At 44.0% G+C, this 57671-nt stretch carries 44 protein-coding genes and 1 riboswitch (1 of these 45 running past the window's edge); of the genes, 4 read left to right on the top strand and 40 right to left on the bottom strand.

Going from position 1 to position 57671, the window contains the following annotated elements:
* The 8 genes from essC to GJU40_RS11170 form a co-directional block, all read right to left on the bottom strand.
* A protein-coding gene (essC, locus tag GJU40_RS11205) for a type VII secretion protein EssC (RefSeq protein ID WP_154307847.1) crosses the window boundary here: on the bottom strand, positions 1-3860 show its 5' portion. The gene continues 595 nt to the left of window position 1, outside the view; 3860 of the gene's 4455 nt are visible here — the first part of the coding sequence; it begins with the start codon at positions 3858-3860; its stop codon lies beyond the left edge, outside the window.
* Positions 3861-3900: 40 nt separating this feature from the next.
* Positions 3901-5229, bottom strand: coding sequence for a type VII secretion protein EssB (gene essB, locus GJU40_RS11200; protein WP_154307846.1), 1329 nt, complete (start codon positions 5227-5229; stop codon positions 3901-3903).
* A gap of 44 nt (positions 5230-5273) precedes the next feature.
* Positions 5274-5525 (bottom strand): EsaB/YukD family protein, encoded by a 252-nt coding sequence (locus GJU40_RS11195; protein WP_154307845.1) that lies wholly within the window; start codon positions 5523-5525, stop codon positions 5274-5276.
* Between the two features lie 11 nt (positions 5526-5536).
* A complete protein-coding gene (gene essA / locus GJU40_RS11190) occupies positions 5537-6025 on the bottom strand; it encodes a type VII secretion protein EssA (protein WP_154307844.1) in 489 nt (162 codons plus the stop codon).
* A complete protein-coding gene (esaA, locus tag GJU40_RS11185; protein WP_154307843.1) occupies positions 5994-9395 on the bottom strand; it encodes a type VII secretion protein EsaA in 3402 nt (1133 codons plus the stop codon). The genes essA and esaA overlap by 32 nt, the downstream gene beginning before the upstream one ends.
* A 211-nt stretch (positions 9396-9606) precedes the next feature.
* Entirely contained in the window at positions 9607-9903 is a 297-nt protein-coding gene (locus GJU40_RS11180) for a WXG100 family type VII secretion target (RefSeq protein WP_154307842.1), read from the bottom strand.
* Between the two features lie 650 nt (positions 9904-10553).
* A complete protein-coding gene (locus GJU40_RS11175) occupies positions 10554-11438 on the bottom strand; it encodes an oxidoreductase (RefSeq protein WP_154307841.1) in 885 nt (294 codons plus the stop codon).
* Between the two features lie 69 nt (positions 11439-11507).
* The gene (locus tag GJU40_RS11170) at positions 11508-12128 is read right to left on the bottom strand and encodes an NUDIX hydrolase (RefSeq protein WP_154307840.1); all 621 of its coding nucleotides are present in this window, start codon (positions 12126-12128) and stop codon (positions 11508-11510) included.
* A 631-nt stretch (positions 12129-12759) separates the two neighbouring features.
* Here GJU40_RS11170 and GJU40_RS11165 point away from each other — a divergent pair.
* Positions 12760-13233 carry a hypothetical protein gene (locus GJU40_RS11165; RefSeq protein WP_170289384.1) on the top strand — a complete coding sequence of 158 codons (474 nt, stop codon included), beginning with the start codon at positions 12760-12762 and terminating at the stop codon, positions 13231-13233.
* A gap of 132 nt (positions 13234-13365) precedes the next feature.
* On the opposite strand, the gene rlmD is transcribed toward GJU40_RS11165, so the two are convergent.
* The 7 genes from rlmD to GJU40_RS11130 all read right to left on the bottom strand — a co-directional run bounded on the left by rlmD (position 13366) and on the right by GJU40_RS11130 (position 24444).
* Positions 13366-14745 (bottom strand): 23S rRNA (uracil(1939)-C(5))-methyltransferase RlmD, encoded by a 1380-nt coding sequence (gene rlmD, locus GJU40_RS11160; protein ID WP_154307838.1) that lies wholly within the window; start codon positions 14743-14745, stop codon positions 13366-13368.
* Positions 14746-14864: 119 nt separating this feature from the next.
* The gene (locus GJU40_RS11155; RefSeq protein WP_154307837.1) at positions 14865-15776 is read right to left on the bottom strand and encodes a diacylglycerol kinase; all 912 of its coding nucleotides are present in this window, start codon (positions 15774-15776) and stop codon (positions 14865-14867) included.
* A 189-nt stretch (positions 15777-15965) separates the two neighbouring features.
* The gene (gene gatB / locus GJU40_RS11150; RefSeq protein WP_154307836.1) at positions 15966-17396 is read right to left on the bottom strand and encodes an Asp-tRNA(Asn)/Glu-tRNA(Gln) amidotransferase subunit GatB; all 1431 of its coding nucleotides are present in this window, start codon (positions 17394-17396) and stop codon (positions 15966-15968) included.
* Between the two features lie 14 nt (positions 17397-17410).
* Positions 17411-18868, bottom strand: a complete 1458-nt coding sequence (gatA, locus tag GJU40_RS11145) for an Asp-tRNA(Asn)/Glu-tRNA(Gln) amidotransferase subunit GatA (protein ID WP_154307835.1) — start codon at positions 18866-18868, stop codon at positions 17411-17413.
* A gap of 14 nt (positions 18869-18882) precedes the next feature.
* Positions 18883-19173, bottom strand: a complete 291-nt coding sequence (gatC, locus tag GJU40_RS11140; RefSeq protein WP_154307834.1) for an Asp-tRNA(Asn)/Glu-tRNA(Gln) amidotransferase subunit GatC — start codon at positions 19171-19173, stop codon at positions 18883-18885.
* 233 nt (positions 19174-19406) lie between these two features.
* Positions 19407-23897, bottom strand: a complete 4491-nt coding sequence (locus GJU40_RS11135; RefSeq protein ID WP_154307833.1) for a phosphodiester glycosidase family protein — start codon at positions 23895-23897, stop codon at positions 19407-19409.
* Positions 23898-24069: 172 nt separating this feature from the next.
* Entirely contained in the window at positions 24070-24444 is a 375-nt protein-coding gene (locus GJU40_RS11130) for an Hsp20/alpha crystallin family protein (protein ID WP_154307832.1), read from the bottom strand.
* Positions 24445-24760: 316 nt separating this feature from the next.
* On the opposite strand from GJU40_RS11130, the gene putP (GJU40_RS11125) reads away from it, so the two are divergent.
* Entirely contained in the window at positions 24761-26242 is a 1482-nt protein-coding gene (gene putP, locus GJU40_RS11125; protein WP_343031525.1) for a sodium/proline symporter PutP, read from the top strand.
* An 87-nt stretch (positions 26243-26329) separates the two neighbouring features.
* Here putP (GJU40_RS11125) and putP (GJU40_RS11120) read toward each other — a convergent pair whose 3' ends face one another.
* From putP (GJU40_RS11120) to GJU40_RS11065, 11 genes are all read right to left on the bottom strand, one after another.
* Entirely contained in the window at positions 26330-27814 is a 1485-nt protein-coding gene (gene putP, locus GJU40_RS11120) for a sodium/proline symporter PutP (RefSeq protein WP_154307830.1), read from the bottom strand.
* A gap of 530 nt (positions 27815-28344) precedes the next feature.
* Positions 28345-28503, bottom strand: coding sequence for a hypothetical protein (locus GJU40_RS11115; RefSeq protein ID WP_154307829.1), 159 nt, complete (start codon positions 28501-28503; stop codon positions 28345-28347).
* Positions 28504-28716: 213 nt separating this feature from the next.
* Positions 28717-29772, bottom strand: a complete 1056-nt coding sequence (rsgA, locus tag GJU40_RS11110) for a ribosome small subunit-dependent GTPase A (RefSeq protein ID WP_425481218.1) — start codon at positions 29770-29772, stop codon at positions 28717-28719.
* A 214-nt stretch (positions 29773-29986) separates the two neighbouring features.
* On the bottom strand, positions 29987-31534 hold the full coding sequence (pruA, locus tag GJU40_RS11105) for an L-glutamate gamma-semialdehyde dehydrogenase (RefSeq protein ID WP_343031524.1): 1548 nt from the start codon (positions 31532-31534) through the stop codon (positions 29987-29989).
* 1366 nt (positions 31535-32900) lie between these two features.
* Entirely contained in the window at positions 32901-34091 is a 1191-nt protein-coding gene (locus GJU40_RS11095) for a CamS family sex pheromone protein (RefSeq protein WP_343031523.1), read from the bottom strand.
* Between the two features lie 18 nt (positions 34092-34109).
* Positions 34110-36122, bottom strand: coding sequence for an NAD-dependent DNA ligase LigA (gene ligA, locus GJU40_RS11090; protein ID WP_154307827.1), 2013 nt, complete (start codon positions 36120-36122; stop codon positions 34110-34112).
* Between the two features lie 24 nt (positions 36123-36146).
* On the bottom strand, positions 36147-38369 hold the full coding sequence (gene pcrA, locus GJU40_RS11085) for a DNA helicase PcrA (RefSeq protein WP_154307826.1): 2223 nt from the start codon (positions 38367-38369) through the stop codon (positions 36147-36149).
* A 65-nt stretch (positions 38370-38434) separates the two neighbouring features.
* Positions 38435-39121 carry a heptaprenylglyceryl phosphate synthase gene (gene pcrB / locus GJU40_RS11080; protein WP_154307825.1) on the bottom strand — a complete coding sequence of 229 codons (687 nt, stop codon included), beginning with the start codon at positions 39119-39121 and terminating at the stop codon, positions 38435-38437.
* Between the two features lie 181 nt (positions 39122-39302).
* A complete protein-coding gene (locus tag GJU40_RS11075; RefSeq protein ID WP_154307824.1) occupies positions 39303-39611 on the bottom strand; it encodes a YerC/YecD family TrpR-related protein in 309 nt (102 codons plus the stop codon).
* A 22-nt stretch (positions 39612-39633) separates the two neighbouring features.
* Positions 39634-40650: a DUF3048 domain-containing protein gene (locus tag GJU40_RS11070; RefSeq protein ID WP_154307823.1), complete on the bottom strand. Its 1017-nt coding sequence runs from the start codon at positions 40648-40650 to the stop codon at positions 39634-39636.
* A gap of 40 nt (positions 40651-40690) precedes the next feature.
* On the bottom strand, positions 40691-42433 hold the full coding sequence (locus tag GJU40_RS11065) for an adenine deaminase C-terminal domain-containing protein (protein ID WP_154307855.1): 1743 nt from the start codon (positions 42431-42433) through the stop codon (positions 40691-40693).
* Positions 42434-42551: 118 nt separating this feature from the next.
* Between GJU40_RS11065 and GJU40_RS11060 the strand changes: the two genes are divergently transcribed.
* Both GJU40_RS11060 and GJU40_RS21360 read left to right on the top strand, forming a co-directional pair.
* Entirely contained in the window at positions 42552-42794 is a 243-nt protein-coding gene (locus GJU40_RS11060) for a YgaP family membrane protein (protein WP_154307822.1), read from the top strand.
* Between the two features lie 583 nt (positions 42795-43377).
* On the top strand, positions 43378-43455 hold the full coding sequence (locus GJU40_RS21360; protein ID WP_343031527.1) for an EYxxD motif small membrane protein: 78 nt from the start codon (positions 43378-43380) through the stop codon (positions 43453-43455).
* On the opposite strand, the gene purD is transcribed toward GJU40_RS21360, so the two are convergent.
* The 14 genes from purD to GJU40_RS10990 all read right to left on the bottom strand — a co-directional run bounded on the left by purD (position 43436) and on the right by GJU40_RS10990 (position 57138).
* On the bottom strand, positions 43436-44692 hold the full coding sequence (gene purD / locus GJU40_RS11055; RefSeq protein ID WP_154307821.1) for a phosphoribosylamine--glycine ligase: 1257 nt from the start codon (positions 44690-44692) through the stop codon (positions 43436-43438). The genes GJU40_RS21360 and purD overlap by 20 nt on opposite strands.
* Positions 44693-44709: 17 nt before the next feature.
* Complete coding sequence (gene purH, locus GJU40_RS11050) at positions 44710-46248, bottom strand: bifunctional phosphoribosylaminoimidazolecarboxamide formyltransferase/IMP cyclohydrolase (RefSeq protein ID WP_154307820.1); 1539 nt, start codon at positions 46246-46248, stop codon at positions 44710-44712.
* Positions 46211-46831 (bottom strand): phosphoribosylglycinamide formyltransferase, encoded by a 621-nt coding sequence (gene purN, locus GJU40_RS11045; protein WP_154307819.1) that lies wholly within the window; start codon positions 46829-46831, stop codon positions 46211-46213. The genes purH and purN overlap by 38 nt, the downstream gene beginning before the upstream one ends.
* Entirely contained in the window at positions 46828-47868 is a 1041-nt protein-coding gene (gene purM, locus GJU40_RS11040) for a phosphoribosylformylglycinamidine cyclo-ligase (RefSeq protein ID WP_154307818.1), read from the bottom strand. Before purM ends, purN begins: the two co-directional genes overlap by 4 nt.
* Before the next feature lie 18 nt (positions 47869-47886).
* Positions 47887-49299, bottom strand: coding sequence for an amidophosphoribosyltransferase (purF, locus tag GJU40_RS11035; protein WP_343031522.1), 1413 nt, complete (start codon positions 49297-49299; stop codon positions 47887-47889).
* A complete protein-coding gene (gene purL / locus GJU40_RS11030) occupies positions 49275-51506 on the bottom strand; it encodes a phosphoribosylformylglycinamidine synthase subunit PurL (RefSeq protein WP_154307816.1) in 2232 nt (743 codons plus the stop codon). The genes purF and purL overlap by 25 nt, the downstream gene beginning before the upstream one ends.
* The gene (purQ, locus tag GJU40_RS11025) at positions 51490-52173 is read right to left on the bottom strand and encodes a phosphoribosylformylglycinamidine synthase subunit PurQ (protein WP_343031521.1); all 684 of its coding nucleotides are present in this window, start codon (positions 52171-52173) and stop codon (positions 51490-51492) included. The genes purL and purQ overlap by 17 nt, the downstream gene beginning before the upstream one ends.
* Positions 52170-52424 carry a phosphoribosylformylglycinamidine synthase subunit PurS gene (gene purS, locus GJU40_RS11020; protein WP_154307815.1) on the bottom strand — a complete coding sequence of 85 codons (255 nt, stop codon included), beginning with the start codon at positions 52422-52424 and terminating at the stop codon, positions 52170-52172. Before purS ends, purQ begins: the two co-directional genes overlap by 4 nt.
* Positions 52412-53140 carry a phosphoribosylaminoimidazolesuccinocarboxamide synthase gene (gene purC, locus GJU40_RS11015; RefSeq protein WP_246188344.1) on the bottom strand — a complete coding sequence of 243 codons (729 nt, stop codon included), beginning with the start codon at positions 53138-53140 and terminating at the stop codon, positions 52412-52414. Before purC ends, purS begins: the two co-directional genes overlap by 13 nt.
* A gap of 66 nt (positions 53141-53206) precedes the next feature.
* The gene (purB, locus tag GJU40_RS11010; protein WP_154307814.1) at positions 53207-54502 is read right to left on the bottom strand and encodes an adenylosuccinate lyase; all 1296 of its coding nucleotides are present in this window, start codon (positions 54500-54502) and stop codon (positions 53207-53209) included.
* 21 nt (positions 54503-54523) lie between these two features.
* On the bottom strand, positions 54524-55645 hold the full coding sequence (gene purK, locus GJU40_RS11005; protein WP_154307813.1) for a 5-(carboxyamino)imidazole ribonucleotide synthase: 1122 nt from the start codon (positions 55643-55645) through the stop codon (positions 54524-54526).
* Positions 55629-56120, bottom strand: coding sequence for a 5-(carboxyamino)imidazole ribonucleotide mutase (gene purE, locus GJU40_RS11000; RefSeq protein ID WP_154307812.1), 492 nt, complete (start codon positions 56118-56120; stop codon positions 55629-55631). The genes purK and purE overlap by 17 nt, the downstream gene beginning before the upstream one ends.
* A gap of 119 nt (positions 56121-56239) precedes the next feature.
* Positions 56240-56341: riboswitch (purine riboswitch) on the bottom strand.
* Positions 56342-56407: 66 nt separating this feature from the next.
* Complete coding sequence (locus GJU40_RS10995; RefSeq protein WP_343031519.1) at positions 56408-56620, bottom strand: NETI motif-containing protein; 213 nt, start codon at positions 56618-56620, stop codon at positions 56408-56410.
* Positions 56617-57138 (bottom strand): DUF2179 domain-containing protein, encoded by a 522-nt coding sequence (locus GJU40_RS10990; RefSeq protein ID WP_154307853.1) that lies wholly within the window; start codon positions 57136-57138, stop codon positions 56617-56619. The genes GJU40_RS10995 and GJU40_RS10990 overlap by 4 nt, the downstream gene beginning before the upstream one ends.
* Positions 57139-57671 lie beyond the last annotated feature (533 nt).

Raw genomic sequence — 57671 nt, 5'->3', positions numbered from 1 at the left:
GGCGCCACTTCTTCAAAATCCAATCCCAGCGGCAAATGATTTTGTTCAACCAGCTTTTTCGTTTTTCTTTTCCTCTTAAACTCTTCGAAATCTATGACACCCTCCGGCATCATTGGAATGTCGTCAGGGCGTTCACCTTTCCAGAAGTTGTCCATAATGCGGGCGGTACTCTGAATGGACCCGATGATTTCCAATGCCTCTGAACCTTCCGCAGGTAACATCGTTTGAAATAGTGCCGGCTCATCCAGCTTCACCAGGCCTCGGCCCGGGATTGCCTCAATCTCCAGGTCTGTCCGGCCGATAATGGAACGTGCCTCTGTTTGTTCAATTAAATAAAGAGGAATTTGTGTCTTAATATTGGACAGCAATGGCATGCGCAGAGCTCCCTGTCTTCCCGCACTAATCGCTAAATGAATTCCGACACTCGCTCCTTCACGGGCAATTTGCGTGATGATTTTCTCGAACTCTTCTGAGAAATCTGTATCCCTCACTGTGTCGAAGTTATCTATAACAATTAATAAGTTTGGCTCAATCTGTCCACTCGATCTCTCGTACATTGACACGTTCGCTACGCCATATTGACTGAGGAGCTGTTTTCTCTTCTTCATCAGCATCGTTAGTAATCGGATCAGCTTATGAACTTTCTCTATTTCATCAACAAGAATGACGTCTGCTGTATGCGGCAGACCTTTTAACGGCAGTAATCCATTGGTGCCAAAATCGAGCAAATACACATGTAAATGCTCAGGACTATGTTGTTTTGATAAATTCATGACAACGCTTTGCAGGAAAGTGGATTTCCCATAACCAGGACTGGCAAATACAGCGATATGGCCATCCTTCGTTAAATCCAAAGTGAACGGTGTTTGAGATTGAAGCTCTGGCTGATCCAGCAACCCAATTGTTACTGAAAGTGGTTTTTTCTCTTCTGTCCAAGCTTCTTCAAACTTTACTGAGTGCAGCTCTTCTGACATGATGATCTCAGGCAGCGGAGGCAGCCACGGCTTTGGCAAAGGGGCAATTTCCCGTTTCTGAGCAAAATCATGCAGATGATCAATCACTGCATCAAGCTCCGTTGGTATTTTTTCCACTTGGTTTTTATGACTCAATCCACTTAAATCTTCCGTTAAAATGTCATACTGCCCCAGATCATTGATTGCATAAATTGTCGTATCGATCAGATCGTAATTATCCTGGTCGGGAATATAATCAGCTCCGCTCCACGCACTTTGGAACAGTTCATAAATTTCATTATTGCCGACTTGCAGATATGCACGGCCCGGCAGTGTAATTTCTGCAGCATCCGGCGTTTTTAAAATTTCGTTGGAATCACTTGCATTCTGAACTTTTAAGGCAAGCTTGAATTTTGAGTTTGACCAAATTTGATCATCTACTACCCCGCTTGGCTTTTGCGTCGCCAAGATTAAATGAATCCCAAGAGACCGGCCGATCCGTGCTGTTGAAACCAGCTCTTTCATAAAATCAGGCTGCTCCGATTTTAATTCAGCAAATTCATCTGAGATTAAAAACAGATGCGGCATAGGTTCTTGTACTTTTCCTTGCTTATAGAGCTTGTGATATTGATTAATATGATTCACATTATTTTCTCCAAAAAGACGCTGTCTCTTCTGAAGTTCTGCCTTAATAGAAGCTAGTGCCCGCATTGATTGGCTACGATCCAAGTTTGTAATCGTCCCCACTAAATGCGGGAGCTTCTTAAATAAATTCGCCATTCCCCCACCTTTGTAATCTATTAGTAAGAAGGCGACTTCATATGGGTGAAAATTAATACTGAGAGACAAGATATACGATTGGATAATCTCTGATTTACCTGAACCCGTCGTTCCGGCGATCAGTCCATGTGGTCCGTGTGCCTTTTCATGAAGGTTAAGCTGCACAACATCTTCTTTTCCACGCAATCCAAGCGGAACAGCTAAGCTTTTATACGTTTCATTTGCTTGCCATCTTGCAGAAACACCCAGCTCTTCCACTTTTTCCACTCCATACATTTGGAGGAAGGTCACACTTTCAGGTATCGAGTTTTTCAAGCTTTGCAAATGGTGAATGGGAGCAAGAGCCCGCGATACTTCTTCCTTATTGAATATCCGCGGAAAGTGATCTGGTGCAAAAGCACGGTTGACCAGCTCCCCATCTTCCAGCACAATATTACCTGTTTTTGAATCCCTTATATCAATAACCGTTTTTACATGCTCAGGTAAAGATTGCATAACGTCCTGTACAAAAACAAGCGAGACGCCAAGATCACTCAAATCCTCATTAAAGAATTCCATGATCGTATGATCAAGAATTAATTTTTCATCTGTAATCAGAACAACAAAGTGCGGAAAGAAGTACGTTTTTTCACTTGTATTTCCCTTCGCATCTATCACCTGTTTTCGTTCCTTTAATATTTGATACAAGGAATACAGCACCTGATCCCGTGATCGCTCATGATAGACAAACCCTCTGACATTTACATCACGCAGACTTGCATGAGGCAGCCACCTCATCCAGTTCCACTCTTCTTTTTCCTCTTCAGGAAATACCGTGATCATTTGTACATCATGATAGCTTTGAAACAGTGCAACCTGCATCGCCAACAGCTGTAATTGCTCTAATACGAGATGCCGCTGACCGATATAGCCAACCGGGCCATTCATTAAGGAGGCAATCACCGGCACTTCACGGATATCCTCATACTGATCTAATAGTTCTCTGGCTTCATCTACTAATACATCTTTTTCCTGTGTAAATTCCTCTTCGTTAAAATCAATTTCAAAGCTTCTCTCAGCTGTTCCCAAACCCGTACGGAACTGAAGAAAATCATGGTGAAATCTTGTTTTTTCAAAAATTCTCGCATCAACACGGACAGCCATGTCCCTCATTTGCTCAATATCGGGAAAATGATAGAGCAAAGAATGTTTTTGGTCTTCACTAATTTTATAAAGCTCTTTTGTTTTTCTGTGCAAATACTCTCTATAGCTTTTTAACCGCTCTTTTGTATCGGCTTTGTATTGTCTTACATTTTTCACATAATAAATGAGTGAAACGAGAATCGTCGTGACTGTCATTGCCAGCATGACGACAATGTAAATTCCGCGCGGCTGGAAAATGGTAAGCAGCACAAATGCAACAATCATAACAAGGGATGGTACGATTGTTCTTGCAATCTGCTCACTAGGCTTAGAAGGCTGCGGCGGCGGTTTTGCAATTGTCTGCTTTTGAGTCGGTTCTCGATAAATGACACGGGGAGAGCGGTGATAATCCGGATACTCTTCACTGTAGTACGTATCCCGTTCTGTTAATCGTGTTAATGTTGAAGATGGTTCTTCCTCGTTCACAACCATTTCCATATCATCACTATGAATGGTTATAAAAATCCCATCAGCAAACAATATATCTCCATGTTGGATGCTGCTCCCGCTGTCCTTGTAAACATTGTTATGATAAACCTCACCCTGATTGACTACCAAATGGAAGAGCGGTTGTTCCAGCGAACGCAGTAGTGAAAAGTCCGCTGAAGCTGTCTTCAGCTGTATATCATGTTGTTCGCTGTTACCGAACGTAACTGTAGAAATTCCTGCTAAATCATACACGATGACTTCTTTTTCTTCTACAACAAGAAATTCAATCTCAGCAGATCCTACAGGAATAGAGGCCCGCTTATAAGGGAGAAGCGTTTTTCCATCAAGGGAACACGATACCCCATCCCACGTGACCACAAAGGATTTTTGCAGGTTTGCAAATGTGACTGTATCAGTCCAATCACTGCTAATCCTGACTTCCTTAGATACCCCTTCAGGCAGTGAGCATGTATGCAGGTGCTTATCATAAAGAATTAAAAGTTTTGTTCCTAACATGATTTTCTTCCTCTCTCAGTCAACCCATCCATCTGCGGCATTAATCCCCATTTGGCTGCTCTTCATTGTCATTTCCAGCGTTTTCTTCATTACTGGCTGGAGGAGTTTCCTCAGATGCAGGTGCTTCATTTTCGGCAGGTGCAGGTGCAGGCGCTGTATCTCCTTCTTCTATCGGCACTTCGTCTGAAGAAGCTTCTTCAGTTTCTTCATCTTCCTCAACATATTCCTCACGGTATGAATTCAGCTGATCTTGAAGCCTCCGCACTTCTTCATCCCGTTCTGTACCGCTTAATTGAGGATTATTTCGTACTTGTTCAATTTGTTTAATCAATCCATACATGATCAATTGGGGATCATCAATAAATTTCGCTTTATCAATCGACTCATCAAAAGATCCTCGGCCATTCAAAATCCAGTAAAGCAAATAATTCTCATCACTTCGCAAACTCACATTTCTCATGATTGCTTCTTTTTCCCGGTCTGACAAGCTTTCAACTTGTATATAAGAATAGGACAGAATATACTTTGTCCGGTAAGGCAGCTTTTCCGGTTCTTCCCCGTTAAGCGTTGTAATCACATCACCGTAATTTGATGACAAAAATTCACCATGGGCTGCTAATAATTTATCCTGATACGGTTCCTTGACAAACAGGTAGTAGAACAACGGAACAGCCAGGACGATCGACAGGCCGATCATAATAACCGACAGCTGTTTGAATAACCGGAACTTTTTTATTGGAACAACAGTCATCGCTGCTTCGGTTTTTTGCTGTTCTTTGCGGTAGCAAACCTGGATATATTCAAGCAGTTGTTCAAAATTTTTCTTTTCAAGAATCTGGCGTTCGAATTCTGTTTCCTTCGCTTTATTTAACGAACCATTGTACAAATCTTCAAATGAATATTGTTCGGAAAACAAAGCAAGGACAAAGCATCGATATTGCTGAAAAAAATCTTCTTCTGTCACCGTATAAGGCGGCAATATTTCACGTATGCCGCGATAGATAACAGCAGGCATTAAGTTAAAATCAAATACAACGTTATCAGGATGAAGGAAGAAAGTGATTCGGGAAGATAAGCAAGATCTCAGCTTTGCCAAATTACACAGCAGCCGCAGCTTCTCGTTGCGCTGAAGATTCTTAATATCCTTCCATTTCTTTTTTTCTTCTTCCACCACAAACGAAAATATAAAAGTATCCTCGTCTTCACTGACAGAGACCGGCAGAAAATATTCGGAAGGTGCAGAAATAAGCCCTAATTGCCTGATATCTTTTACTTTTGTTTGAGATTTTGCTAATTCTGTCCTCCACTCTTCATCCCTAATCTGAAAATGAAGAGAGAGGGATTTTAATTGGACTTTTTTTTCCTCCATAACGTTGACTCCTTCACCTTTTCAACAGATCTGAATCATCTGTTCTATAGCACTTGTAATATATCACCGTCCGTAATTGGATAATCATGTAGAATATCATGATCAGTGATCAGCAATTTTTTTGTTACTATTTTGATGGCGCAGAGAGATGAATCCGGCCGTTTTATATGCAGTGTTTCAGACACACTTAACAACAATTGCTTTACTGTCAGCTGGACCGGAATGCGCAGGTCATACACACTGCCGCCCCAATTTTGAAAATCAACCGTTACGTTGATATGTGAAGACTTTGTCATCTCCCATTCTCCTATTCCATTACTTGCCGCATCATTGTAAATACAATTCCGCCAATCATGACAATAAATCCCACAGCAGATACTAGGAGGACATGATCAGTCCCCTCGCCGGGCTCCTCATCCACACGCCTGTCAGCTGTGGGAGCCGCATAACTCTCTGTAAAAAGAGACTTTTGGACAAGTGCAGTTGTGGCATCTGCCTGACTTTCCATTTCAAATATTGACTGATAAAGATCTTCAAGCGCCTCTTCTTGTTTTACCTGTGTTGAATGAATAAGCTCTTTCGTCTCTTCTTTAAACAACTCCGGAAAGACATTCTCAAGTTCTGTTTTCCTTTTGGCTTGATCTTCTTTACTGCCGCTGATTCGATCCAATTTCACATTCAGCCTGCCCCTTTCCTCAGCACCCTCAGCGAGCGCTGCGGACATTGGCAGCAAAATAACAATAACTGTAACAAAGAACAAAGTATTAGCCAGCTTTAGATACCACTTCATCGTCATGTCCCTCACTCCTTGAAGCCCTCTTGAACACGAGCAGGTTCAGCAGAGCACCTGACAAGCACAACAGAATCAATACAAAGAATGTGACTATAAATGAAATTGATCCATCGAATGCTGATATCAGTACATTTTCAACATACTGTAACGGTGAATAGGCTCGTAATCCTCCATAAGCTGCTGAACCTAATGCTCTTGTAAAGAATAAATACATTCCAAATACTGCGAGCAGCAAGAACATTCCTGCCATTTTTAATTGTCTTAATAAATACGTCGAGAAAAGCACAAGCGTTAACACAATCAGCGATAACAAAAACGTCCATAACAATAAGTTAGATCCCTGAATTCCTAACATGTAGCTTGAAAGGATTCCGATTGCTGCACCTTCAATTATTCCCACACCTGCTGTAATCAGCGTGATAGGCGCATTTCTCGAAAAAATTGACCTTTCTCCTTCAAATTCATCCTTTGCAGCACGCCGCTGTTGATTAGCTGAGATCACATATGCTGTAAATAAAGCAACAATGAACGAGATTAACACGATAAAGTATGGTGTAAATGTATGCCCTGAAACGATTGTTCCTTCATTTTTTGTTTGGACTGGACTTGACAGGAAACCTAACAAATCCTCGTTCTGCCTGTCGCCAATTCGGCTGTTTGCCAGTACTTCAGTAAAATTAGTCGCAAACTCTTCATCTTCCATTAACTTATTTGTCAAATTAATAGACAGCTCTTCCGCCTGCGTGATTAAAGCATTTCCGCTTTCTTGTATCATTGCTGCCTGTTTATCAATGTTTTCAAGAGATTTGTAGACACTTTCAGCTGTAGACGAATTGACCTGTGCTTGTGCAGCGAGATCCACACTTGTAGTTAACAGCGGCATAAACCCGCTGCTAAGTGTCATAATGGCCGTCTGCTCCTCGTCACCTGCAGCCTGTACGACAGATTGTTCATCTATGAGGGCCAGGCTTCGATCTCTCCACTCGGTCACATTCCCCAGAACCTCATTAAGACTTTGATTCAGAATCTGTGCCTGCTCTGTTGTTACATTTATTTTTTCAACAAGCTGATCCATAAGATTTTCAGCTGATGATGCTTGTTCATGATACTGTCTTGTTTGATCATAAAATTGCACCATTGGCTCTCTAATTTCATTCGCAACATCTGCCGTTACTCGTTCTACGACATATCTCGTAATTAATTCATCTAATTCTTGAACGTTGAAAAGATAAAATAAAGAAGAGTCTGCCGCTAAATCAGATAATCGGTTTTCCTCAAAGGAACGCTGTAAAGCTGGTGAGCTCATGTCAAAACCATAGTACGTGTTGAAAAGAGCAGATAATTTTTGATAGTTGCTCACCGTATGCTCAACTGCATGGATAAGTGCTTGTGCACCATCGTCCAATACCGGTGATGTAACTCCATGGTGGATGTAGTTATTTATCACTTGCACTTTCTCTATGACAGGTTCTTCTTTTTCATCCTCTGGATCTTTATTTTCTTCAGCTGGAGGCTCAGTACCCTCTGATGGCTCCTGTTCCTCTGCATCTTCATTCGAATCTCCACCAGTACCCCCATCAGTCTCACTCTCAGGAGTTTCAATAACTGGCTCATCTTGAACAGGTTCTTCTGCTTCAACCTGTTCTTCTGCTTCAACCTGTTCTTCTGTTTCTGGAACTGCCAGCGTATTAGCTATTAATGGAGCGTGAAAAGCTTCATAGCTGTAAAGCTCCTCTGGACGATCAATATCTGTAGTATCTTCCTGCAGCATGCTCCAGCTCCAAAGGGCTGGTCTGAAAACATCAATCTTACTATTGGCATCCTTCAGCTGCAGCTGAATGCGAACTGTAAAAACGCCGCTGACATTAGCAGGCAAATTGACCCGCCCATTTTCTTTATATACTTCTGTATAATTGACTTCATTCGTATGAGGCAGGGTTAACCACAAACCTCTAAGCTCATATTCTGATGGAATTGAAAGAGTGAAAGTTTGGCCTGACTTTTGATTGCCCGGCAGTTCAACAGAGTTGGTCATCACAATGCCCGTTTGAGCTAAGCGGTTTTTAATGGCTTGAATTTGAGTTTTTAAGATTTTGCTATTATCCAGCTCTCTTGGGGAAAAATTATTTTCTTGATTATACTTTCTTGCTGTGGCCATCACATTATTGATTTCCAAAGCCATTCTGTCGGATAACCCCGATTCATCAAGATCCTGCATACTTAATGATGGCAGCTGATTGATGTGGTCTTGAATTGCCCGATTAAGATTTTGGTCCGGCTGCCTGAACAAAGAGTTCATATTTGTCATCTCATTTTGAAACGCGTTCATAAAGATGCCTGACAACCGATTGTAAACAGTACTTTCCATATTTGCCTGCAGGTTACTTTCTAGATTTTGCTCCAGCAAACTTACACTCTGATTTGCTTGATTAAAATACTCTCTTAATACCGCAGCATCAGAGATAATCGTCGGCCTCTCTTCGCGAAGCTGAAACTGCTGCGTAACTCCTTCGTTCATAGAAAGCAGCGTATCAAGCCGGCTTTGGGTACCTGCATCTTGAATTGTTGAATGATATTGATACAATGAGTCATAAAAGCCTCGTGATATCCCCTGGTTAGCTTCTTTTAGGCTTGTGACGTCGTTAACAGTAGAAACGAAATTCTGGCCGGATGCAGCCTCTTCTGTTAAACGGTCAGTAAAAGAAGCAAGAATATCTTCCAAGCTGCTGAAGCTGCCCTTGGATACTTCTGTGAAACTCTTCACTGTACTAAATTGATTCGTATAATCTGATAGGGGAGTTTGAATGGCTGTATTATATGTAGATGTATACTTAGCTTGCTCGTCAACGATGGAGACGACTTGATCCTGGGCTTCATGCAGATTGCCAATCACACTGGCAAAATAAACATCGATAACCCGGCGATTAAAGTCATTTAGTATGTCACTTGCTGCCTTTTCTGCTTCTGCTCTGATTTCATCATTCTCTGAAGCATTGATTTTATAATTCAATGTAACTGGCGCCGGAGAAACTGAGTCAATTGAGAGCGCCTTTCCAGAAAAGTCCCTTGGAATCGTAATCAGCATGTCATATGTCTGCTTTTCCAGACCGCTTTCCGCAACTCCCCGGCTCACGACATACCAGTCGTGGTCCACGGCATTATCAACGCTGCGGACAAAAGCGTCTCCAAAAGCCAGACGTTCATTATTAAAAATGGCGCCTTCGTCCTCATTTACTAAAGCAATTGTCATCCGGTGCCTTGTATCTTCATTATTTTTTTGCGTTACCTGATTTAATGCCACATAAGATAAACCAGTAGCTAGCGCAAGAATCATTACCAAGAATGCGATTAACCTGAGCTCTAGTCTTTTCATCTTTCCTATCCTCCGCTACTATTTCAAAATTAGAAAACATGTACTCTGTGTTTTGATAGTCAAACACAATACCACTACCTTATTTACCTATTATAATGTAAATAATTACAATTTCTTCTTTTTAATAAATATGAGCCACACAACATTAGTCATGTAGCTCATACATACATAGGCACTTACACTTTGGAAAGCAATTCTCTCATCAGGCTGCTTATCTTAAGCCGAAGTTTTGAGAAAGTGCTTCATCCTGCTGCGCAACAGCTTCAGCAGTTTTAACCAGCTGAGTTTCAATTTCTTGCAGTAAACGAGAGAAATCTTGCACACGAGGACTTAATTCTCTGAACTGATCATCGAAACGTTCAAATGCGCGCCCTTCCCACTCGCCTCTTAACTCTTCTTGTAAGTTCGTCAAATCTCTTAAAATCTGCTCAATTTGCTGTGAGCCCTGACCATAACGTTTAGCCTTTGCCTGCAGCTGCTCCGGAGTCATACGAATTTGTCCTGCCATGGATACTCATCCCCTTTTACAAGAATTAGGAAATCACACAGTTCAATAGCATGGATTTCCATATTATACTTCAATTACTAAGTTATTATTTTTTGGATATAAAAGTCAATTATATTGGTATATTTTCATAAAAAATGGTTATATATGACTATACTTGGAGAAGTTTTTGGTTTTTTGTCACAAAATACAGCTTTACACCCATTGAAAATATGAAAAAAGACTCTCGTATGCACAGTAGATATTTCGTAATTAAGGTACTTACCTTTTCAGCAATATTGCTGATCTTACAAGTACCCTAGTATTTTTTCCTACAAAGAAGTTTATATAACGACAGATTTCGCACAGTTCATACTTTAAGAAGATAATAAATTTTGATTTACATTAAAAAAAGCAGGTCTATAGACCCACCTATCCTACTATCGTAATAAAAGAAACTCAAAAATTCATTCTTTATAAGAAACGATCATCTCTGTCTCAGCTTATTTTTCAGCCAATTGGAGCAGAGACAGTTATCTTTCCAAGACTTCATGTTAAGAAGATAGTCACAGAAAACATAATAAGAAATTTTTAATAACAGCCTAAAAAAGCCAGTAGAAATCTCCTGGCTTTCAGAATGGATATGACTTTGTAATGTACTATAAAAGAAATCGTTATTTTTTAAAGCTAAAATCTACAGATGTGAGCTCTTCAGATACACTCCATAACTTTTTCATCGTTTCTTTATGATAGACGGCTGCCTTAGGCACTTCGATTGCCGGTTTTCCAGTCCGGTTGCCTCGGCCGTCCGGACCGATGTATTCCCCGCCCTCTAATGTCCCATCAGTTGCTGCCATGATGGTAGATAAGGCACCTTGTTCAGCAGGCTGAGCAATCAACTTCATAAGAGGTTTGATATACCAAGGTGTGCTTTCTTTTCCTATTTTGAAGAGATTAGTTGATGATACACCAGGATGTGCTGCAACACTAATCGTTTTATAACCATTTTCTTTTAATCGATCATCCAGCTCCTTTGCGAACAATAGGTTCGCCAGCTTACTTTGGCTGTAGAATTTCATCGCTTTATAGCCCTTGGAACCGTCCAAATTGTCAAACTGGATGACGCCGCTGCGGTGCGCGATTGAACTGAGTGTTACCACACGGGAATGCTCTCCCTTCTCAAGTAGTGGAAGCAGCAATCCTGTTAATGCAAAATGGCCTAAATGATTACTGCCAAACTGAAGCTCAAAGCCATCTTCTGTTTTTGTATAAGGAGGAACCATGACGCCGGCATTATTGATTAACAAATCTGCTCTCTCATATTTTTTTGAAAATTCCTCAGCAAATGCACGGACACTGGATAAACTCGCTAAATCCAGCTTCATTACCTGGACTTGCCCCTTAGGAAACAATTGCAGCAGATCTTTCTTAGCACTTTCACCCTTACTCACCGTTCTCACTGCCATGATGACTGTATCTTCCTTACTGACAAAGTATTTCGCTGTTTCAAAACCTAAACCGCTGTTGGCACCTGTAATAATTACAATTTTATTAGACATAATATGGGATGCTCCCTCTACGCAGATTGCTGTATTCAGCCAATTCACACTATGATTTATGAAATTAGGCTATATAACCATGGAGATTTTTTCTATCACTTCTTTATAGAATGAAATGTGGTGGGGAACAAATTTATCCCGGCCGACGTTCTCCGCATACAAACCTCTATTACCTTCTTTATCTATTTGAAATCCATTTACATCAATGGTATCCCTTTCTCCCAGCCACAGTTCACAAAATTCCTTAAATTCCACGATCACCATGCCTGAAACTTCATCAGCCTGAACAATAAAATCATTAAGATGATGACTACTATTATACAGAAAAACATGTGCCAGTTCCCTGTCAATGAACTTCTCTATTGTTACACTATATTTCATTATCCCCAACTGCACTAAATCATTGTAAGAAACAACAATCCCCACTTCTTCTTTTATCTCCCTGACACCATCCTGAACAGTTTCGTCAGAAGTTAAATGACCTGCAACTGTAATGTCTAAAAGATCCGGATAGTCTTCTTTCGATGCACTGCGGAGCTGCAGATAAATATAATTCTTACCATTACGCTTAGTCACAAACCAACAATGAAAAGTCTCATGCCAATAACCAAATTTATGTACATCGCTGCGGGAAGCAACTCCTATCTGGTTTCTATGTTCATCAAATATTTTGAAATATTCATTATCCATTTTTTCTCCTTAGCCACCTTTATTTACAATTAACGATACCATTAACCTCTGTAAGTGTGAATGAATGTTAGCTCTGCCGCTTAATGCCAGCTGTTTTGTCCTTCATCGGCTTGATGAAGGACACTTCCGCAGATTTTCCACTGGGTTTTGTCCTTCATCGTCCTTATGAAGGACATTTCCGCTGCTTTTCCACTTAATTTTGTCCTTCATCGGCCTGATGAAAGACATTTCTGGTGCTTTTACACGGGGTTTTGTCCTTCATCGGCTTGATGAAAGACATTTCTGGTGCTTTTCCACGGGGTTTTGTCCTTCATCGGCTTGATGAAGGACATTTCTGCTGCTTTTCCACTGAGTTTTGTCCTTCATCGGCATTATAGTAGAACAAAGAAGACCTGTTTGTTATACTATCTTGCGTTTTTCTTCATATATTAGAACAAAAACCCTCCGTTTGTTATACTATGAAAAACATATCTATACAATTGATTTAGAAAATAAAAAAGTAATCAGCCATGAATCCATTCTAACCATAACGAATGATCAAAGTAATGATCGTGTTTACGTAGATCTGATTGAAACATCTCCGATGAAAGCATCTGAGTATCTAATCTTTGTGAAAACGGAGCTAGAAAGAATGGAAGATATGAAAGATATGGAAGATATGGAATCTATAAGAGAAGAAGTTATCAATCAAGAAATTATTTCCTACAATATATCCACAAAGGAACAGAAAAGAATTGATGTACCAGAGTTCCAATCACATGATCTCAGCATCTTTGATGGCTCTCTCATTTATTTCACGATAGTAAATGGGCAAGAGCTTTTAGTAACTCCTTATAGTGTCGTAGATAATAGCGTTGGTAAGGCATATACTATTCAACTCTCAGGTGATAACGGGGATATGGGTGGTCTAATAACAACTATAAATGATGGTAAGCTTTATCTTGCATCATCACAAATGAACCCCAGCTTAAATAGGAATGCGGACGTGATTGTTGCGGACGCGGATACAGGTGAAACACTTTATAGAGGTGAAGTAATACTGGAAAATTCTTCGAAGGAAGCTAAACAGATTAAGGTACACCTTCACGAAATACTTGTGAAATAAGACAATTGCATTGGTGGAGCTTTCCCTGTTGAAAAATTATCGGGTGCGGTTGTGTCTGATTAGAGACTTTAAATGCCCTTATCAAACCTAAAGCTAGAAGAGCCTTATCCACCAAAGGATAAGGCTCTTCTATTATTTAAGTACAATCTTTGCAACAGCTTCACAGTGCATCGTATGCGGAAACATATCCACCGGCTGCACCTCGACAGTCTGATATCCTCCCTGTTCGAGGATGTTCAGATCCCTTGCCAGGGTGGCCGGATTGCAGGAGACATAGACGACACGTTTGGGTTTCATGTCGATGATGGTGTTGAGCAGCGATTCGTCGCAGCCTTTGCGAGGCGGGTCGACGACGATGACATCCGCACGGTTACCCTCTTTGTACCATTGAGGAATAACTTGTTCGGCTTCTCCTACTGCAAATGCTGCGTTACGAATGCCGTTAAGTTCCGCATTTCGCTTGGCATCTTCAATTGCTTCTGGAACGATTTCAACTCCGAATACCTTTTTTGCCTTTTGAGCAAGAAACAGAGAGATTGTACCGATGCCGCAATAGGCGTCAATCACACTTTCTTCGCCTGACAGCTGTGCATATTCCAGCGCCTTGTCGTACAATACCTTTGTTTGTTCGGGATTGACCTGGTAAAAGGATCTTGCGGAAATGGCGAATTGGATGTCACCGATGCTGTCGTAAATATATTCTTCTCCCCAAATGACATTCGTTTCATTGCCAAAAATAACGTTCGTCCGCTTTGGGTTGACGTTTTGAACAATGGATTTGATTTTCGGAAATCTTCCTGTTATTTCATCTATGATGGCTGCTTTATGCGGAAAATCCCCTGTTCTTGTAATGAAAACAATCATCATTTCCTTGCTGGCAGCTCCATACCTGACCATGACATGGCGGAGCCAGCCCTTGTGCTTTTCCTCTTGATAGGCAGAGATGCCGTACTGGCGGCAGATGCCCTTCACCGATTGAACAACATGATCATTCTCCGCCTGCTGAATCAGGCAGCGGTCCATGTCAATAATTTCGTGGCTTCTTTGCTGATAAAAGCCTGCCACGAGTCCGCCTTCCCGCTCTGCGAATGGCACCTGTGCCTTGTTGCGGTAATTCCAGGGATCCTGCATGCCGAGTGTTCTGTGCACTTTAACCTTGTCCATATCGAGCTTGCCGATTCTCTGCAGTACATCAGTGACCTGCTTCCGCTTCAAACGAAGCTGCCCTTCGTAGCTGACATGCTGCAGCTGGCAGCCTCCGCACTGGCTGTATATGGGACATGGCGCCTGAATGCGGTCTTTGCTTTCTTCCTGAAGCTTCACCAGCTTTCCAAAAGCATATCCTTTTTTCACCTTAAGAATTTTAATCTCTGCTTTTTCCCCCGGCAATGTATTTTGAACAAAAACCGGGAAGCCGTCTATCTTTGCAACACCTGCCCCGTCATGTGTCAAATCTTCGATGAAAACCTCTCTGTATTCATTTTTTTGTACAGGGACTTCTGCTCTGGTCATGCTGATCTTCCTTTTTCGTTTATTTGCTATCTATTGTAACAGGTTAGAGCGCTCATAAAAAATCGGCGCCCGCTTGTTTTCATAAAATAGAAAAACCTGGCCTGTTCCTAAGCCAAGTTTTATTCTTCCATCTGTGATGCCTTTTCTTTCGGCATAATGATGTTGATATGACGATAGAGATTTTCGAACTCTCCAGGAAGCAGTCCGCCGTATTCTCCATCAAGGTTAAGCTGCATTTTATCCTCTGTGCTGATTTTGACCCTGTTTGCCTTTGTGTAGATAATATGTTCGTCATTGATATGTTCTCCGCGCAAAGCCATGCTGGCCACTTTAATAAATTCTGCCAGATTCGCTTTTTTCAAAATCAGCAAATCAAACATTCCGTCATTGAGCTTGGAATCCGGTGCGAGCTTTTCAAAGCCTCCGACAGAGTTTGTCAGCGACACAAGAAACATCATGATTTCACCGCGAAAAAGCTTTCCGTCATATTCGATATCCACCTGTGTCGGCCTGATGGAAGGAAGCATCTCCATGCCCTTCAGGTAGTAGGCGAGCTGTCCCAGCATCGTTTTCAGCTTGCTTGGAACTTCATAGGTCAGCTCAGTAATACGTCCTCCGCCTGCAATATTGATGAAGTAGTGGTCATTCACACGGCCGATATCAATGGCCCGTGCTTCTCCTTCAAGAATCGTATCCACTGCGGCAAGAATGTTTTCGCGCGGAACAGAAATGGCCCTGGCAAAATCATTCGTAGTGCCGACCGGAATGACACCGACAGTTGGACGCTTATCAAGCTCGGCAATGCCGTTCACAACCTCGTTCACAGTCCCGTCACCGCCTGCAGCCACTATAAGATCATAGCCTCTTTCAGCAGCAATGCGGGCAGCCTTAACAGCGTCTCCCTCGCACGTTGTGGCGTGGCAGGATGTCTCATAGCCTGCTACCTCAAATTTTTCTAGTACTTCAGGCAGCTGGCGTTTGAAAGCTTCACGGCCTGATGTTGGATTATATATAATTCTTGCTCGTTTCATTCAGCATCGTCCTAAGTTTAAAATTTCTAAATCTGTTATAAGATTTTATTATAAAGATAACATACTTGATATAAAAGTGCTAAAAGCTACTTAAATATTCTACCCAATTTTTTCTATCTCTAATCCGCCGGCCCTTTTTACGCAACGTAAAAAGCAAGCTCCATTTTAAAAGGAGCTTGCACAAACAGATTACCGCTTTTGAATTTCTTCAGTAAGCAGCTTATTCAGTACAGGCGGATTTGCCTGGCCTTTTGTAGCTTTCATAATTTGCCCTACAAGGAAGCCGACTGCACGGTCCTTGCCGTTTTTATAGTCTTCAATAGACTGCGGGTTGGCATCAAGCGCATCGTTAACAAACTTGCGGAGTGTAGCTTCATCCGAAATTTGGACAAGACCTTTTTCTTTTACGATCTTTTCAGCGTCTCCACCTTTTTCAATCAGTTCTTTGAACACTTTTTTCGCAATCTTGGAAGAGATGGTACCAGCTTGAATCAGCTTAATCATGCCTGCCAGTCCTTCCGGCGTAAGCGCTGACTCAGCCAGTTCCTTCTGCTCTGCGTTCAAGTAGGCGGAAACTTCCCCCATGAGCCAGTTGGAAGCCTGCTTTGCATCCGCTCCCTCTGCAACAGTAGCCTCAAAGAAATCTGACATTTCTTTCGTAAGCGTCAGCACCATTGCATCATAGGCCGGCAGACCAAGCTCTTCAACATAGCGGCTTTTGCGCTGATCAGGAAGCTCAGGAATGGAAGAGCGGACACGGTCTTTCCACTCATCATCAATGTAGAGCTCTACAAGATCCGGCTCAGGGAAGTAACGATAGTCATCAGAGCCTTCTTTCACACGCATAAGAATTGTCTTTTTGGAAGCTTCATCATAGCGGCGCGTTTCCTGCTCAATTATGCCGCCGGAAAGCAATACCTTTTCCTGGCGGATCTCTTCGTACTCAAGCCCTTTTTGCACAAAAGCAAATGAGTTCAAGTTTTTCAGTTCCGTTTTTGTTCCGAACTTTTCCCGTCCTACAGGACGAAGTGAGATATTCGCATCACAGCGGAGAGATCCTTCTTCCATTTTACAATCGGATACACCTGTGTACTGAATAATGCTCTTTAGTTTTTCCAAGTATGCATAAGCCTCTTCAGGCGTTCGGATATCAGGCTCAGAAACAATTTCAATCAATGGCGTTCCCTGACGGTTAAAGTCAACAAGAGAGTAGCCGTCTCCTGTATGAGTCAGCTTGCCTGCATCCTCTTCTAAGTGAAGGCGTGTGATGCCGATTCTTTTCTTTTTGCCTTCTACTTCTATTTCAATCCAGCCATGCTCGCCGATCGGCTTGTCAAATTGAGAAATCTGGTATGCCTTCGGATTGTCCGGGTAAAAGTAGTTTTTGCGGTCAAACTTCGTATCAGTTGCAACCTCGCAGTTCAGAGCCATAGCAGCCTTCATCGCAAATTCCACAGCTTCCTTGTTCAGGACAGGCAGGACACCCGGATAGCCAAGGTCAATCACGCTTGTCTGTGTATTTGGAGCCGCGCCGAACGCTGTCGGAGAGCTGGAGAAAATTTTCGATTGTGTTTTTAATTCTACGTGGACTTCAAGTCCGATTACCGTTTCTAAGTTCATTGTTTCTCACCCCTTTACAGTTCAGGTCTGGCTTTATGATGTTCTGTTGCCTGTTCAAATGCATGGGCAACACGGTAGACTGTGCTTTCATCAAAATGCTTGCCGATAATCTGGAGTCCCAAAGGAAGTCCTTTGCTGAGCCCGCAAGGTACAGAAATTCCTGGTACACCCGCAAGATTAACCGGGATTGTTAAAATATCGTTCACGTACATTGTTAACGGATCTGCTGTTTTCTCGCCAACTTTAAATGCCGGAGTCGGCGTTGTCGGCCCGATGATCACATCGTATTTTTCAAAAACATCTTCAAAATCCTTTTTAATCAGCGTACGTACTTTTTGTGCTTTTTTATAATAAGCATCATAGTATCCGGAGCTTAAAGCAAACGTGCCAAGCATGATTCTGCGCTTCACCTCATCGCCAAAGCCCTCTTCACGCGTCTGCTTGTACAAATCAACCAGATTTTCAGCATTATCTGATCTGTGGCCGTAGCGAATTCCGTCAAATCGGGAAAGGTTAGATGATGCTTCAGAAGAGCTTAGCAGGTAATAAGCTGCAAGTGCGTATTTCGAATGCGGAAGGCTCACTTCTTCCCATGTTGCCCCCAGTCCTTCAAGAACCTTTAGTGCTTCCATGACAGACTGCCGAACTTCCTCATCAACACCTTCACCAAGGTATTCTTTTGGAACAGCAATTTTCAGGCCTTTTACATCTCCTGTTAAAGAAGAAAGAAAATCCGGTACATCCACATTTGCAGATGTTGCATCCATAGTGTCAACACCTGAGATGGATTGAAGCAAATACGCATTATCTTCAACATTGCGTGTAATCGGGCCGATTTGGTCAAGTGATGATGCGAACGCTACAAGCCCGAAACGGGAAACGCGTCCATATGTAGGTTTTAATCCGACTACGCCGCAGAAGGAAGCAGGCTGGCGAATAGATCCGCCCGTATCAGAACCAAGCGTAAACGGCACTTCTCCAGCCGCAACAGCTGCTGCAGAACCACCGCTGGATCCGCCGGGAACAGTATTTAAATTCCAAGGATTTTTTGTTACTTTATACGCCGAGTTTTCATTGGAAGATCCCATAGCGAACTCATCCATGTTCATTTTGCCGATTGTAACCGCTTCAGCTCTTCGCAGCTTCTGCACAACTGTTGCATCATAAATCGGATCAAAGTTTTCAAGGATTTTGCTTGCACAGGTTGTGCGCAGATCCTTAGTGACAATGTTGTCTTTTACGCCGATCGGCATTCCGAACAACAAGCCGAATTCATCGCGAGTGCCAATTGCTTCATCAAGCTCTTTCGCATACGAACGGGCGCGCTCTTCATCAAGTGCAAGGAAGGCTTGTACCTTTCCGTCTACCTCATGTATCCTTTTGTAGGACTCATCCACAAGATCAGTAACGGATATTTCTTTTTTATGCAGCATGGACTTTAGTTCTGACAATTTATGTTCAAATAATGACATCTGATTATCCCTCCTTATTCGAGAATCGTTGGAACGCGTACATACCCGTTTTTATGGTCTGGAGCGTTTTTCACTACATCCTCTATTGGCAGCCCTTTTTCAGGCTTGTCTTCTCTCATAACGTTCTTCATCTTCAGCACATGTGATGTTGGTTCAACATTCTCTGTATCCAGCTCATTCAGCTCTTCAGCGAACGAAATGATTTTATCAAGCTGATCTGTCAGCATTTCTGCTTCTTCTTCTGTAATCGCCAATCTGGCCAGATGGGCAACGTGCTTCACTTCTTCTTTGGAAATTCGTGACATGGACCTTCACCTCCGTATTTCGTACATCCACAATATATTGATAATATCAAAATTCAGCACGATAAAGCAACATTACGGAGGGTTTTTAGGCACCTGAGTTAGTTTATTCCGGGAAAGCTGTTTGAGCAAGTAATCATGGGGGGAGGAAAAGCCTCTTAGTCCAGTGATTGACCTTCTATCAACTGTTATAGAAAATAGAAATAAACCCATCCACGCGGATGGGCTTTTCCCCCTTACTTTGTAATGGTATATGAATCAATCACTCTGCCGTCACGCGCTTTTGCAGTAATGCTGATGCCTTTGTCATCTACCTTTACATTTGAGTACACCTGTGTTTTTTCATCAAAATAGACGTCCATAAAGTCAGCAGGGGTTGCTGCATAGAATTTTCCGCCTGTTGAGCCTGCTATCAGGTACGTGGTTCCTTTGTCCGCTTTTTTGCCATCCTTCATTGGAAAGGTTCTGACGTAGGCATGATCATGTCCTGAAATAGCAAGGTCTATGCCAATTTCTTCATAAACCGGAGGAAGAACCTCCCTTGCATTGCCGGCTCCTCCTTGAGGATTGGAATAGTAAGGAGAGCGGTGATTCATCACGATCTTCCACTTTTTACTGGATTTTTTCATATCCTTTTTCAGCCACTCTGCTTGCTTTTTTAACCCTTCAAGTGAAGTTTCCGTATTCAAGACAGCAAAATGGGCATTTCCATAGTCAAAAGAATAGACCGTTCCTTTAAACTCTTCAGGCCCATTTTGCGGAGTGCTGAACATTTTCTTGAACGTTTCTACGCCGTTTCCAATGTTCTCATGGTTTCCTACTGTCGGGACGATTGGCATTGATGGACCGATGGCAGGATCCTTCATAGACTCAAAGAATGCATGCCAGTGAGAGTATAAATTTCCGTCATCTACCATATCTCCTACATGCAGCATAAACGCTGCATGCGGATCTTCTGCTATCGCTTTTTTCAGCAGCTCTGTATAGATTCCGAAACCGCTCTCCGTCTGATTAGGGGGAGCCTGCGTATCACCCATCAAGTGGAAGCTGAACGGCTTATTGCCTTTTGGATCTGCTTGAAGCGTGCCGGTTACACTCCAGTTCGTGCCGTCTCCTGCACGGTATTTGTATGTTGCTTCAGGCTTTAAGCCTTTTAATTCAACAGTATGTGCCTGAAGCTCTCCTTCGTTCATGGGATGATGTGAGCTCTCTCCTTTAAAAGATCTTGTCTTTTTGCTGTCAAAGCCATTTTTTTGATATTCAGCTTCTTCTACAAATTCTACTACAGATGTTTTAACCTTAGGTGATGTCATCCATGTGATGCTGCGGCTGTTGCTTCTGCCGTTCAAGGTGACGTTCACTTTTTCAGGAGTTACTGTGCCAAGATGCTTCAAAACATGTATTTCTGTTTGATAACTGTACTGTTCGTTTTTTACAGCCTGAATGTTCACTTTTCCAGGTACAGCCGTTAACTTTTGGGTAACCAGCTCGCCTTTTGCATTTGTTTTTCCAAGCTGGGGACCTGATAAAATTAAATCACTCAGCTTCATCCAGCCCTGTTGTTCGCCAAATGAAACATTCGCCCAGCCATCTTCTACTGTAAGAATAACGGCAGCCCTGTTTTTTGAAAGGACAGCAGTCTTTTCTAATGTGGAAGCTTTATCCGCATAAACTGCAGCACTGTTTCCTTTTACAATTCCATATTCCTTATCAGAAAGCAGCTTTACTTCAGCACCTGCAACAGGCTTTCCTTTTTCGTCCTTTACTGTAATGACTGAAGGAAACTCCATTGACGCTCTGTCCGCCTTTAAGGAGAGATGTGCAGATATTTCGTTTGTTACTGCAGGATGATAGATTGTCATGTTATGACTGCTTCCTTGCAGCTTCAACCTTCCGTCTGTCAGCCCAACAGCCAGATTGCCTGTTGCAGACTCTTTCACTCTTAGTTCCAATTCGCCAAGACTGTCCAACTCCTTCAGAGACGAAAGATTGTCCAGCTCTATAAAGACATTGCCCTTTCCATCGCTCTCATTCTTTTTAATGTACTTCTTGTCCAGATTCAACCTTGCAGTTCCTCCTGCCACTTCTGCTAGAGCAGGATCAAACCTCAGGTGCAGTTTTAGAGAATCTGTTTTTTGAATTTGGCTTAATTGCAGCTGTATTTTGTAGTTATTTCCTACATATGGCTTATGTGCTGCAGTCATTTTAAAACCAGCTTCTCCTGTGTCTACTTCAAAATCCCATGATTTAACCGTTTCATTTCCAAAATTATCCCTGGCAATCACACTTATAGAATGATAGCCATCGAGCAGATCGTCTTGAGGTGTATAGGAAAGTACACCGGTTTTTTCATTATAAGAAGCAGGCACTTCTTTTCCATCAAGCAGCATTATGGAACGTTCAGCATGAATGCCTGTCTGTTCGTCAGTAAGAACTGCACTGATAGTAAATGGCTTATTTTTCACAACTGAATTTTCCGCAGGGGTTAGTTCGGATATCTCAGGGTTAACGAGGTCATCGTTTGTTTCCCCATAAACAGCCCTGATGTTATCAACGTAAATGGTTCCGGCATTTTTATTGTTATTATTGGTTTCCATCAAGCGGACTGGCATGTCCATTTTTAAGGGCATAGGCTTTCCAGAAGGTACTTTCGCCTCTACATACTTCCAGCCCGTCCAGTTCATTGCTGCTGCAAAATCAATTGGAAATGCGCTGTTGTTTCCGTCCCTCAGCTGGGCGCGGAGCCAATGTCCCTTTCCGTCTCCATACACCCACATTCCGATACTTTCCGGATAATCATCAATAGCAATAGGTTCCCTTGGATGGGCATAAGCACCTGAAGTTCCGATCTGCCCCGTAAAATCGTAATCCAACTGTAAAGAATGATTTCCAAAGCGTGCAGGCTCAGGATACGTCGTCTGGCGGATGGCGATAGAATTGTAGCGAGCACCCGTAAATGTCCACTTTGAGAAATTCTCTTCAAAATCCTCCAGAATGACAGGCATTTTTCCGACTCTAACATTCATGGTATCTGATACTTCTCCATAACTGACAGTAATACTGCCTTGTCCTGACTCTTTGCTGGCAGTAAAGACGCCGTTTTCAATCTTGCCTATACTCCCTTCTATTTTCCAAGTAAGACTGGACGGATCAGCCATTACTTTCTTTCCGTTCAGGCGTGTATCGGCAAAAATCTCAATCTCTTCTCCCCTTTTTACAGTCAGGGTGTCCTGAGCAAGCTTTATTTGTGTTAATGTATCAACTACTGTTATTTTTGATGTTCCTTGTGCAGTTCCTGATGTAGAAATAACTTGTCCCTGGGCACTTTCTTTTCCTGCTGTAAAAAGTCCACTTTTGGAAATAGTTCCAATTTTGCTATCTGAAAGAGTCCATTCCGCTGCTGCGAGCATTTCCGCTGTCTGATAGCTTGCATCCATTCCTTTTGCGTCAAATTGATGGCTGCTTCCCGCCAATGTGAGCAGGCGATCCGGAAGGACAGCAAGCTGGCTTAGTTCAGACGGCTGTGCTGATGAAACGACAAACAATGAATTTGCTACAGATCTCTCAAAACCGTCTGAAGGGCTGTTGACTACGCTGAGCCCGCTTTCTCCCGGCTGTCTCGCTGCAAACGTGGACGAACCTCCGCCATCAAGATTCAGCGCCTGTACGGCACCCAAATCAAACATCAGGTCCTGCAGTTCAAATACAGTAATACCTTCTGAGAAGCCCGGCTGCCTTCCATCTACCACCGTAAAGAACACACTTCCATCTTCCTTGATGCCAACAGCTGTTCTAGGAGCTGTCACGGATGTAAAGCTGTTGGATGGCAGATCCGTTTTCTTGCTGTCCTTCACAAGCAAATAGTTGCCTGCGATAGATTCCTTAACATTTTCCCAACCAGCCGCAAATTTTGAGCCAAGCTCAATTTGTTGTCCTTCCTGCAGACTTTTCAGCAGTTCTTCGGAAGTTCCGTGTCCTGAAAGAACAAGCTTGCCTTCTGGAACAGGCTCGTTTCCAACACCAACAATAATTTTTTCCACTGTAGCAGTAGCAGTTCTGCCTGCTTGTACATCACCCTGGATATCCTTCAAAACTACTTCTGTACCAACGGCATTTGTCTCGGTTGATTTCCGCTCAGGTGAGTAAAGGACAAGGTGATTGCTTTCTCTCGTTCCATTTAGAGAATTAATGTGAATGGACTTTCCATTTAAAATAAGTTGAAAAGATGGACTTGGATAACCAATCATCGCTTTTCCATCTTTATCTACCCCGAAAGATTCCTTGTTTCCGGATTTCAAAATTTTTCCGTCCATAACAACTGCTCCTGTTGGAATTCCGGTAGAGGTATTATAAAAATCACCATTAAAAGCTCCAATTACTGTATGTCCCGGTTTGGATACTGCCAAAGCTTGGCTGCGGACTGTCTGCATCCCAAAGCCTTTTCCATTGGGAATTCCCGCTTGAATAGAAAGATCGCTGCTTTCTGAATCTACCAGCATCACATAAGCTTCCTGGGGACCTCTGGCGCTCTGGATAGATAGTGTATGCTGCTCAGCACCAGGTGCTATAGTTTTTGTCCATTCATCTGTCATTGCACCTAATTTCAGAGTTCTTTCAGCAGCGATTGCTTTATCTGCATTTGCAGTAAAGCTAGTAGGTACTACTACACTTTGCAATACAAGCAAGACCGTAAACAAGATTGACATGTAACCTTTTACATTCAACATCTTAAACCTCCCTAATTTTCTCTCAAGCCAAATCTATCAATACAGCATGAGGGAAATTTAAAGGATTGTTTAAGATATTGTAAATACAGGAAATTAGATTCAAAAGAACCAATTTTACCCAAATCAAAAGCACCATATTTTTTCTTAATTTAAGCAAGAATACCTAAACCCTCTAATCAATCTCAATCTTCCTGGACTGCTGCTTCAGAAAATGAACCTTCAGCACTCCGTCCCGGTGTACAGCCCTCATCCCTTTTGTTTGTACATAATAAGGGAGGGAGATGATTTGTGTTCGCTTTCTGGAATTCTTCACAGCGGAAATATTAAGATTTTGCCCGTGTAACTCCAGGGAAATATCCCTTTTTGGGACACCCGGAAGCTCTGCCGTTACAGTAAAATGAGTTTGCCCTTCATTGGTAGTAACTGCAAATGCGTGCTGCTCTTCTCCCCCTCTGAAGTAATCATCCAGTGTATCAAGCAGCGTTTTTTTCGGCCGCTGGGAAAAAAAATCATTCATCAGCCTCATCGGCCCTCTGTTGTTCTGCATACTTACCAGCTCCTTCAGCAATACTTACCATAATATATGCCTAATGAATGGAATTGTTAGAAAGCCCCGCTCCTAAATTTGTAAGAGTCCGGTATTTTCATTTTCAGAATAGTTCTATTTTATTTTTTTGAGTAATCGCTTTCATCTGTGTGATGAGTCAGGTCATAGAGATTCTTAATCTTTCATACTTAATGGCTTCGCCTTGATATAACTGAGGATGTTTGTTAGGTTAGTTAACCGAAGCATGGTTGAAAGTTAACAACCCTTGAGGCATGCTTTCTGCCTTATGGAAAAAGCTGAAAAAAGGAGAGATACAGTGGCTTTTGAAACAGGTATCACACTTGCATTGTATTTTATAGGAATGCTTGCCATCGGCTTGTATGCCTATAAAAAATCAACACACGACATATCCGGCTATATGCTGGGCGGAAGGGGACTTGGCCCTGCTGTGACCGCATTGTCCGCAGGAGCATCCGATATGAGCGGTTGGATGCTCATGGGCCTTCCGGGTGCCATGTATGCTACAGGCCTTTCCAGCATGTGGATTGCCATCGGACTTACCATTGGTGCATATGTAAATTATTTGATTCTGGCTCCGCGTTTGCGCACTTATACGGAAGTAGCGAACGATTCTATTACAATACCGGATTTCTTTGAAAACCGCTTCAAAGATACATCCAGAATCCTCCGGTTTATATCAGCAATCGTCATCATCGTTTTTTTCACGCTTTACACCTCAGCCGGGCTAGTTTCAGGCGGAACGCTGTTTCAGTCTGCATTCGGGCTTGATTATCGCACAGGTTTATTCATCACAGCAGGTGTGGTTGTCGCCTATACTCTTTTCGGGGGATTTTTGGCGGTCAGCTTAACAGACTTTGTTCAGGGATGCATTATGTTTATCGCCCTGATTCTCGTGCCGGCTGTGGCTTTTACTAACTTAGGCGGCGTAACCACAACCTTTGATACCATCCGCGAAATAGATCCATCCCTGCTGGACTTGTTCAGAGGAACTTCTTTTCTCGGTATTCTCAGCTTCCTGGCATGGGGACTCGGGTATTTCGGACAGCCGCACATTATCGTCCGCTTTATGGCAATTAAAAATGTACGGGAACTGAAGCCTGCACGACGTATCGGTATGACATGGATGATTGTCAGCATCATCGGGGCCATGTTCACAGGCTTAATTGGAATTGCATACGTCCAAAATACAGCCATTACACTTTCGGATCCGGAAACCATTTTCATCGTGTTTTCTCAGGTGTTATTTCACCCCTACATCACAGGTTTCCTGCTTGCAGCCATTCTTGCAGCCATTATGAGCACCATTTCTTCACAGCTGCTTGTTACATCAAGTGCACTAACAGAGGACTTCTATAAATCCTTCTTCCGCAGGGAAGCTACAGACAAGGAATGGGTTTTGATCGGTAGAATTGCTGTGTTAGTCGTCGCACTTGCAGGGATTTTCATGTCCTACCATCCCAACGATACCATTCTCGGACTAGTCGGAAATGCATGGGCAGGGTTTGGAGCTGCGTTTGGTCCCGCTATCCTGTTAAGCTTATACTGGAAGAAAATGACCAAATGGGGGGCGCTGGCAGGCATGCTCGTCGGTGCCATTACTGTCATCATCTGGATCAGCATTCCGCCTTTAAAAGCATTCATGTACGAAATGATTCCAGGCTTCTTCCTGAGCTTGCTTGCAGTAATCGCAGTCAGCCGCTTTACTGCCGATCCATCCAGAAAAGTTCAAAACAAGTTTGACGAAATGGAAGAAACATTGGAAGACGAACGTAAATAATATTGCAGATCAAAAATCCCGCTCAGCAATGCTCAGCGGGATTTTTTTGTCTTTCACAACTCTTTATCAATGATCTTAAGCAGGATCTTATCCGGCAGCCTTCACCTGATCGAACTGCTCCTGAATATCTTTATCAGGCCCGTGAGTCAGCATTGAAACCAGATAAATGGCAAGCACAGCCAGAATAAAGCCCGGTACAATTTCGTACAATTTGAATTTAATGATACCTGCATCAGTCAGCAGTGTCCAGACGACCACCGTCACTGCACCTGTCAAAATACCGGCCAGCGCTCCTTTTCCATTCATTCCTCTCCAGAACAAGGAAAGCAGAATAACCGGCCCAAATGCTGCTCCAAAGCCTGCCCATGCATAGCTGACAAGACTTAATATGGATGAAGCATTTTCATTCGCCGGATTTGCTCCTATTGCAAGCACGACAGCGATGATGGCTATTACCACCACACCAATTCTTCCAATCCATACAAGCTCTTTTTCAGAGGCATTTTTTCTTATGATTGCTTTATAAAAATCCTCTGCAATTGCACTGGACGACACCAGCAGCTGAGAATCAATGGTGCTCATAATCGCCGATAGAATGGCGGCAATCAAAATTCCAGATACCCAAGGATTAAAAAGAATATCAGCAAACAGGATAAAAACCTTCTCCGGGTTGTCAGGTTCATTGCCGGCAAAGTACGCAATTGCCGCAAGCCCGGTAAACACAGCTCCGAACAGCGAAATAACCATCCAAGACATACCGATCAACTTTGCTTTCGGAATATCCTTCGTTGACTTGAGGGCCATAAAACGAGTGATAATATGCGGCTGCCCGAAATAACCCAGACCCCAAGCCAGCAATGAAATGATGCCAAGCGTGGACAGGCTGTCAAAAGCATCGAGAAGACCTGGATTGATCTCCGACACTGCCGATACAGTTGATCCCCAGCCATTCATTTCTGTAATCGCTACAATCGGAACGATGATTAAAGCAAGGAACATTAGTATTCCTTGAAAGAAATCTGTCCAGCTGACGGCAAGGAAGCCGCCGAGAAAAGTATAGGATATAATGACAAGTGCCCCAATCAACAGTGCAGTATTGTACTCCATCCTGAATGTTTCTTGAAACAAAATGGCCCCGCCGACAAGACCTGATGACGCATAAAAAGTAAAGAATATTAAAATAACAAATGCAGAGATAACGCGAAGCACTTTCGTCCTGTCTTTAAAGCGGTTTTCAAGATAATCCGGAACCGTAATGGAATCACTGGCAATTTCGGTGTAAGTTCTAAGCCTTCTGGCCACATAGTGCCAGTTTAAAAATGCCCCAATAGACAAACCAACGCAAATCCAAAGTGCATCAAAGCCATCTGTATAGGCATAGCCCGGCAATCCCAACAGCAGCCAGCTGCTCATATCAGAAGCACCTGCACTCAGCGCGGCAACCCCGGGGCCAAGCGTCCTACCTCCCAGGACATAATCTGATAGATTATTTGTATACTTATAAAACATAAGTCCAATCCCCAGCATGCCCACCAGGTAGACAATAAAGGTTACAATTGTTGGTGTTGACATTTAATTTCTCTCCTCTCTCCTCAAAAATGACAGCAGTGACAAAACAATTAACAATGGCATAGGAACCAGCAGCAGAAGCAGTGTCGGCACTGTTATCCCCATTCTTTCACCTCCTCAAAGAAACCGCTTACACACTAATTTTTTAGCAAAATTTAAATATTATTAAGTATACAAATTTCCTTCCATTATAACAAATAAATCTCTTGATGAAGATTCATATTTCTGCAAGTCTATTCTTTTTTATGATTAAATATGCTTAATCAAACATTTGTTTAAGCAATGATAATCTCCTTTTGCTCTTTTGGAAATCTTTCATTTTGTCTCGAAGTTGGCCTATCAATTAACAATAAAGGGGATGCCCACTTAAAGTAAATGGACATCCCCGATATGGGTTATTATACTGGTGAAGCTGGTTTTTGAAGCCGAATTAGGTTGTGGTATTGCGCTTAGTTATGCAACTAAGGTGATGCGGTAATTGAAACTTTCTACTTTATAATACGTAAGCATAAAACTGTGTAAAAACAAATGATTTATTTCTTCTTCAAAGCTATATAACTTTCAACGTAAGCGACCAAAGCAACAAAACCATAGCCAATATTCATATCAATACCGCCCTTTTCCATAACAGCTAGATAAGTAAAAAACAGACCTATTAATACCAATAAGAAAAAGATAGTTTTATTTCTCATAAATCGTTACTCCTTTATATTTATATAGAGTAGCTATAAATGGATCTAAAGATGATTTAACTTTTCCCCAGGTCATATTGGATTTAAATTTATTCTCTGGTCTCCATCAGATTTCATTAAACTGATAGATAATCATGACAATGGCTTGGAATGAGCTTTTTTAACTCTAATTGCTTTTATACTACATTATAACAAACCCCACTCACAATCTTACTATCTCTTTTTAAACTGTTTAGCATTTTTAGAAAGCTGCTTCCATTTTGCCTTTTCTTCAGCCTGAGCACGTTTGTCTTCTTTTCTTGCAAGAAAGTGCAGCTCTTTTTGAAGCTTTTGATAACTTACAAATCTCTCTGATGACAGGGTTCCTTCTTCTATAGCAGATGTGATGCTGCAATTGGGTTCGGTGTTATGAGTACAGTTTGAAAACTGGCAGTAAGCTGCAAGCTCTGTTATGTCTTCGAACGTATCATCAAACCCGTCACTTGCACTCCATAATTGAAGTTCTCTCATGCCGGGTGTATCAATCATGCAGCCACCGGAAGGCAGAGCTACCAGCTCCCGATGCGTCGTTGTATGCCTGCCCCGGTCGTCGCCTGCCCTTGCCTCCTGTGTTTCCAAATGCTCTTTCCCAAGCAGCCTGTTTATGAGAGTGGACTTGCCCACGCCTGACGAACCGATTAACGCGACGGTCTGCCCGCTGCCTGCGTATGCAGCTAAGCTGCTGATGTCATCATGCAGGGCACTGATTAAATGAATTGGCACCCCGGCTGCCGCAAGCTCCGTTTGACGCAGCATCTCACCGGTATCCTCACAAAGGTCAGCTTTGTTTAGCACAATGACAGGGCTGGCACCGCTTTCCCAAGCAAGAATTAAATATCTTTCAAGCCTTCGTACGTTATAATCATTATTTAAAGCCATCACAATAAAAACAGTGTCCACGTTTACCGCTACGATCTGTTCCTCTGTTGTCTGGCCTGCCATTTTTCTTGAAAACTTACTTTTTCTCGGAAGAATGCTGTGAATGGTCCCTTTTCCTTCCTCCCAGCGGGGTTGAAGCAGTACCCAGTCGCCTACTGCAGGGTAATCTTCCCGTCCTCCAGCATGATACCTCATTTTCCCGGCAACTTCAGCCAGTATCTCCCCTTTTTCAGTGACTGCTCTGTAGATTCTTTTATGCTCAAGTGTCACACGCCCGGGAACTAGTCCCTCCCTCAAGCAGTCTTCCTTGCCCGTAATAAATTCTTTCCAACCCAGATTCTCTAATAAAATCAATTTCGATTTCCTCCCTATGGTTACTTCATATCATAGAGAGATGTTCATTATAAACGAAATCCCTCCATGGTGTTTAATGCACTGAATAATGTATACATAGTCATCACTCCTTAAGAATTTAGTGTTGCTTTCATTCCTTTATTATAGAGGCTGAAAGCAGTTTGTGCTTTTTTTTCCATAAAAAAGACTCCCAAGCAGGGAGCCTTCTCTTTTATAGTGTTTCTGATGTTGTTTTCGCCTGAAGATGAAGCAGAAGGTAATCTGGCCCGCCCGCTTTTGAATCAGTTCCGGACATATTGAAGCCGCCGAATGGCTGATAGCCAACAATTGCACCTGTACAGCCGCGGTTGAAATAAAGGTTTCCAACATGGAAATCTTCACGAGCCTGTTCAATATGCTCGCGGTTATTTGTAATAACTGCACCCGTTAAGCCGTATTCTGTGTCGTTGGCAATCTCGATCGCTTCGTCGAAATTCTTTGCCTTCGTAATAGCTACAACAGGTCCGAATATTTCTTCTTTCATAATGCGAGCAGAACGATCAACATCTGTGAAGACAGTCGGCTGGATAAAGAAGCCTTTGGAGCTGTCCCCTTCACCGCCTGCAGCCAGCGTTCCTTCACCTTTACCGATTTCGATGTAGCTCATGATTTTATCAAAAGCTCCCTGATCTATGACTGGACCCATGAAATGCTTGTTGTCTGAAGGATCGTTAACAGAAAGCTCTTTTGTTAATTCTACAACTCTTTCAACAACGCTGTCGTACACATCTTCATGAATGACAGCACGTGAACATGCGGAGCATTTTTGACCGGAGAAACCGAAAGCAGAAGCCACGATAGATTGCGCAGCAAGCTCCAGATCACCCTCATTGTCAACCACAATGGTGTCTTTTCCGCCCATCTCGGCAATAACTCTCTTCAGCCAGATTTGGCCTTCGTTTACTTTAGATGCACGCTCGTAAATACGCGTTCCAACCTCACGTGATCCTGTAAAGGAAATGAAGCGAGTGCGCGGATGATCCACAAGGTAGTCTCCAACCTCTGATCCGCTTCCAGGCACATAGTTTAATACGCCTTTAGGAAGTCCGGCTTCTTCCATAACTTCTACAAACTTAGCTGCCACAACAGGTGTTGTAGAAGCAGGTTTTAAAAGAACGGTGTTTCCTGTTACGATAGCCGCAACCGTTGTGCCTGCCATAATCGCAAATGGGAAATTCCATGGAGAAATGATCACGCCAACACCAAGAGGGATATAGCTGTAGCGGTTATATTCACCCGCACGGCTTTCCACCGGCATTCCGTCTTTTAATTTCAGCATCTGTCTTGCATAATACTCAAGAAAATCAATTGCTTCAGCAGTATCTGCATCTGCCTCATTCCACGGCTTGCCCGCTTCCTTCACCAGCAATGCTGAAAATTCATGCTTGCGGCGGCGAATGATCGCTGCTGCACGGAAAAGGATATCAGCGCGCACCTCAGGCTTCACCTTGCGCCATGTTTTAAATGTCTCATCTGCAGTCTGCATAGCTTTTTCTGCAAGCTCTCTGCTTGCTTTAGAAACGCGCCCAATAACCTCTTCCTTATTGGAAGGATTCACTGACACGATTTTATCATCAGTTGTAATATATTCTCCGCCAATCACTAAAGGATAGTCCTGGCCTAAATATGAATTTACTAGTTTTAGAGATTTCTCAAAAGCTTTTTTATTTGTATCTTCTGAAAAATCCGTGAACGGTTCATGCTTGTATGGTAAAACCACTTACATCCGCCTCCTTTTATATCTAAAACGTTTGCAATCATGCACCTACTATTCTACAGTAAATCGGGCTAATACTAAAGTAGCTGACTTAATAGTCGTAATTTTAAGATTATTTTAAGAAAAAAGGAAGGGTTATCTATAGCATTTCTTTAGTTAGAAAGTGCAAGGCATGTACGGTTGGCGAGGCTTATCCATGTTGTTATCTGCAGGGAACGGCCGATGATAATAAGCGGACGTATTCCGGTTAAATGCAAAAACCAAATCATTATTGACTTTTTAAGGGAAGGATTTCCGGTTAACTCATTGAAAAGCCTCACTTTTATAGCTTTTCAGGTTCATAGGCGGAATTTCTCCGCCTATTTGCTGGCTGAAGAGCTTGAACAGGCTGCCTAGCTGGATTTTGGACTCACCAAAGTAAATAAGCGGACACATTCCGGTAAATGAAAAAAACCAATCATTTTTGGCTTTTTAAGGGGAAGGATTTCCGGTTAACTCATTGAAAAGCCTCATATTTATAGCTTTTCAGGTCCATAGGCGGAATTTCTCCGCCTATTTGCTGGCTGAAGAGCTTGAACAGGGTGCCTAGCTGGATTTTGGACTCACCAAAGTAAATAAGCGGACACATTCCGGTAAATGAAAAAATCCAACCATTTCAGGCTATTTAAGGGAAGGATTTCCGATTAACTCATTGAAAAGCCTCATTTTTATAGCTTTTCAGGTCCATAGGCGGAATTTCTACGCCTATTTGTTGGCCGAAGAGCTTGAACCCGCTCCCTACTGGATTTTGGACTCACCAAAGTAAATAAGCGGACGAGTTCCGGTTAAATGAAAAAACCCAACCATTTCAGGCTATTTAAGGGAAGGATTTCCGGTTAACTCATTGAAAAGCCTCATTTTTATAGCTTTTCAGGTTCATAGGCGGAATATCTCCGGCTATTAGGGGGTTCTTTGAAGATATTTTCAGATTAAGCGGAATTTCTACGCCTATTTGCTGGCCGAAGAGCTTGAACCGGCTCCCTAGCTGGATTTCTGGTTTAAGGTGGACTCACCAAAGTAAATAAGCGGACACATTCCGGTTAAATGAAAAAATCCAACCATTTCAGGCTATTTAAGGGAAGGATTTCCGGTTAACTCATTGAAAAGCCTCACTTTTATAACTTTTCGGGTTCATAGGCGAAATATCTCCGGCTATTAGGGGGTTCTTTGAAGATATTCCCAGGTTAAGCGGAATTTCTACGCCTATCTGGCCGAAAAGCTTAATCTGTATCCCTAAATTTGCTTCCTTGGTTGGTGCGAATTCATCAAAGAGAAATCCGGTTAAATGAAAAAAACGGGCCCATCGTCTTGATGGTGACCCGTCAGGTTTCTATTGATATATATGGACCGTCGGCTTTTCTTGTCCCGGATTGCGGACAATTAAGGATTCCTGTCCTGCCGTTGAGGAGATGTTGACTTCAAGAGAGATGTAATCCGGGAAGTGCTCCATGATTTTTCCGGATACATACTGAGTAAAGGCAATGACCTCGGCTTTGCCATAAAACTGCATGGGAATGTCTACTTTTAGTGTTTCGAGCTGTCCTCCGCGATAGTAGGCTTTTCCAATCACTCCCGTATAGTTAGGAAAGTACTCATCTATATCGCCTTTGAATCTTTCAAATTTTGCTGCATCATCGCGGTAAGCTGAAGTTGCCTCCGGAGACGGGAAGAAGTGGTACTCTTCATCGATGTTGTCCCATCTGCCCAGGTCGCTGCTTCCAGCCTTGGCTTCAGCTTTTGCAATAAAGTGACCCGGCACAATTGAAGATTTTTCCGCTGTTTGGTACAGTGCTACTACAATTGGAATGTTTTCAAGGCCGTCCATGCTGCGGGCACGCTTCACTACCTCGGCAGCCATCTTTTCCCCTTCTTCTCTTAGCTTTTCAGGGGAGATGTCTACCTGCCGCGCATAGTCGTCTTCCTGTCTGTAATAATGTGTGGAGTTAAGAGCCAGGCCGATGACGACCCCGCCAAGCTCCACCGTGTTTTCATTTTTCTTCACAAGATAGTTATGCTCAAGGATGTGGGCCAGGTAAATGGGGCTTTGTTCATTTCGTTCCTTTGCTGTTCCCTCAGTCAGCGCAGGAGGATTCAAACCGGCATTTTGAAATGTGCTGTTTCCCTGCTCCGCCTTTTCCTCCGCCGCCTTCAAATCCTCACCCTCAAGCTTGCGGCTCAACCAGCTGGAGATTGTGCTTCTGTCGATATACTGCCCCTCCTGATACAGATACTGGTCATTTTCAGGGGGAAAAATATCTTTGGCAATTCTCATCAGCCCTGTTTCAAATTCATCGATATCAAGCCTGGTATTCAGGTTTTTGGCAACAAGCCCGCGCGCCTGCCCGGGAGCAAACGGAAGAATCATTTTATAATAATCATCTGAAATATTGTACTTAGGGATGATTGCCTGTTCGGCAGAATTTTCTTCCGTCTGAATCACTTCATCTTGATCCCCGAAATTTGGTGTACAGGCGCTCAGCAGCACTGAGCCCGCAAGCACCAAAGTTAATAATTTTTTCACTTTTTTATGCCACTCCTCTTATTTCTTTAATTCCGTCAGGAGTCTCTCTTCATCCCATATCTCTATATTTAAGCTTTGTGCCTTGGAGAGCTTGCTTCCTGCTGCTTCTCCGGCAACAAGAAGATCGGTGCTCTTGCTTACGCTTCCAGTCACTTTGCCGCCGAGCGCTTCAATCTGCTCTGCTGCTTCATTTCTGGACATCACCTCAAGCTTGCCTGTCAGCACAACGGTTTTTCCAGCAAAATATGAATCTGAATCAGCTTCATTGCCCGCAGTCTGCCTCGGTCCTTTATATTCCATGTTCACACCTAAACGGCGGAGTTCCCCGATTAATTCTGCGGCTTCAGGGAGTTCAAAAAACGTGACAATGGCATCAGCCATTTTTTCCCCGATTTCATTAATGGCAATAATCTCATCTCTTCCTGCTGATTGCAATGCTTCCATAGTCTCAAATTCCTGGGCAAGTGTTTTTGCAGCCTTTGCTCCGACATGGCGGATTCCCAGGCCGAACAGCAGCTTTTCCAGTGAATTCCCTTTGGACCTGTCTATGGCGTTCAGCAGATTTTCAGTGGACTTTTCTCCCATCCGCTCCATCGCCAGCAGCTGCTCCCGCGTCAGCTTGTACAAATCAGCCACATCTTTGATGAGATGATTTTGAAACAGCTGGGCAATGACTCTTTCACCAAGACCTTCTATATTCATGGCATTTCTGGACACAAAGTGAATCAGGCCTTCACGAATTTGGGCAGGACACTGGGGATTCATGCAGCGGAGCGCAACTTCCCCCTCAATTCTGACCAGCTCGCTTTCACACTCAGGACAATGTGTGGGCATCTGAAACTCCAGTTCATCACCGGTTCTGTGCTCTTCCATCACGTTAACGACCTCAGGAATAATATCGCCCGCTTTTTTCACAATTACATAGTCGCCTATTTTGATGTCTTTTTCGCGAATCAAGTCCTCATTGTGAAGGGAAGCTCGCTGCACTGTTGTACCGGCAATTCTAACAGGATCGAGTATTGCCGTTGGTGTAATTACACCGGTTCTGCCGACATTGAGCTGAATATCAATCAGCTTTGTCATGACTTCCTCGGCAGGGAATTTATAGGCAATTGCCCAGCGCGGGCTTTTTGCTGTGTAGCCAAGCCGCTCCTGCTGCTGGAGAGAATCAACTTTGATCACAAGTCCGTCGATTTCATAAGGAAGCAGATGCCTTCTTTCCGTAAACGCCTCAATGAGACTGATCACTTCATCGATGGATTCCCGTCTGGTCCGTTCCGGGTTGACTTTAAAACCCAGTTCACCAAGAAGGTCGAGACCGCCGCTTTGCATGGTGACACCTGTTTCACCAAGGTCTGCAATACTATAGACGAAAATATCGAGATTTCGTTTCGCTGCAATTTTCGGATCAAGCTGACGGAGAGAGCCGGCTGCCGCATTGCGCGGATTGGCAAACGGTTCTTCACCATTTTCAATTTTTGCTTCATTCAGCGCTTCAAAGCTGCGTTTTGGCATAAAGGCCTCGCCGCGAACCTCCATTGTGAGATTTTGTTTCAGCTTCAGCGGAATGGAACGAATTGTTTTTAAATTTTCGGTAATATCCTCGCCGATATTTCCGTCTCCCCTTGTTGCACCTTGAACAAAGGAGCCATTTTCATAGCGCAAAGAAACTGCAAGGCCATCGATTTTCAGTTCAACCATATAGTGGACTTCCTCAGGAATGGCCTGCCTCACTCTGCGGTCAAAATCTCTTAAATCCTGCTCATTGAACGCATTGCCAAGGCTGAGCATCGGCGTTCGGTGCTCTACTTTTTGAAAACCTTCCAATATCTCTCCGCCTACGCGCTGAGTCGGGGAGTATGGTGTTCTAAGCTCAGGGTGTTCAGCCTCGTACTTTACGAGCTCATTTAATAACCGGTCATATTCAGAATCCGGAACACTCGGCTTATCCAGCACATGGTATTCATAATTATATTGGTTCAGCAGTTCATGCAGTTCGTTTACTCTTGAAATTACGGCGTCTTTGTCCATTTCGCTTCTGTCCTTTCTCTACTGCTACACTTTTTTAATAGGAGCAAATTTAGCCAGCAGCCTTTTGATGCCGACCGGGCTCGGGAATGCAATATCAAGCTCTGTTCCCTCTCCCTCTCCTTTGACACTCACAACCGTGCCGGTTCCCCACTTTTTGTGTTCAGCTTTGCTGCCGACAGCCCATTCTGCCTCATTGCCGCCGGTTGGGCCTGGAACATGTCTGGAAGGAGAAGATGCTGCCCTTCTTTGATTGCGCTGTGCTGCAGCAGGGGAGAAAGTAGAAAACAGGCTTTTCTTTGTATTTAAGTTCTCCAATAAATCCTCTGGTATTTCAGAAATAAATCTGGATTCAGGGTTCATGTTGGTCCGCCCGAACAATGTTCTCATCTGTGCGTTAGTGATATAGAGCTCCTGCTCCGCTCTTGTGATTCCCACGTATGCAAGACGGCGCTCTTCCTCCATCTCATCTTCTTCCATCAGGGAGCGGCTGTGAGGGAATACTCCTTCTTCCAGTCCCATTAAAAAGACAACCGGAAACTCCAGCCCTTTCGCAGCGTGAAGGGTCATCAGGACAATACCTTCCTGCTTGCCTGACTCGTCCTCTTCCAGCTTGTCAATATCGGCTACAAGCGCAAGATCGGTCAAAAATGCCACAAGGCTCTTATCCTCATTTTGCTTTTCAAAGTTCTGGGTAACGGATAAAAACTCGTCAATATTTTCAAGCCTGCTTTGGGCTTCAATAGTTTTTTCTGTTTTCAGCATTTCTCTGTAGCCGGTTTTATCAAGAATTTCCTCAGTCAGCTCTGTCACCGAGAGGTAATCCTGCATGGCTGTAAAATGGTTCACCATGTCCCTGAAATCTGACAGGGCATTCACTACTCTTGCACTAACTCCAATCTGTTCCAGCTCATGAAGTGCCTGAAACAGGGAAAGGCCCTGGGCCGCAGCATATGCAGCAATTTTATCAAGAGAGGTCGCGCCGACACCGCGCTTAGGTGTATTCACAATCCTGGCAAGGCTGATATCATCGTCTGGGTTGGCAATCAGGCGCAGATATGCCAGCAGATCTTTGATCTCTTTTCGGTCATAGAACTTGATGCCGCCGACTATCTTGTAGTTAATATTGGATTTTAGAAGTACTTCCTCGATTACACGGGACTGTGCATTGGTTCTGTATAGTATCGCTACATCAGAAAGCTTGCGGCTTCCATTTTCACAAATTTCTTTAATTTTTCCCGCAACAAACTGTCCCTCGGACGATTCGCTGTCTGCGCGGTAATAATTGATTTTGCTTCCTTCAAGATTGTCTGTCCAAAGATTTTTCACTTTTCTGTTGGAGTTGTTTTTAATCACTTCGTTGGCAGCGTGCAGGATCCGCTTTGTTGAGCGGTAGTTTTGCTCAAGCAGGATGACGCTGGCACTGGGATAGTCTTTTTCAAAAGAAAGGATATTGGCAATATCAGCACCGCGCCATCTGTAGATAGACTGATCGGAATCCCCCACTACGCAAAGGTTTTGGAATCTCTGTGCCATCAGCTTTACAAGCATGTACTGCGCCCGGTTTGTATCCTGATACTCATCCACATGAATGTACTGAAACTTGCGCTGATAAAACTCCAGCACTTCCGGGACGCGCTTAAACAGGGTGATGGTGGACATGATCAGATCGTCAAAATCCAGAGACTGATTTTTGCGGAGTTTCTTTTGATAATCTTTGTACACATCGCTGACCATCTGCTCGTACATACCGCCTGCAGCTTTTTCATACTCCTCCGGCTCAATCAGTTCATTTTTCGCACTGCTGATGGATCCAAGAATGCCGCGGGGTTCAAATTTTTTGGGATCAATGTTTCTGTCTTTCAATATAGATTTCACAACGGAGAGCTGATCAGCGGAGTCAAGGATTGTAAAATTGCGGTTGATGCCGATTCTGTCAATATCTCTTCGTAAAATCCGCACACACATGGAGTGAAAAGTGGAAATCCAGATGTCATCTCCGCCCTGCCCAAGAATTCTGTGAATTCTATCTCTCATTTCTCTGGCTGCTTTATTCGTAAAGGTAATCGCGAGAATGTTCCAAGGCGCGACATGCTTTTCAGCCATTAAATAGGCTATGCGATGTGTAAGCACTCTCGTTTTTCCGCTTCCTGCCCCTGCCATAATCAGCAGAGGTCCGTCAGTTGTTTTTACCGCTTCCTGCTGGCGCTCATTCAGCCCGGCCAGCAAAGTATTTGATAGTGATTGCATGATTATTCCACCGCCTGTTTTCAAACATATGTTCTATTTTATCGGATTTCCTTATGCTTTTGCAATTACTTCTTTACTGCCCCTACTGTTGAAAGGGCCGCTTTGATGTTTGTGTAAATAATATTTCCAACAACAATTGTATCGGCATGCTCTCCTGCAGCCTCAGCCTGCTCTTTTGTTGAAATGCCGCCGCCGTAAAAAAGCGCCGTGTTCTCAAGTCCGCTTTTCGCTGCCTTCACAGCCTCTAAATCACCAAAAGCTCCGCTGTACTCCAAATAGAAAACCGGAAGCTGAAATATTTTTTCGGCAACAGTTGCATATGCCTTAATATCTTCATAACTTAAATTTGTATCAGCTGCAGTTAACGCAGCTGCTTTGCAATCTTCATTGAGAATGCAGTACCCTTCCACCACAATTTCGTTCCAGTCCATCAGTTCACCGAACTCTTTGACCGCATCCTTGTGAAGCCCCAAGATCCATTGCGGACTGCTGCTGTTTATGACTGAAGGGATAAAATACAGGTCAAAACCTGGAATAATCGATTCTATCGTTGATACCTCAAGAACGCAAGGCACCAAATAACGGCGTATTCTTGACATCAGCTGCAGCACATTGTCCTGCGTTATATTATCGCTGCCGCCCACAATCACTGCATCCGTGCCCGATTCGCAGATAAGCTCTAAATGCTCATCGCTGATCTCCTTGTCCGGATCAAGCTTAAACACGTGCTTCCACTCGCGAACATCGTACATACTCTATATTCCTCCATTCACATAACCATTACAATATTATATCAAAATCCATAAGCGGAAACATCTTTTGCAGGCAGGTAAAAAGCGGGGGTTTTCTAAAGGTCGCAGTACGGGCAAAAATCTTCTGCAGTCACTTTTCCAACAATAAAAAAAGACAGAGATTTTCTCTCTGTCCGGGGTTTTACTTGCTTTCAGACTGTTCTTCCTGCACGCGCTCCAGCGCCATTTGATAAGCATCATTTCCGTAGTTCAGGCATCGCTTTACGCGGGAAATGGTCGCTGTGCTGGCACCTGTTTCCGTTTCTATTTTGTGGTAAGTAAAGCCGTCGCTCAGCATTCTTGCTACTTCAAGGCGCTGTGCCAGCGACTGAATTTCATTTACTGTACACAAATCATCAAAAAAACGATAGCACTCTTCAAGGTCTTTTAACGAAAGGACTGCAGAAAAAAGCTGATCGAGCTCTTTTCCTCTCAGTTTTTCTATTTGCATTGTTCATTTCTCCTTCTGCTGTTTATCGAATTTTAATTGAGGTCAAATCAGGAACGATGTTGATCCAGGTCCTGCCGGGAAGCAACGGGAGAACTTCTCCATCGCTAACGGGAAGAATTCTGCCATCTTTGTTTTTCCAGGACGTCTCAAGCACGGTCCCTTCCTGAAGGAGAAGACCCCTTCCGCCTGACAGCAGATCGATCTTCCTCCGTCCCTGATCATCTATGACTTTATGGTTCATTTCTGCAATAAATATATTGTGAATGTGTATGATATTTTTTGTATTTTCATCAATTGTCTGCTTTGGACCGTTCCACCGCGTGTAATACTTCTGCCCTGGATCATAATCATAAGTGACATTAAACTCATCGCTTCCATAATGAATATCCACCTTATGGGCACTCACGGCTTCTTCATGTTTTCTTTCTTTGGCAAATAAAAGCGGTTCCACTTTCATCTGCTGCTCATATTTATTTTCAAGCATGCCCGTCTTAATATGTTCAAATGAAGTGTACGAATTGTGAGGCGCCTTTCTGTGCTGCGTTCTCCAAAATAGCGTTCCATCATAAAACAGCCCGTTTAAATAGTCTGCTTTTCCTGACTCCAGCAGCTGCCTGGCTCCCGGACTCCATCCATGGCTGATAAACAAGGACTGATATCCGTTAGCGAGTTCAATATGATAATCCCTGGCGCTTCGGATAGGTCCGACTGTTTCCGGCATAGAGCTTTGATAAATAGCAATAAACCTTGTAATTCCGCCTTCTGCAAGCACTTCATAAATCAGGTCAGCCTGTTCCAGGCCGGACTGCGGGCGTGCAGCAGGGTGGTTATTCAATATAACTGCAACTGGACGGTTATTCATGTCTCCTTCTCCCGCAATTCCGGTTAAAGGAAACGGCTGTTTCTCCGCTTTAGCCACCGTGTTCGCCTGATCTTCCTTGCCGCTTATAAATCTGGACAGGGGCACATCTCCGGCCTCCTTGCAGCCAGCGAGCAAAAACAGCATGGAAATCATGATTATTGTATAAGTTTTTTTCATGTTTGCTTACCCTATCCTAGTATACTGTTACTTTTCTATTTTAACGCATTATCGATGGAAAGAGAATTGTTTTTTTCATCACATCATAAATCCCCCTCGGTGTGATTCTCAAGTAGGGAAGATGCGTTGAAGACAGGAACAGCAAGGTGTAAACAGGATCCTCAAATCTGTATCCCCGCTCTCTGAGCAGCGTTCCGAGTTCTTTCGTTTTGGAAATTAACGCAGGGAGATTTTCATCAGATGCACCACCATTAATCACAAGCGCCAATTCAAAAATCGTTGCGCCGTCCTCCACAAGAACAATCCCGCCGCCCAGCTCCTTCATCCGCTGAAAAGCCAGCAGCATGTCGCTCTTCTTTTTGCCAATCAGGAGGATATCTCCCGTTGTTGAATAAGAGCTGGCAAAACCGGATATGGAACTGGCAAATCCTTTGAGCACGGTATTGACCCGCCACTCTCCTTTACGGTCAAGAAGCGACAAAAATGATTCATCATGCTCCTCTGACAGCTCCTCAAGCGAGCTGTCAATCGTGACAGAATAGGGCTCCATTATTACCGAATTTCTCATTTTCAGTCCCAGCGGCATGGAAAACTGCAGATCATCTCCCCGAAGCTCCCAATTCAGCTCCATCTTCCCCAGACTGTGATCACTCCACCTGATTGCTGAGGTGCTTTCTTGTTTTTTTCCCGCTTTTTTCATCCATTGTCCTTTTGAGAGGACTGACAGGGGAAGTGGAATTTCCGGCGATTCCAATATGTTGATGTTCGCTGAACGGCCTGGCGCAATCGCACCCAGCATATGGTCGATTCCATAATAGCGCGCAATATGAAAGGAGGCCATATGATAAGCAGTTATCGGATCAATACCTTTTTCAAGCGCAATTGAAATCATTTTATTCGTCATTCCGTCTTCATAAAACAGCGGCGTGGAGCCGTCAGTTGTAAACATGATTTGTTCATAATGATGAATACCGCAGTTTTTCATTTCATCAAGCAGCTTGGGAAGATCCGGCCTGATGGAAGAATGGCGGAGCGAAACATGATAACCCTGCGCAAGCCTTTCCCGCACTTCTTCCCCGGTCATTGCTTCATGATCGCAATCTGCTCCGAACAGCTTCATCTTCGTTAAGGTGCGTGGAGAAGCCCCTGGAAAATGGCCTTCAATACGCTTTCTCTGCTGCTTGGTCTCACAAATCCACTGCAGCAGCAGATCATCCCCATCAAGAAGCTTCGGCCAGCCGGTCAGCTCGCCCGCTTGAATAACACTGTCATGTTGAATCCAAGCCTTCATATAATCCAGCGTTAACAGCAAATCTTCACGCGGAATTTCGGTCTGTAAATCTAACCTTGCCCACCAAAACATATGAAGGGGACTGCTTTGAAACGCATCAAGCAAAGTAAGCGCTTTCTTTTTATCGCAATATAAAAGCAGAAACAAGTTGTCATTAATCAATGTGGTTGTTCCATACTGTGACACATACTCTGCAAGCGATTGGGGATTATATAATTGAAAAGGATGGGCATGCGGCTCTATATATCCTGGAACCAAGTACCTGCCTCTGCAGTCTGTAACTTCTGTGCTCTCTGCGGGCGGGGGCATATCAGGCCCAACGTAAATGATTCGGCCTTTGTGTATCCAGATATTAGCCGTTTCCCAGCTTTTTAAAAATGAATTCAGATATGTTGCATTTTCTAAAACAAGATTCGGTGCCGATTTATTCGATACAATATCAATCTGCTCTCTGATTTCTTTGCCTTTCCAATAGAAGACAGATTGGGACATGTAGTTACCTCCCTCTGTAAACATCAGCTGTTTTCTTAATACTAGCACACTAAGGACATTAACGCATTAAAGAAAGTTACATTTTTTTGAAATCTTCTAACTGAAGGGATGAATGCACATGTTAAAACCTAACATTGGAATTGCCAACTCCTTAATACGAATCACATTCGGCCTGACAATGCTTGCCTGGTCTACTGCAAAATACACTAAAAACCCATTTAAAGACAGCTATGTCTTCATCATGATGATGGGCGCCATGAAAGTGGGCGAAGGAATTCTCCGATTCTGCCCGATGACGTATCTATTTGAAAAAAGCAATGCAAAAGATTACTCCAATTCTGGACAGCACCAAACAGAATAAACAGACTGGGGAAGCTGGCGGCTAGCGCCGGCTTCTTCAATATAGCGTTACTGGGCTTGTGGGATGGTCCGTACTTGGGGGATTGCCGGGGGATTCGCGAATTTGCCGGGGATTCACTTTGTTATAGTATCTGGCGTTTTAGCCAAGATAGTAGAACAAAAATGCTCTCTTTGTTATAGTATCTCGCACATAGTAGAACAAAGACGCCCAATTTGTTATAGTATCTCGCACATAGTAGAACAAAAACGCTCACTTTATTATAGTATCTCGCACATAGTAGAACAAAAACGCTCACTTTATTATAGTATCTCGCGCATAGTAGAACAAAGACGCTCACTTTGTTATAGCATCCAGCTCGATAGTAGAACAAAGACCCACCTTTTGTTATAGCATCTCGCGTTTCAGCCAAGATAGTAGAACAAAATCGCATCACGTGCTACGAAATCTGCATTTCAGCCTTTTTCCCAGCACAAAAACGCTCAGCCCCAGCACACCAAACAAAAAAAGGGCCGCCAGAGATATTCTCTAAGACAGCCTTAACGGAATGGAGTGATCGTCATTGTTTTCTGAATATGTGACAGATATGGCTTTTGTTTTTATTGCTTTAATCGGGAGCATTGTTGCTTTGTTTTTTGCGTTTATCAAGAAACGGAAGACTTGAGCGCCTTTTTTCCAATGTCTGTTCGGCAGAAGAGGCCTTTTGCTTGAGTTTCCTCAATTGCCCCATAGGCTGTTTTTCTGGCAGCTTCAATGGTTTCCCCCAGTGCTGTGACAGAAAATACTCTTCCTCCGGTGGATAGAAATTTTTCACCTTCACGCTTAGTGCCGCTGTGAAACAGCATTGCTTCACTGCTGCTCAGCTGAAGCGATCCGAGTTCAATCCCCTTTTGGTATTCTCCCGGATAGCCTTGTGCTGCCATGACTACCCCGACTGCTGCTCTCTCATCCCAGTCCAATTGAACATCATCGCCTTTTAGGACAGCAATGAGTACTTCTGCGAGATCACTTTTGAGTCTCGGGAGTACGACCTGTGTTTCTGGATCCCCGAATCTGGCGTTAAATTCGATTACTTTTGGTCCCTCTTTTGTCAGCATAAGACCCGCGTACAGTACTCCGGTAAAAGGCGTTCCCTCTGTTTCAAGGGCAGCCGCTGTTGGCATCAGGATATGCTGGAGAGCTTCCTCTGTGATGTCGCTGCTGATTTGTGGCACAGGTGAATAAGCTCCCATTCCGCCTGTGTTCGGACCAGAATCGCCGTCGAAAGCCCGTTTATGGTCCTGCGCAATGGCCAGCGGATATACCTTGCTTCCATTTACAAGACACATGAAGGAAAATTCTTCTCCTTCCAGAAACTCCTCAATGACAATTTTGGTGCCGGCACTGCCAAATTTCTGCTCCGTCAGCATTTCGCGGGCACTGCTGACTGCCTCTTCCACTGTCATGGCCACAGTTACACCCTTGCCTGCTGCCAGCCCGTCCGCTTTTATCACAATAGGAGCCCCTTCTTTTTCAATATGTGCTTTGGCTTCTTCAAAGTTTGTAAAGGTTTGGTAGCCTGCTGTTGGAATGCCATGCTTCAGCATAAGATCTTTTGCGAACTGCTTGCTGCCTTCCATCATGGCTGCCTTTTTCGAAGGGCCGAAGATGAGAAGACCTTTCTGCTGAAAATAATCAACAATTCCATTCAGCAAAGGAACTTCCGGGCCGACAATTGTCAGGTCAATTCTGTTTTCCTTTGCAAATGCAGCAAGCTCTTCATTTTGCTCTTCCTGCAGGGGTACCAGCTTCGCATTCATTCCATCATTTCCAGGCGCTGCGAATACCTCATGCCCGCTTCTCGAGAGAGTCTCCACAATGCTGTGTTCTCTTCCACCGCGTCCAATCACAAGCAATTTCATGTTATCACTCCATTGTTTTAGTGTTTAAAGTGGCGCACGCCTGTAAAGACCATTGTAATGCCGTATTCGTCTGCCATGCGGATGGATTCGTCATCGCGAATGGAGCCGCCAGGCTGGATTATCGCTGTTACACCTGCTTTTGCAGCTGCTTCAACCGTATCAGACATTGGGAAGAATGCGTCTGATGCAAGCGCGCTTCCCTGTCCTTTTTCAGCTGCCTGTTCAATGGCAATTTTAGCCGCACCAACCCTGTTCATCTGCCCGGCACCAATGCCGATGGTCATTTCGTTTTTGGCCAGAACAATCGCGTTGGATTTTACGTGTTTTACGACTCTCCAGGCAAGCTTCAAATCTTTCCACTCTTCTTCGGACGGCTCCCGTTTCGTCGGAACCATCACATCAATGCCTTCAAGCGTAAGGCTGTCTTCTTCCTGAATCAGGAGGCCTCCCTGCACAGAAGTCAGCTGCTTCTGGCTGCTTCCTTTGCCATTGATTTCAAGTGACAAGAGCCTGATGTTCTTCTTTTGGCTCAACAAGCTCATTGCTTCATCTGTAAAGCCCGGTGCAATGATGATTTCGAGAAAAATTTCATGCAGTTTTTCAGCTGTTTTGTAGTCTACTTCGCGGTTTAATGCGACAATGCCGCCGAAAATGGAAGTGGGATCCGCTTCGTAAGCGAGCGAATAAGCTGTGAAAATATCTTCCCCTGTACCAACGCCGCACGGATTCATATGCTTAACGGCAACAGCAGCAGGCTCATTGAACTCGCTGACGATAGCAACAGCCGCATCCGCATCTCTAATGTTATTGTAGGATAGTTCTTTGCCGTGAAGCTGTTTTGCTTCTACAAGAGAGCCCGACGTTTTTAAAGGTGTTCGGTAAAAAGTTGCTTTTTGATGCGGATTCTCCCCGTAGCGGAGGGACTGCTGCTTTTCATATGTAACTGTGATGCTTTCAGGCGATTCTTCTTTTGCAAGATTTGTCATATATTCAGCGATGAGTGCATCATAAGCTGCCGTGTGCCTGAATACTTTAGCAGAAAGCATGAGCTTCATCTCTTCTGATACATCTCCATTTTCGCGGATCTGCTGAAGAACGGCAGGATAGTCTTCCGGATCTGCCACAACCGTAACGTCACGATAGTTTTTCGCCGCTGCTCTCAGCATGGATGGTCCGCCAATATCAATATTCTCAATTGCTTCTTCGTCGGTTACAGAATTCTTTGAAATCGTTTCTTTAAACGGATAAAGATTTACAACAACCAGGTCAATGGTTTCAATGCTGTTTTCAGCAAGCTGGCTCATATGTCCGGTGTTGCTTCTGACAGCAAGAAGCCCTCCGTGAATAGAAGGATGCAGTGTTTTGACACGGCCATCCATGATTTCCGGAAAACCGGTTACTTCAGATACACCGAGAACTTGAAGGCCTTCTTTTTCAAGCAGGGATTTCGTTCCTCCTGTTGAAATCACCTGTACTCCCATGGAAACAAGCTCCTTTACAAAAGGAACCAGGTTAGTTTTATCCGAAACGCTTATTAATGCCCGTTGAATTGCCATGTACGTCACCTCGGTATTTTTTTTCAAGCAGCTCAGAGATCACTGCAGGGTACAGCTTGTGTTCTATGTCATGAATACGCGCGGCAAGAGATTGAGCATTATCCTCTTTCAGTACCGGTAAAGCCTCCTGGGCAATAATCGGACCTGTGTCCATTCCTTCATCAACATAATGAATGGTTACGCCGGTAACTTTGACACCTGCTGCAACGGCCTGGCCAATCGCATCCTTTCCCGGAAAAGAAGGAAGCAGGGAAGGATGCAGATTGATAATGTTTCCGCCGTAACCACTCAGCAGCACTTCCCCAATCAACCTCATATAGCCTGCCAGGACGAGCAATTCCGCCCCTCTGTTTCTTAATTCTGTTAATATCTCAGTCTCAAATTCTCGTTTATTATCATAATTCTTCGGATCGAAAGCAAATACGGGAATACCTTCCTGCCTCGCTCTGCCTACTGCCAAAGATTCCGGCTTGTCACTAACAAGCAGCACAATCTCAGCTTGTATTGAGCCGCTTTTAACAGCATCTGCGATGGCTTGGAAATTTGATCCGCTCCCGGAAGCAAATACTGCAATTTTGTTCATATCAGAGATCCGCCGCCAAATGTTATGCCGCTTCCGCTTTTGATTCTGCCGATCAAATATGCTTTTTCACCATTCTGTTGGAGTGAGGTAATGACTTTTTGAAAGTCTTCCTCGCGAACAGCCAATACAAAGCCAATGCCCATATTAAAGACATTAAACATTTCTTCTTTAGAAAGCTGTCCTTTTTCCTCAAGAAAATCGAAAATAGGAGGAACCGGCCAGGAACCGTAGTCAATCTCTGCGCTCAGCCCATCCGGCAGCATCCTTGGAATATTTTCAAGAAAGCCTCCGCCTGTAATGTGTGCCATTCCTGCAATGAGCTTTTGCTCTAGCAGCGGCTTCACAGCTTCAACATAAATTCTTGTCGGCTGCAGCAGAACAGAGCCAAGAGGCTGTTGAAGCGGAGCATATACTTCATTCAGATTCAGAAGATGATCTTCCAGCAGAATTTTTCTGACAAGAGAGTATCCGTTGCTGTGAAGGCCGCTTGAACTCAGGCCAATCAGCAGCTGCCCTTCTTCTATTCTATCACCTGAAATGATATTTTCTTTCTCAACTGCTCCGACAGCAAATCCCGCAATATCATATTCATCTTCCTGATAAAGGCCGGGCATTTCCGCTGTTTCTCCGCCAATCAGCGCACACCCTGCTTGTTCGCATCCGTCTGCAACTCCCTTGACGATTTCTTCTAATTTCTCCGGTACAGCTTTCCCTACCGCCAGATAGTCCAGAAAAAAGAGCGGTTCAGCCCCTTGAGCGAGGATATCGTTGACACACATAGCAACGGCATCTATTCCGATGGTGCTGTGGCTGTCCATTTGAAATGCAAGCTTAAGCTTCGTGCCTACCCCGTCTGTTCCTGAAACTAGAACCGGATTCCTATAGTTTAACGAAGACAGATCAAACATGCCTCCAAAACCTCCGAGGGCTCCCATAGCTCCTGCCCGCATTGTTCTTGCTGCGTGCTTTTTCATGCGCGATACTGCTTCATAGCCCGCCTCAATATCTACACCGGCCTGCTTATATGCATTCGACATTCTCTTTCCTCCTCTATTCTAAGCCTTCTGGTAAGGCAGCAGCGTGTCTGAATAAATTTCCGTTGGATATTTTCCTGTAAAGCAAGCCAGGCACTGCCCCCTGTTTTGATCAGGATAAGGCCTTCCAATTCCATCAAGAAGCCCCTCCACACTTAAAAATGTCAGTGTATCCGCTCCAATCAGCTGGCGGATTTCTTCAGGACTGTGGGAAGAAGCGATCAATTCCTCGTGAGTAGAAGTATCTATTCCGTAAAAACAAGGATTGCTGATAGGCGGTGAACTGATTCTGACATGAACTTCTTTTGCGCCTGCTTCCCGCAGCATGGACACGATCCGCCTGCTCGTTGTTCCCCTGACAATCGAGTCATCCACCATCACGACGCGCTTGCCTTCCACAACGCCCCTGACCGCGGACAGCTTCATCTTCACGCCTTGCTCTCTCAGCGCCTGTGAAGGCTGAATAAAGGTACGGCCAACATAGCGGTTTTTAATCAGTCCCAGCTCATAAGGAATGCCTGAAGTCTCTGCAAACCCGATAGCTGCAGAAATACTGGAATCCGGCACACCCGTTACAACGTCCGCTTCTACCGGTGCTTCCAATGCCAGCTGTTTGCCGAGGTTTTTCCTGGCAGTATGAACATTTAAACCATCTATATTGCTGTCAGGACGGGAAAAATAAATATATTCCATGCTGCAGATCGCTCTGTTTATGTTCATGGAAAAGCGCTCAGAGGTGATGCCTTCATCGTTGATAATCAGAATCTCACCAGGCTGAACATCGCGTTCATACACTGCTCCGGTGATATCAAACGCGCATGTTTCCGAGGCAACCACATAAGCATCTCCGACTCTGCCTAATGAAAGGGGACGAAGGCCGTTGGGATCCAGTGCCACAATCATTTCCGTTTCAGTCATAATGATAAACGCATATGCGCCCTTCACCATTGTGAGTGCATTTTTCACTCTGTTTTTCAAATCTCCGTAGCCGCTCCGCTTAATTAAGTGAGCAAGTACTTCCGTATCTGATGTAGTTTGAAAAATACTTCCCTGATTTTCCATTTGATGCTTCAGGTTGGTTGCATTCACAAGATTGCCGTTATGGGCAAGCGCAAGCCCGCCGCTCTGCGATTGAAAAAGGAGGGGCTGAACATTCTCAAATCCCCCGCCTCCAGCAGTCGCATAGCGCACATGGCCGATGGCTGCCTTGCCGTGTAAATTGTTCAGCTGCCCTTTGTTAAACACTTCTGTAATAAGCCCGAGTCCTTTTACAGCAGACAGTTTTTCTCCGTCAGTCACTACAATTCCTGCACCTTCCTGCCCTCTGTGCTGCAGGCTGTGAAGGCCGTAATAAGTGATCTGCGCTGCTTCAGGATGTCCCCAGATTCCAAAGACGCCGCATTCTTCGTTTAAGCCTTTGAGTTCAGCAAGCACGGTATAGCCCCTTTCCAAGCAGTTTCCATTTCCTCTGCAGAAGCCTCTATAAGCACTTTGCCTTCATCATTTGTCACTACCATGTTTCCTGTATCAGTAACCTGCCCAATGCTTCTTGCATCTTCCACAAGCTGCTCAAAAGCAGACGCGTGTTCAGATTTTACCGAAATGATGAACCTGGATTGAGTTTCACTGAAAAGTGCAGCGGTTTCTTCTCCGCTGAGCTCCGCCTCGCAGCCAAGTCCTTTTGTTCCCATCAGGCATTCAGCAAGTGCAACAGCTGTGCCGCCCTCTGAAATATCATGCGCAGAAGCGACAAGTCCTTCTCTGATCGCCTGCAGCAGCTGATTCTGCCTTGTGTGCTCTGCCTCCAGCTCAATGCGGGGAGCTTTGCCGGAAATAGCGCCGTCAATCAGCTTTTGAAGCTCGCTGCCGCCAAACTCTGACAATGTTTCGCCTATCATGTATATTCTATCGCCAGCCTCTTTGAAAGACTGAGTGGTAATATACTTTGTATCTTCAATCAGCCCAACCATTCCGATTACTGGAGTCGGATATACCGCTGTGCCGTTCGTTTCATTGTAAAGAGAAACATTGCCGCCGATAACCGGTGTGCCAAGCTTACGGCATGCATCGCTGATTCCGTCAGCTGACTGCTCAAGCTGCCAGAAGATTTCCGGTTTTTCAGGATTTCCATAGTTCAGGCAGTCTGTAATGGCCAATGGAACAGCTCCGGAACAAACAATATTGCGCGCCGCTTCTGCAACAGCAATTTTTCCGCCAGTGTTTGGATCAAGATAAATGTAGCGGGAGTTGCAGTCCGTTGTCATGGCCAGCGCTTTTTTCGTGCCGCGGATTCTCAGCACTGCCGCATCAGATCCAGGCGCTACCACAGTGTTGGTTCTTACCATATAGTCGTATTGGTTATACACCCATTCCTTGCTGGCAATCGTCGGCTGCTGAAGGAGCTGAAGAAGTGTTTCCTTCAAGTTTTCAACATGAGGAACGGTTGTCTCCTGCTGCTGAAAGTCGCGGTAATATTGGGGCTCAGCTGACGGCTGGTGATAAACCGGCGCCTCTTCAGCAAGCGCATCCACCGGAATTTCCACGACCATTTCACCTTTATGAAAAAGTCTCAGCATTTTGTCATCTGTTACTTTTCCAACGGCCTTTGCTTCCAGATCATATTTTTCAAAAATGTCTGCGATTTCCTGCTCCCTGCCTCGTTCAATAACAAGCAGCATGCGTTCCTGAGATTCAGACAGCATCATTTCATAAGCTGTCATCCCTGTCTCACGCTGAGGAATGTCATCCAAAATCATTTCAATTCCGGATCCTGCCTTGCTCGCCATTTCAGCTGAGGAACTAGTTAATCCTGCTGCTCCCATATCCTGAATGCCTACCAGGGCATCTGACTTGATGACCTCGAGGCACGCCTCAAGCAAAAGCTTTTCCATAAAAGGGTCGCCAACCTGTACCGCCGGACGCTTCTCGTCGGACTGCTCGTTCAGCTCTTCAGATGCAAATGTGGCGCCGTGGATGCCGTCACGCCCTGTTTTTGCTCCAACGTACATCACTGTGTTGCCAACACCTTTTGCCTGGCCCTTTTTAATATCCTCATGGTTGATCAGACCGACACACATAGCATTAACAAGCGGATTACCGTCGTATGCAGCATCAAACTGCACTTCCCCGCCAACAGTTGGAATGCCGATGCAGTTTCCATAGCCGGCAATTCCAGCAACAACTTCTTCAAAAAGGTATTTCACCCGCGGCGTTTTCAGCTCTCCAAAGCGCAGGGAATTCAGCAGCGCAATTGGTCTTGCACCCATGGAAAAAACGTCGCGGATAATCCCGCCAACTCCAGTGGCTGCACCTTGATACGGTTCAATGGCAGATGGATGGTTATGGCTTTCGATTTTGAACACAACAGCCTGATTGTCTCCAATATCAACAATACCTGCACCTTCACCAGGTCCTTGAAGCACCTTTTCGCCTGTAACAGGAAATTTTTTCAGGATGGGTTTTGAATTTTTGTAGCTGCAGTGTTCAGACCACATCACGGAAAAAATGCCTGTTTCTGTATAGTTCGGTGTACGGCCAAGAATGTCTTCAATCAGCTGAAATTCCGAATCACTGATCCCCATTTGTTTGTACAGCTTCTGTTCCTTAATCATCGATGTGTTGGGTTCAAGCAGAAGTGACATAGGATTCCCTCCAATTTTTAACAATAGACTGAAACAGCCCAAGGCCGTCAGCGCTTCCCAGCAATTCTTCAACAGCCCGCTCAGGGTGAGGCATCATCCCGAGTACATTGCCTCCTTCATTGATAATTCCGGCAATATTGCTGATGCTTCCATTCAGATTATTTTCATACGTAAACACAATGCGGTTTTCATTGGTTAATTCAGCTAGTGTTTCCGGATCGCAGTAATAGTTGCCTTCTCCGTGCGCAACTGGAATGTTCAAAATCTCTCCCTGAGAGTAGGCGTTTGTAAACATCGTTTCACTGTTCTGTACTTTCAGCTCTGCCGGCCGGCAAATAAACTTAAGGTTTTTATTTCTTTTCATGGCTCCGGGAAGAAGTCCGGCCTCCAGGAGAATCTGAAATCCGTTGCAGACACCAAGAACCGGCTTACCTGCTTCTGCTGCCTTGATAATTTCTTTCATCACCTTTGAAAAACGTGAAATCGCACCAGAGCGAAGGTAGTCTCCATACGAAAATCCGCCAGGCAGCAAAATGCCGTCGAATTCACTGAGATCTTCGCAGTCATGCCAAACATATTCTGCCTCTTCACCTAACACGTCTGCAACTGCATGATACATATCCACATCGCAGTTTGAACCTGGAAACACAATGACAGCAAGCTTCACTGGGCAACAGCCTCCTCAATTTCAAAGCGGTAATCTTCAATCACCGTGTTGGCCAAAAGCTTTTCGCACATCTCTTTTACAGCTCCGGCAGGATCTCTGCCATCGTCCTCAAGAATAAGTTCCAAATATTTACCGACTCTTACATCCTGCACTTCTGTATACGACATGCTGTGGAGCGCCCCTTTTACTGCGCCTCCCTGCGGATCAAGGATGCTTTCTCTTAAAGTTACATAAACCTTTACTTTGTACATGATTCATATCCCCCTAGTCTTTTAAATATCTCTTCATATCCTTGAGTTAAACTGCCAAGCTCTCTGCGAAACAAATCTTTATCAAATCTTTCATTCGTGTGGAGGTCCCAAAGCCTGCACGTATCAGGCGAGATTTCATCTGCAAGAAGAACACTTCCATCCGTTGAAAAACCGAACTCCAGCTTAAAATCAACAAGCCTGACGCCGCATTCAGTAAAGATTGCCTGCAGGAGTGTATTCACTTCCAGTGCAATTTTTTTCATCTCATCCAGCTGAGCCTTATCTGCAATCTTTAAAAATCTAATGTGATCTTCATTGATTAGCGGATCGCCGAGCTCATCATTTTTCAAATAGTACTCTGTAATCGGCTCCGGCACCGCTGTTCCTTCTTCTATTCCCAGCCGCTTGGAGAGTGTGCCGGCCACGATATTTCGGACAACCACTTCAATGGGAATGATGGTTACTTTTCTTACAAGCTGCTCAGTCTCAGACAGCCTTTCTACAAAGTGATTTTGTATCCCTTTACTTGCAAGTTTTGTAAACAGCAGCGAGGAAATCTCATTATTCAAACGCCCTTTCCCCTTTATCTCTGCTTTCTTCTCACCGTTAAAAGCTGTTGCTGCATCCTTGTAGCTGACGATAAAACGATTATCATCTTCAGTGGCATAAATTCTCTTTGCTTTTCCTTCATATAGAAGCTCTCTCTTTGTCAGCATCTTTACCCTCTCCAAACGTCGAAATATTGGGAACCTTTTTTGTAAAAACAGGTGCCGGGCACCTGCTTATGAAAGTCCGAGTCTATTAAAGATATAGTCAACCTGCTTCAAGTGATACTGATAATCAAAACAGTCTGCAATGTCCTCAGGCGACAAGCGGGAAGTGATGGCTGTATCTGCCTCAAGAAGCTCGCGGAAGGGCATTTGTCTTTCCCATGATTCCATTGCTTTCGGCTGGACAATGTCGTAGGCTTCTTCTCTTGCCATGCCCTTGTCAATCAAAGCAAGCAGTACACGCTGTGAGTAAATGAGGCCCAGTGTTTTATCCATGTTTCTTTTCATGTTCTCAGGATACACTGTCAGGTTTTTAAGTAGATTTCCAAAGCGGTTCAGCATGTAATTCAACGCAATTGTTGCATCAGGCAGGATAATCCGCTCCGCAGACGAGTGGGAAATATCCCGTTCATGCCACAGCGGAACGTTTTCATATGCAGTCATCATGTAGCCGCGAATCACACGGGCAAGGCCCGTCATATTTTCAGAGCCAATCGGATTACGCTTATGCGGCATAGCGGAAGATCCTTTTTGCCCTTTTGCAAAATACTCTTCCACTTCCCGGGTCTCGCTCTTTTGCAGCCCTCTTACTTCAACTGCAAACTTCTCAATGCTGGTAGCAATCAGTGCAAGTGTGGCCATATAATCTGCATGGCGGTCACGCTGCAGTGTTTGTGTCGAAATAGGCGCAGCCGTCAAACCGAGTTTTTCACACACATACTCTTCCACGAAAGGATCTATATTTGCATAGGTACCTACAGCACCTGAAATTTTTCCAAATTCAACCCCTGCAGCTGAATGCCTGAATCTTTCCAGATTTCGCTTCATCTCTTCATACCAGAGCCCGAGCTTCAGGCCGAATGTAGTCGGTTCAGCATGTACACCATGTGTGCGTCCCATCATGACCGTATATTTATGTTCCTGCGCTTTATCTTTTAAAATAGCAACAAAACGCTCCAAATCAGCAAGAAGTATGTCATTGGCCTGCTTCAGCAGATAAGAAAGAGCTGTGTCCACAACATCTGTTGACGTAAGGCCGTAATGTACCCATTTGCGCTCTTCCCCCAAAGTTTCTGAAACCGCTCTTGTAAAAGCTACAACATCATGGCGTGTTTCTTCTTCTATCTCTTTGATTCTATTTACATCAAAGGTTGCATGTTTCCGAAGCAGCTCTGTGTCCTCTTTAGGAATCACACCAAGCTCGGCCCATGCTTCACAGGCAAGGATCTCTACCTCAAGCCATGCTTGAAATCTGTTTTCTTCCGTCCAAATTCTGCCCATTTCAGGTCTAGTATAACGTTCAATCATGTTACATCCTCCGTTCGCTCTTTAACCCCATATTCTTCTATAAACAGCTTCATTTTTTTGCAGAGCTTTTCTTGTAAAATTCACATGACCCATTTTTCTCTTTGCCCTGCTTTCTTTCTTACCGTACAAGTATAGCTTAGCCCCGCTTAAAAACGAAATCTCATTTTTCAGTGCCGCATAATGCTCGCCAAGCACATTTACCATCACGCCTTCCTGCAGCAATGCTGTACTGCCAAGGGGAAGGCCGCATACCGCCCTGATATGCTGTTCAAATTGAGACGTCTCGCACAGGTCCATCGTATAATGGCCTGAATTGTGCGGGCGCGGCGCAAGTTCATTGATATAAATGTCTCCATCCGCCACAAACATTTCAATCGCAAGCGTACCGGCAAGCTCCACTGCCGAAACCAGCTTCAGCGCCTGTTCCATCGCTTTGCTCATCAATTCCTCATCAATGGGTGCAGGCACAATGCTTTTATGAAGGATGTTCTCTCTATGTACATTTTCTGCCGGCGGAAACAGTGCTGTTTCCCCTGTTGTGCTTCGCACAGCCACAACCGAAATTTCCTTTTCAAAAGGAACCCACTTTTCAAGGATGCACTTACCGCTCTTCAGCAAGGCTTTTGCAGATTCAATATCATGAACTCCCTTTAAAACGGCCTGCCCTTTTCCATCATAGCCGCCTCTGCAGGTCTTCAGGACACTTGGATAACCTAATGCAGCTAGAGCTTCCCGAAGTTCATTTTCTGTTTTTACAATCTCATATGCCGCCACTTTACAGCCTGAGTTTTCAATAAACCGTTTTTCTGTCTCTCTGTCTTGTGTTACCAGAAGCAGCTCGCTTCCCTGAGGTAAGTAAGCTTCCTTTTCCAGCCACTGAAGTGCCGTGTAGCTGATGTTTTCGAACTCATATGTGACCACATCGCTCAAACCTGCCAGCTTCTGAATTGCATCTTGATCATCATAGGCTGCGGTTATCACAATATCGGAAACTTCTCCGCAAGGCGCGTCACTGTCAGGATCAAGAACCGCAACCCTGTAGCCCATATGCTTGGCTTCAATAGCCATCATCCGTCCAAGCTGGCCTCCTCCGATGATTCCAATGGTGTCTCCCGGCAAAACAGTTTTATTCAACAAGCTCATCACTGCTCTCCAGTACTTCTGCTTCTTTCTGCTTTCTTCTATGTTCAAGCTTTTCCGCAACTTCAGCGTTTTCTATTCCAAGCATGCCGGCAGCAAGAAGCCCCGCATTTACAGCCCCTGCTTTGCCAATTGCGACGGTAGCAACAGGAATTCCCCCCGGCATCTGAACGATGGACAAAAGAGAATCCAATCCATTCAGTGTACTCGTCTGAACAGGAACGCCGATCACCGGAAGAGTTGTCTTCGCGGCCACCATTCCCGGCAGATGGGCTGCTCCCCCTGCCCCTGCAACAATTACCTTGATTCCCTTCTCCCTGGCACTTTCAGCATAACTGAACATCAAGTCAGGAGTGCGATGCGCAGAAACAACCTTCTTTTCATATGGGATCTGCAGCTCCTCCAGGACACCGCACGCATGACGCATCGTATCCCAATCAGATTTGCTCCCCATTATCACGCCGACTACAGGCTGCATACCTCTCACCTCGTTTGTAATATAAAAAAGCATCTTACAGCCAATTAAAAAAGCCCGGATCTGCATGCTTGAGAAAGCAATGCAAACCGGGCAATTAACAGCAGAAAACTGCTCATTTACAGGCTGCGTGACTTTCTCATAGTCCAGTTATTTATGGTAACCGGGTAGAAACTTATGGGCCGTATTCCCAAGATTATATGAGATATTCATTCAATATGATAAATTTATCATAACAAGTTCAGCAGCTCTGGTCAACCAAAAATCGAACATTCTTTACCTCTAACATACTATTGTTCGTCTTTCAATAACTTTCCTTCAAAAACAATTCTTCTTCCGAAAGGAATTACCTTCACTTCTCCATCCTCTTTTACTTCCTGAAAGATGGGTTCCTCCATCCTCCTCACGGGCATATAGCCCTCACTGCTCATCCGCGCAAGACAATCATCTATGCTCTCATGCTCTTCCACTTCAAACTTAAGCTTGCCAGGTTTTTTTGTCACGCCTTGATTCTCCTTTTCTTCACTGCTTTCACCCAAAAACCGCCATGAATGCTTTTCGGCTCATACACAATAATAAAAGCCTTCGGATCAAACTCCTTAATCGTATCGTATAAACGAAGCTCATACTTACGCGGCGTCAGAATCTGCATGGAAAGCCTGTCTCCCTCAAGGCCGTTCGCCACCCAATCCGTCACACCATATCCCTTCTCCCTAATCAGCTTCGGCAAATCCTTATCCGTCTCGGTCGAAATCACATTCACTGTAATATACCCCAGCGCCAGCTTCTCCTCAATCTTCATCCCCACGATAACACCAATACCATAACCCACTGCATAAGCAGCCAAATTCTGAATCTGATTTAAATTATCCAGCACCAGGCCAAGCCCGATGACATAAATCACAACCTCAATCGTACTAATAAAAGCAGCCAGATAACGCTGCCCCTTTAACGTCAGGATCATCCTAATTGTAAAAAAAGAAACATACACTATATTAATAACCAAAATAATCAATACCATAACGACACTATTCTCAAGCACAGCCTATTCCCCCTCATGCACTACAAAGATGCAGCCATCATATTATCTCCTTACCCTGAGGCAAAAATCATTACTCTTGTTAGCTTACTATAATAAGGAAAGTATTGCTATGGGGAGCGGTTTGGAAAATCGAGGATTTCTTGGGGCGGGGTTTATTGGGGGGATTTGATATTGAGGGGGGTTTGTAATATGGTTTTTGGGTAATTTATTGAGTTTTGGTGATCGTATAGCATGGTATGGGGGTTTGTTATAGGATTTGGTGATTGTATAGCATGGTGTGGGGGTTTGTTATAGGATTTTGGTGATTGTTACAGCAATGTATGGAGGTTTGTTATAGGATTTTGGTGATTGTTATAGCAATGTATGGGGGTTTGTTATAGGATTTTGGTGATTGTTATAGCAATGTATGGGGGTTTGTTATAGCATCCTCGATATCGTATAACAAAGCAGGGGTTTTTGTTATACTATCCCGAAGATCGTATAACAAAGAAGGGGTTTTTGTTATAGTATCC

The organism is Metabacillus lacus, assembly GCF_009674805.1.
Taxonomy (GTDB): domain Bacteria; phylum Bacillota; class Bacilli; order Bacillales; family Bacillaceae; genus Metabacillus_C; species Metabacillus_C lacus.
The sequence above is the reverse complement of the archived record's forward strand: the minus strand, read 5'-3'. Positions and strand labels throughout refer to the sequence as shown.

Excerpts from the sequence above, each read along its gene's own strand:
- essB (WP_154307846.1), bottom strand. The coding sequence starts at position 5,229 with ATGGAGGAAAAAAAAGTCCAATTAAAATCCCTCTCTCTTCATTTTCAG.
- GJU40_RS11195 (WP_154307845.1), bottom strand. The coding sequence starts at position 5,525 with ATGACAAAGTCTTCACATATCAACGTAACGGTTGATTTTCAAAATTGG.
- essA (WP_154307844.1), bottom strand. The coding sequence starts at position 6,025 with ATGACGATGAAGTGGTATCTAAAGCTGGCTAATACTTTGTTCTTTGTT.
- esaA (WP_154307843.1), bottom strand. The coding sequence starts at position 9,395 with ATGAAAAGACTAGAGCTCAGGTTAATCGCATTCTTGGTAATGATTCTT.
- GJU40_RS11180 (WP_154307842.1), bottom strand. The coding sequence starts at position 9,903 with ATGGCAGGACAAATTCGTATGACTCCGGAGCAGCTGCAGGCAAAGGCT.
- GJU40_RS11175 (WP_154307841.1), bottom strand. The coding sequence starts at position 11,438 with ATGTCTAATAAAATTGTAATTATTACAGGTGCCAACAGCGGTTTAGGT.
- GJU40_RS11170 (WP_154307840.1), bottom strand. The coding sequence starts at position 12,128 with ATGGATAATGAATATTTCAAAATATTTGATGAACATAGAAACCAGATA.
- GJU40_RS11165 (WP_170289384.1), top strand. The coding sequence starts at position 12,760 with ATGGAAGATATGAAAGATATGGAAGATATGGAATCTATAAGAGAAGAA.
- rlmD (WP_154307838.1), bottom strand. The coding sequence starts at position 14,745 with ATGACCAGAGCAGAAGTCCCTGTACAAAAAAATGAATACAGAGAGGTT.
- GJU40_RS11155 (WP_154307837.1), bottom strand. The coding sequence starts at position 15,776 with ATGAAACGAGCAAGAATTATATATAATCCAACATCAGGCCGTGAAGCT.
- gatB (WP_154307836.1), bottom strand. The coding sequence starts at position 17,396 with ATGAACTTAGAAACGGTAATCGGACTTGAAGTCCACGTAGAATTAAAA.
- gatA (WP_154307835.1), bottom strand. The coding sequence starts at position 18,868 with ATGTCATTATTTGAACATAAATTGTCAGAACTAAAGTCCATGCTGCAT.
- gatC (WP_154307834.1), bottom strand. The coding sequence starts at position 19,173 with ATGTCACGAATTTCCAAAGAAGAAGTGAAGCACGTTGCCCATCTGGCC.
- GJU40_RS11135 (WP_154307833.1), bottom strand. The coding sequence starts at position 23,897 with ATGTTGAATGTAAAAGGTTACATGTCAATCTTGTTTACGGTCTTGCTT.
- GJU40_RS11130 (WP_154307832.1), bottom strand. The coding sequence starts at position 24,444 with ATGCAGAACAACAGAGGGCCGATGAGGCTGATGAATGATTTTTTTTCC.
- putP (WP_154307830.1), bottom strand. The coding sequence starts at position 27,814 with ATGTCAACACCAACAATTGTAACCTTTATTGTCTACCTGGTGGGCATG.
- GJU40_RS11115 (WP_154307829.1), bottom strand. The coding sequence starts at position 28,503 with ATGAGAAATAAAACTATCTTTTTCTTATTGGTATTAATAGGTCTGTTT.
- ligA (WP_154307827.1), bottom strand. The coding sequence starts at position 36,122 with ATGGACAAAGACGCCGTAATTTCAAGAGTAAACGAACTGCATGAACTG.
- pcrA (WP_154307826.1), bottom strand. The coding sequence starts at position 38,369 with ATGCAATCACTATCAAATACTTTGCTGGCCGGGCTGAATGAGCGCCAG.
- pcrB (WP_154307825.1), bottom strand. The coding sequence starts at position 39,121 with ATGTACGATGTTCGCGAGTGGAAGCACGTGTTTAAGCTTGATCCGGAC.
- GJU40_RS11075 (WP_154307824.1), bottom strand. The coding sequence starts at position 39,611 with ATGCAAATAGAAAAACTGAGAGGAAAAGAGCTCGATCAGCTTTTTTCT.
- GJU40_RS11070 (WP_154307823.1), bottom strand. The coding sequence starts at position 40,650 with ATGAAAAAAACTTATACAATAATCATGATTTCCATGCTGTTTTTGCTC.
- GJU40_RS11065 (WP_154307855.1), bottom strand. The coding sequence starts at position 42,433 with ATGTCCCAATCTGTCTTCTATTGGAAAGGCAAAGAAATCAGAGAGCAG.
- GJU40_RS11060 (WP_154307822.1), top strand. The coding sequence starts at position 42,552 with ATGTTAAAACCTAACATTGGAATTGCCAACTCCTTAATACGAATCACA.
- GJU40_RS21360 (WP_343031527.1), top strand. The coding sequence starts at position 43,378 with ATGGCTTTTGTTTTTATTGCTTTAATCGGGAGCATTGTTGCTTTGTTT.
- purD (WP_154307821.1), bottom strand. The coding sequence starts at position 44,692 with ATGAAATTGCTTGTGATTGGACGCGGTGGAAGAGAACACAGCATTGTG.
- purH (WP_154307820.1), bottom strand. The coding sequence starts at position 46,248 with ATGGCAATTCAACGGGCATTAATAAGCGTTTCGGATAAAACTAACCTG.
- purN (WP_154307819.1), bottom strand. The coding sequence starts at position 46,831 with ATGAACAAAATTGCAGTATTTGCTTCCGGGAGCGGATCAAATTTCCAA.
- purM (WP_154307818.1), bottom strand. The coding sequence starts at position 47,868 with ATGTCGAATGCATATAAGCAGGCCGGTGTAGATATTGAGGCGGGCTAT.
- purL (WP_154307816.1), bottom strand. The coding sequence starts at position 51,506 with ATGTCACTTCTGCTTGAACCCAACACATCGATGATTAAGGAACAGAAG.
- purS (WP_154307815.1), bottom strand. The coding sequence starts at position 52,424 with ATGTACAAAGTAAAGGTTTATGTAACTTTAAGAGAAAGCATCCTTGAT.
- purC (WP_246188344.1), bottom strand. The coding sequence starts at position 53,140 with ATGCTGACAAAGAGAGAGCTTCTATATGAAGGAAAAGCAAAGAGAATT.
- purB (WP_154307814.1), bottom strand. The coding sequence starts at position 54,502 with ATGATTGAACGTTATACTAGACCTGAAATGGGCAGAATTTGGACGGAA.
- purK (WP_154307813.1), bottom strand. The coding sequence starts at position 55,645 with ATGAGCTTGTTGAATAAAACTGTTTTGCCGGGAGACACCATTGGAATC.
- purE (WP_154307812.1), bottom strand. The coding sequence starts at position 56,120 with ATGCAGCCTGTAGTCGGCGTGATAATGGGGAGCAAATCTGATTGGGAT.
- GJU40_RS10990 (WP_154307853.1), bottom strand. The coding sequence starts at position 57,138 with ATGGTATTGATTATTTTGGTTATTAATATAGTGTATGTTTCTTTTTTT.